Source organism: Ruegeria sp. EL01 (genome assembly GCF_900313035.1).
Lineage (GTDB): Bacteria > Pseudomonadota > Alphaproteobacteria > Rhodobacterales > Rhodobacteraceae > Ruegeria.
On sequence record NZ_OMPS01000044.1, the window covers coordinates 1 to 56,997 of the forward strand.

Sequence of the window (56,997 nt, forward strand, 5' to 3'; positions counted from 1 at the left end):
CTCCGCCCCACGACCCGTCACAGCCACAAGCGCTCGGTCAAAGATCGCCAACACCTCAACCCCGACCAGATGAGCCTGCATATGAGAAATGTCCTGATGGCGCAGCGCCGCGTTCACCACCACAAAGTACAGATCCCCCGCAGTCGACACGATCAGGTCATCCAGGATCCCGACGTCCGCGTTCGTAAAGAAACCGTATCGCGCCTTGCCCGGCTTCAGCGTCGCATAAGCCTGAGGGCAAAGCGCCTCAAGCTTCTCGCCCACATTCTCGCCCCGCAGGATCACCTGACCCATATGAGACACATCAAAAACCGACGCCTTCTCACGACAATGAACATGCTCACCCATAATCCCCAACGGATACTGAACAGGCATCTCCCAACCAGCAAAATCAACCAGCTTACCGCCCAACTCAACATGCAAATCATACAACGGTGTGCGCTTCAGTAATGTCATAGGGCGTACCTTTCAATGCGTGGGGTCAAAGCAAGCGCTGGTATGGTCGAAGAACTCAGCATAATTTGCAACGCCTGTTTGAATTTCCGATCGCATCTTGGGCCGGGAGACCGGGCCGAAACGGTTGCCTTGGATTGTTTTCCAAGGATCAAAGTCGTTTACATGCAGCATCGTGTCGTCGGGTCTCAGGGCTGCCCCAACTGGGGTTGGCGATGGGAAGTATACGGCGGCATGCCGCAACAATGTCTCCTATAGGAAACTTCCTTCGGTGGCACAACAACTGAAAAGCTGACCACTGGCACGGGCAAACACGCGTCAGGGTGCCAACAGGCTGCTTACCGCCCGTTCCAGAACCCGTAGCCCGACCACCAGATCTTCTTCGGCGGTGTCCTCGGCAAAATCATGGCTGATCCCGTTGATCGAGGGCGCAAACAGCAGCGCCACGGGCATCAGGCGTGAGACATTGGTTGCATCGTGCAAGGCCCCCGATGGCATGCGCCGCCAGTGTCCGGGCGCAACATGCTCTGCGCCCTGCACGAGCGCGCGCTGTAAGCCCTGATCCATCGCCACAGGCTCCAACCCCAACATCGACCCAAAGCGCAAGTTCAGATCCAGCTGATCCGCAACCTCCTGCGCGGTGGTTCGGATGATATCCTCCATCCGGATCAGGCGCGCCGCATCGCCGTCGCGCCATTGCATTGAGAACCGCGCGCGCCCAGGCACGATCGAAGACGCGTTGGGGTGCAAACCCACATGCCCGATGGTCCAGACGGTCTGTGGAGTGACCACGTTCCGGAACCGGTCATTGATTAAGGAGTTGAATGAGGACAGCGCCTGAAACGCATCGCGACGCAGATGCATCGGAGTGGTTCCGGCATGGTTCTGTTGACCTTCGAAGGTGATCACCATGTCCCGGATGCCCACAATATCCGTCACAACGCCGATCAGATCTCCGCTTTCATCCAGCGACGGGCCCTGCTCGATATGCATTTCGATGAACCCGGTGAACTGACCGGGATCGACAAAACCCTGCGCCAAATCCTGCATTGGCGCACGTGCGGCCCCAAGAGTTACGCCTGCATGATCGGTCAGACTGTCCGCCTGTGACAAGTTCAACCCTCCGGACCAGATTGCTGATCCGGTTGTCACACCGAACCGCCCCTCTTCGTCCTGGAAGCTCACGACCGAGATGGGTCGGTCTGTGGCCCGCGCCACCTCAAGGGCTGCAATCACACCCAGCGCACCATCCAACCACCCGCCTTCCGGCTGGCTGTCTGAATGCGATCCCATCAAAAGAGATGACCCCTGGGCAAGGCCGAACAGGTTGCCAACCGGATCGAACTGCGGTTGCAGTCCGGCCTCTTGCATGCGCATGGCCAGCCAACGGCGCGCCGCGATATCTGCCTGTGAATAGGCGGGTCGTGTCACTCCCTTGCCAACGCCCGAAGCGCCGAACTCTCTCAGCGTGTGCAAATCAGCCAGAAACCGATTTTCGTCAATGGCCATGTAGTGCCCCGCTCCCACAATGGGCCAAACATACGCCCGGCGCGCCGTCGTGCAAGCCGAACCCATGAATTGCGCGGTGTTTTTGGTGCGTGTCTGGCAAACCCCTCTGGCCCCTGCGCGGATCCTGCCCTAAGACTTCGCCCAAGAGGGACCGCCATGTCACACATCACACTGGTTCGTCACGGCCAGGCCAATACTGCTGCGCGTGATGAAAAGAACTATGACAAGCTAAGTGAGCTTGGCCATCAGCAAGCGCGATGGCTGGGTACGCATCTGCGCGACACACGTGCGCATCACCCGCGCGTTTATTGCGGCACGCTTGTTCGGCATATCGAGACCGCAGCCAGTATGGGGCTGTCAGATCCGATTCAGGATCCTCGGCTGAATGAGATCGAATACTTCAACATCGCAAAGCTGTTCGAAGAACAGCATGGTGAGGTCGTTCCAACGGATCGCGAAGGGTTTGTGGAACATCTGCCCAAAACCTTCGCCGCATGGGCCAGTGGAAAGATCAGCGGAACGCCGGAAACATTTGCCGAATTCGAGGCGCGCGTGTCTGGCGCGCTGCATGACATCGGAACCGAAGGGGGCCCTGCTATTGTTGTGACCTCGGGTGGCCTGATCTCGATGGTGGTGCGGCAGGTCATGGGGCTAGACGTTCCATCGATGGCACGCGTTGCCCTTGCCATCATGAACACGTCGATGCATCGTCTGCACCCGATTGGCCCGCAACTCAGCCCGGTTCTGTTCAATGCTGTTCCGCATCTGGAAGCACCGGACAGGCAGTTTGCCCAAACGCACCTATAATCAGGCCACAACGGAGAACACGCGATGCAGCTCTACTATGCCCCACGTACTATTTCGGTCGCAGTGGCCATTGCCCTGGAAGAATCCGGGTTGGGCTACGAAGCGATCCGTCTCGATTTCGCCGCGGGTGAACAAACCAAACCAGCCTATCAACAAATCAATCCCAAGGGCCGGGTTCCGGCGCTGGCAGTGGATGGTGGCATTCTGACCGAAACCGGAGCATTGCTGGACTACGTCGCCGCCAAAGCTCCAGAGGCTGAATTAGTACCCCACGACCCCGTTATGGCGGGCCGTATGCGCGAAGTGATGTACTATCTTGCTACGACAATGCATGTGAACCACGCTCATAAGTTGCGCGGGCATCGCTGGGCGGACAAGAAACCCAGCTGGGACGACATGACCGCCAAAGTGGCCGAGACGATGACCGCATCCTGCGACTACATCGTATCAAATGGCCTGCGAGGTCCCTTCGTTTTGGGCGATCAGTTCAGCCTGGCGGATGCCTATCTCTATATTGTTTGCAGTTGGCTTGAAGGTGACGGCGTCGACGTTGCCGCCTTCCCAAAGATCGTCGCGTTTCGCGAAGCCATGGAAGCACGTGCGTCGGTTCAGGCGGTCAGGGCCGCCGGAATGCTTTGAACATAGGATAACAAATGACACATCTCTGGGTCAGGGCAGAACAGCGCCCCAACGAAGAACGGGTGGGTCTGACGCCCCAAGGGGCCGCAGATCTGATTGCTGCGGGCATCCGCGTGACAGTCGAAGAAAGCTCGGTCCGGGCGATCCCGATTGAGGGGTACAAAACAGCCGGATGCGACATCGCTGCCGAGAATTCCTGGCCCAAGGCGCCTGCAGATGCGATCATCTTTGGCCTCAAGGAGTTGCCCGAAGATGGTTCGCCCCTGCCCCATCGCCACATCTTGTTTGGTCATGCATACAAGGGGCAACACTCGGGCCGCGCGCTGTTGGAGCGCTTCAAGGCCGGAGGCGGGACGCTGTATGATCTGGAATATCTGGTGAACGAAGATGGCCGCCGTGTCGCCGCCTTTGGCTATTGGGCCGGTTATGCCGGGGCCGCGGTGACGGTGAAAACCTGGGCCGCTCAGCAACGCGGCGAAGAATGCCCTGCGGTCGGAGTGTATCCGAGTAAAGACACGCTGAATGCAGAGCTTCTGGCCGAGGTGGAGACCACCGGGTGCCCCCGGCCTCGGGCCATTGTCATCGGTGCGTTAGGACGCGTCGGCACCGGGGCTGCTGATCTGTGCGAGGCGATGGGCGTGCAGGTCACCAAATGGGATATGGCCGAAACCGCCAGCGGTGCTCCATTCCCCGAAATCCTCGACCATGATCTGTTCATGAACTGCATCTTTGCCCGCCCCGGAACACCTGTCTTTGTCCCATCAGAGGCTTTGAATGCTCAGCGTACCCTGACAGCCATTGGCGATGTCGCTTGCGATCCGGACAGTGACTATAATCCCGTGCCTGTCTATAATCAGGCCACCACGTGGGACCACCCTGCCCTGCGTGTGGCCACCAACCCAGTGCTGGATGTGATCGCCATCGACAACCTGCCGTCGATGCTGCCTGTCGAAAGTTCGGAAGACTACGCGGCGCAATTGTTGCCGTCCTTGCTGACCCTGCAAGACCTCGAAAGTGGAGTTTGGGGTCGGGCGGCAGCAACTTACCATTCTCATATCGAAGGGATCTGAGCGATGACCATCCATTGGTGTGGCACTGGCCTGTCGGCCATTCCCGGTTTGCGCCGACTGATCGAAAGCGGGCAGAAGGTTACGGTATGGAACCGAACCGTCGAAAAAGCCAGGGCCGAGATCGGAGATCTGACCGATGACATCCGCGCCTTTGACATTGACCCGCTCGCAGCTGTGCTGGAGCCGAGAGACGTAATCGTCTCGATGCTGCCGGGCGACTGGCACGTTCCGTTGGCCGAACTAGCAATCGCAAAGAAGGCAAACTTTGTCTCGTCCTCATACATCGCGCCTGAAATGCGCGCGTTGGACGACAAGGCCCGCGAAGCTGGTGTGGTGCTGGTCAACGAAGTTGGACTTGATCCGGGCATCGACCATCTGATGGCGCATGCGCTTTTGGACGACTACCGCGCCTCGGACGCGTTCGACCCGGAAAATCACATCAGCTTCATTTCCTATTGCGGCGGCATCCCCAAGAACCCAAATCCGTTCCGGTACAAGTTCAGTTGGTCGCCGCTGGGTGTGCTCAAGGCTTTGCGGTCGCCGTCGCGCTCGATCCGAGACTACGCGCCGCTGGATGTGTCCCGCCCCTGGGACGCGATCAGCAGCTATACGGCACCCTTGCCCACGCCCGAAAGCTTTGAGGTCTATCCAAATCGCGACTCGCTGCCCTTCATGCAGCAATACCATTTCGAAGAACATTGGACGGTCAAAGAATTCGTCCGCGGCACGTTGCGCCTGAATGGTTGGACAGATGCGTGGTCAGACGTGTTTAGCGAAATCGAAACCCTGACTGGCCCGGAAGGCGACGCGCGCCTAAAAGAGATGTCAGATCAGTTTTGGAAGGAAAACGCCTATGACAAAGGCGAACCAGACCGCGTGGTGCTGTGTGTTGGCTTGAAAGCCGAGAAAGACGGCGTCGCGGTTTGGCACAAAACCTATGTCATGGATGCCTGGGGCGACGCCCGAGGCACCGCAATGGCACGGCTGGTATCGATCCCGGTATCACTGGCGGTCGAAGCCGTATCAAACCGCGCGATCCCGGTCGGCGTCCACGCTGCACCCAGTGACCCAAAGCTGGTGAATGACTGGATGAGCCAGATCGGCACGTTGGCACAGCATTTGCAAATTGTGGATCACACTGTCTGATCAGCGTTTTTGGAATGAAGAAGCCATTCCAGAGCGACTGGAATGGCTTCAATTTCTATTGGCCAAGACCTTATGCCTTCGTCTCGAATGTTTCGAATTCGACAATCAGATATACCGCTGGATCGTATGCTCGATATCGCAGCGATTTATCCCAAGTTCGGACAGTTGATGATCGCTCAGACTGTCGAGATATTGAGCGGCGCGGACGACATCAGTGCTGACCGCGCGGATTCTCATAGCGCGATCGAACAGCAACAGAGCACTGGCCGCAGGGGTCGGTTGGGTTTTGGGTAGGGCCAAATCAAACATACTTATTACCTTTCTCTAAGGTCCAAGAGGACACTAGGATCATGTCGAGCAAAGCTCGCAATCGTTGCAGAAATGGTTTTCAGTGATAAATGCCTTCGTAGGCGCGGAGACTGATTTCATCCCGCTCAACACCGATGTCGTTCAGCGGCTGATCGGTGAGCGCACCCAGTTCCCGAACGGTTTTTGGGTCAGCTCGGCGCCGCAAAAGTTCGGCTTTTGCCTCCGCATATCCAAAAAACACTCCGTCGAAGAGACCTTTTGTGGTCTTTGCTGTAGGCGTTGGGCGCATGTCGCTCTCCTCCCTAACTTATGCCGCTGACTACAAGTTAAGGAAGCAACCTTAGCGAAACCAAAGCAGCGCATTAAAGTTTGTTTATGAGGGAAATCTGACGCGTTCAGAGTGTAGCAATTCATCGTGTCGTGCTGGTGCCAAAGAATTTTATTTGCCAAATCAGTTTTTCTTTTAGCTTACATCAGATCGTTCTCGACATCCTCAGCGGATATCCCCAGCGCGTCCAACCCATTCTCTAGGTGGTCCGGCATATGCGGTGTGCCGATCAAATAGTCAGCGCAGGGGGTCGACGCTTCGGCTTTGGCCGTTGCAATAGCTTCGGCCAGATCCTCGGCGAAAAAGCTCTCCCGACCGACCCACATGATAGCAACCAGTTCGGCCTGCTCATCTTCGCTCATGCGGTCGACAAAGGCGCGGAGTTCGCCCTCGGCCCGGTTCAACTCGCGGCCCATCATCGCAACCTGGGCGACTTTTCTTGCCGAGATTTCCAACATATTTCAGCTCCTCGTGTTCGCGTTCTTGCCCATGACAACCATCCAACCGAGCTGGAGTCTTTGATCTCACGCAAACGAAAAAGGTTATCGGCGCACGCGGGACATGGGCTTGTCTGGAACCGGGGCAGAGCGAAACGGGCGGAAGGTTGCGTTCTTGAACCAAAGCTTAAGGGCCTGCCAAACGATCAACGTGAACGTTCGCCGCGCACCGAATGGACGCCGTAGCAGCGACCACAAAATCACACGATTGGTCAACGGATGGCGCGGTCCGGTCAGCGTCGCAATCAGACCACCCCCATCGCGCCCATAGTCGATCCAAACTCCGACCCGATCCGGGCGATAGTCAAAGCGGAACGTGTATGACCCTTCGATCTTCTGGAAGGGCGAGACATGCATCAACTTGTCCGCCACGATCCGATCACCAGGCTCGATCTGCGCGAATTCAGGTTTGTGGCACAAGTAACTGTGGCGCGTGCCGAAGGTATTGGTGACCTCAGCCACCACCGCGTAAAGCGTGCCTTCCTTGTCAAGGCAGAACCAGAAGCTGACTGGGTTGAACACGTGGCCCAACACACGGGGTTGCGTCAACAACATGACCTGCGCGGGCTGCGGCACATCTTTCACATCAAATTGCGCGCGCAGCCAAGCGGTGCCGGTGCCATGCCCCGGCTCACCGCCATGATCTCGGGTCCGCCAATTTGTGATGTTCGCGCGGTCAATTGAGAACAGCGCGGGCGTTGTCAGTTCTGCTTCGGGGTCCAGCAGAATGTAATCAATCGAATAGCGAAACGCGTTTTCGATCACGCCTTTGCGCCCATGATAGGTATGACCCGCAATATGATCGACTTTTTGTGTCATTCGTTGTTTTCTGTTCTGCCCGTAAACTGTTCAAAAAGCATTCTTTTCCCCGAAAGCCTGTTTATCTGAATACGAAAACTAGCGCAGTTTGGATCAAAATGACTCCGTAAAGTGATCCGGCTTGGGCCGCGCCGCGTAATGTGGTTATGCTTACCGAGATGAATACCGTGGCCAGCGACGAGCCAGCGACCGAAGCGGTCGCATCTCGGCCATGGCGCGCAAAGAAACACATCAAGGGCAAGCGGGTGAACGGAACAAAAGGTAGTTGCGACACCAGGACCGAGTGGGTGGACCATGTCAAACGCATCCGGGACAGGCAGGATCAGACGGCATTTGCTGAGCTGTTCCAGCACTTCGCGCCGCGTATCAAAGCCTTCCTGATCCGTTCAGGGTCTGACCCTGCAATGGCCGAGGAATGCGCGCAAGAAGTGATGGCGACGCTATGGCACAAAGCCCGTCTGTTTGATCCGACGCGAGCCACTGTGGCGACCTGGGTGTTCACGATCGCCCGAAACAAACGGATTGATGTTCTGCGCAAACAACGCCGTCCCGAACCCGAGGAACTGGGTTGGGGCCCCGAAGCAGAACCCGAACAGGACGACGTGATCGTTCTGCAACAAGAAACTGCGCAACTGCGTACCGCCTTGTCGGCGTTGCCAGACGCGCAGAGACAGCTGATCGAAAAGGCGTACTTCGGAGATCTGAGCCATCGAGAAATCGCCTCTCAGACCGGGTTACCCCTTGGGACGATCAAATCACGGATACGGCTGGCCCTGGATCGCCTGCGCCATGCGATGAACTGAGATGAATGAGATGAGCAAAACGATAAAACACCATCTGACGGACGATTTCCTGATGGCATACGCCGCAGGAAGCTTGCCCGAGGCGTTCGATCTGATGGTCGCCACGCATCTGTCCCTGTGCGACGACTGCCGCGCGCGGGCTGAAAGTTTTGACGCTGTGGGTGGGCATGTTCTGGAAGAGCAGAACCAACCCGTCAGCGTGAGCGATGAATCCCTGTCTGCCACGATGGCCTTGATCGCTCAAGGCGCACCGACCCCCAAACCCGCTCGACCGGGTTGCGCCGTTTTACCCGCACCGTTGCAGGACTATGTCGGCGGCAATGTTGCCGATATCCGCTGGCGGTCTATCGGCATGGGCGTGAAGCAGGCGATCCTGCCAACCAGCCAGGATGCCACGGCGCGGCTGTTGTTCATTCCGGCGGGTGCCGCCGTACCCGATCACGGTCACAACGGCGTAGAACTGACGATGGTGCTGCAGGGGGCATTTTCTGATGAGGTCGACCATTTCGCCCGTGGCGATGTCGAGATTGCCGACGAAGATCTGGAACACACGCCCGTTGCGGATATCGGCGAAGATTGCATCTGTCTGGCTGTCACCGACGCGCCGCTGAAATTCAGCAAGCTTATGCCGCGTCTGTTACAGCCCTTCCTGCGGATCTGATCTAGGTTTCAGTCGGTTTTGCTTCGGCTGGGGTGATGGGCTTTTGCGGTATCCCAAGCAATTCCAAGGTGCCACTGCGACCCCGAACTTCGATTGGGGGTAGCGGTACCAATTTTTTATTGCGGGTCGACTCACCTGCTGCGCTGATCAGATCAGCCGACAGGATCAGCCCCATTGCATGTGATCGCGTCAGGTTTTCCAGCCGGGCCGCAATGTTGACGGTGTCCCCGAACACTGAAAACTCTAACCGTTCCTGATCACCAATCACGCCGATAAAAACCTCACCCCAGTGCAGCCCGATCCCAGTATCCAGTGCTGGTAACCCCGCCTGCCTGCGTTCGGTGCTCCAGTCCTGCATTTCTTTCCACAACCCTGTACCGCAATCTAAACAACGTTTTGCGGCCTGATCTCCTTCGAATACAATCATCACTGCGTCGCCGATAAACTTGTCGATGATCCCGTTCTCGGCCCGAACGACCGCGGAAACTCGGCTGCGGTAATCCGAAACCAGTTCCGACACCTGCTCGGGGCGAAGCTGTTGCGACAATGTTGTGAACCCGCGCAGGTCGATGAAAATCAAGCCCGCCATCTGACGTCGCCCAGTCTTGAGGGCGGCCAAACCACTGTCCCCAAGATCCTCTACCACCTGAGACGGCAAGTAACGCGTCAGGTTCGCGCGGCGTTGCGCTTCCGTAATCGAGCGGAACAGCAAGGCATGGACGCGGCGTGCCGCGACGATCAACACAATGCCTGCAAGGGCAATCATGAACAGCCGGATAAGGTTTGGCGGCAGTGACAAGAACAACCAGATCGGGTTGTCTTCCAACCCACGCGTCGATCCTGCATCAACGCCAACCAACATCAGCAAGCCCAGCACAAGCAACACAACCTGCATTGCCATGATCTTCGGGTTTCCACGCAAGACGCCAAAGGCGAGCACAATCGGGACCAGCCACACTGCGGGCAGCACAAAAATCACATCCCCGGACAGACCCACATTGCGCATTCCTACCCAGACGTTCGCGACAAGAAACAAGGAATCCGCTGCTGAGACAGGCCAAGCGACCCAGGCTGAAAAATGACCGCGCCGTGCGGTCCACCACGTTGCCAATCCCAATGCGAAATAGGCAAGCATGGTGCTTAGGGCAAAAACCCATTGCCGCTCCAGAACGGCGTGCCCTGAATTGACCACCGGCTGGACCGTAAACAAAAAGAACAGCGCCAGGCCAGCTGCGACCAGCATACGCAGTAACCCGACGATACGTTCCGCGTCCTGTTCGGCTTGTTCGAGCAACTGAGAGATTTTCGGCGACTGACTGGTTGTGTTCATACTGCTATGTAAGCCCCCCGCTGCCTGGCCATCGTTGCTTTCGCTTGAGATCACCCTTCCTGTCGGGTCAGCGGAACAACACCCGGTGTTTCGTCCGGGGCCAGTTCTTCGAAATCAAAATTGTCCAACCGCTGTGCCCGGCGACCTGCCTTCTCGGCGCTGATCTTGATTTCCGAGATATCTTTTGCCGCCTGCCCAAAATGCCGATCCAGGTTGGTCACCCGGTCGCCCAGACGGTCGACATCCTTGTGGAGCAACCCCAATTCCTTGCGGATCGCGCCCGTTTGTTCCCGCATCCGCGCATCCTTTAGGATGGCGCGCATCGTGTTCAAAGTCGCCATGCACGTGGTAGGCGAGACGATCCAGACGCGCTTCGAAAAACTCTCCTGGACCAGCTCGGGAAATTTACCGTGCAGTTCAGCATAAACCGCCTCGGAAGGCAGGAACATCAGCGCACCATCAGCGGTTTCACCATCCAGAATGTATTTTTCTGAGATGTCCGTGATGTGCTTTCGCACCGTGCTGCGGAACATCTGCACGGCGGCCTTCAGTTCCAAATCGTTGGTGGCACTGATCAGTGCCTCATAGGCTTCCAACGGGAATTTGCTATCGATCACGATCGGTCCCGGCGGATTCGGCAAGTGGATCAGGCAATCGGCGCGACGCCCATTCGACAGGGTCGCCTGCAGCTGGAAACTGTCCGCAGGCAGCGCCTTGGACACGATGTCGTTCAACTGGATCTCACCAAAGGCACCGCGCGTTTGTTTGTTTGACAGAATATCCTGCAGGGACAGCACATCGCCCGAAAGCTTGGTGATGTTGTCCTGCGCCTTATCAATAGCGGCCAGACGTTCCTGTAATTGTGTCAGCGAGGTCGCGGTTTGTTTTGAGGATCCGTGCAGGGATTCCTTCATCCGTTCCTGCATATCTGCAAGTGCACGGGTGGATTTCATGGCGTTGTCGGCTAACCGGTCGTTCATCTGCTGCTGAACCGCAGACAGTCGCGACTCGACCGTCTGGATCACCTGCACCTGCGCGTTGGCCTGCGCGTCCGAGACATGCTGCAACCCGCCCCGCAACTGATCCTGCCCTTGGCCCAATTGCTGCACATGCTGACCCAGATGCGCCATTTGACGCGCCAAAGGTTCCGCCATTCGGGCCGACCGGCTAGCCGCACGCAGGGACAGAAACAGCAAGATCAGAATCAACAGTACCACCCCAGCCCCCGCCAGAACGGCCAAGACCATTGGATCGGTCAAAGAATATTGTGTGCCTGCAATCTCTATCATCTCAGTCAGTTTGTTCTCGTTTTGTTTCTATTTTCTTAGCTGGTTCCAGCCGTCAGATCAACTGCGTCCGAACAGCCGTTCAATATCGCTCAGCTTGAGTTCAACATATGTTGGGCGCCCATGATTGCACTGACCGGAATGCGGCGTCGCCTCCATTTCGCGTAGCAGGGCGTTCATCTCTTCCGCTCGCATCCGACGGCCCGACCTTACGGACCCGTGACAGGCCACCCGGCTCAGTATCGCCTCGACCCGCGCCTGCACCGTCTGGCTTTCGCCCTGATCAGCCAGCTCATCCAATATGTCCAGAATCATGGCGCGGGCGTTGACCTCGCCCAGAATGGCCGGGGTTTCGCGCACGGCGATGGCCCCGCCACCAAAAGGTTCGATGGTCAGACCAAACCTGCCAAGATCCTCGGCGACCTCTATCAGGCGCGTGCAGTCGCCGTCGGACAGTTCAACGATTTCCGGGATCAACAACGCCTGCGCGGCCACCCCGTTCTCAGCCATCTGGGTTTTCAGCTTTTCGTAAACCAACCGCTCATGTGCGGCGTGCTGATCGACGATCACCATACCGTCGGCAGTCTGAGCGATGATGTAGTTTTCATGCACCTGCCCACGCGCTGCCCCCAACGGGAGGTCCTGCGCAAATTGTTCAACCTCTGCAGCACCCGCAAGCTCGGCGGGCTTCGCCTCAACGACGCTTCCACTGTAGTCATTGGCAAGCTCGGCAAAGCCAGGTGATTGCGCTCGGTAAGCCGCCTGCCGCGCAGCGGGGGATGGCCGGTCCATCTGATAGACGCGCGCGGGGCCGGGTGCTGCCGGTTCCGGCCGCATCGCGCCCAGGGTTGCATTAGAAACGGTCGATGACGCCCGATGCCCAGCCTCGGCCAGAGCGTGGCGCAGACTTGAAACGATTAACCCGCGCGCGACACCCGGATCGCGGAACCGCACTTCGGATTTCGCGGGGTGCACATTCACATCCACCAGCGTTGGTTCGCAGTCGATAAACAGGGCTGCTGCCGGGTGGCGATCGCGACTGAGGAAATCAAAGTAGGCGGCGCGTAGCGCGCCGGTCAGCATCTTGTCACGCACTGGCCGGCCATTGACGAACAGATACTGTGCCACAGCCGCGCCACGCGAATATGTGGGCAATGCGGCGTAGCCGTACAGCCTGATCCCCTCTCGCGTGGCATCAATCTGCAAAGCATTTTCGGCAAACTCGCGGCCGATCACCCGGGCCAACCTGGCATGCAAAGCGTCGAACAGATCCCCGTTCTCACGATCAGCGCGGAAGGTCACGCGGCCTTCGCCGCCACCCGATACGTCACGCAATGTGAAGGTCACCGCAGGTTCTGCCATGGCGAGGCGTTTCACGGTATCCGAGATTGCCTGCGCCTCGGCCCGGTCTGTGCGCATGAACTTCAGCCGTGCGGGTGTAGCAAAAAACAAATCCCGCAATTCGACCACAGTTCCGGCACGCAAGGCCGCAGGTTTAACAGCCTCCATTTTTCCAGCCGATACCCGGATCGAGGCCGCCTCGCCCTCGGGCACCCGACTTGTGATGGTCAACCGGCCGACAGCGCCCAGCGAAGGCAGTGCTTCCCCGCGAAAGCCGAAAGTATGGATATTCAGCAGGTCAGATCCATCGATCTTGGACGTCGCATGGCGCGACAAAGCCAGCGGCAGATCCTGCGCAGCGATCCCACATCCATCGTCTGTGACCCGAATTAGCGTCTTGCCCCCGTCGGCGACATCGATGGCGATCCGGGTGGCGCCTGCGTCAATGGCATTCTCGACCAGTTCCTTGACGGCCGAGGCAGGGCGTTCGACAACTTCGCCAGCTGCGATTCGGTTTATCGCAGCATCGTCGAGCTGCCGAATCATAGGGCGATTTTCGCGGATATTGGGGTTTGCCTGCGCCATACCGCTAGACCTAGCACAACCTGGCGCGATTCTGCCACCGGTTTGAATGTCGTTGATTGCTGTTTGAGCAGGCGTCCGGACAATCGTTACCGACCACCACAATGCGGCCAGCTTTGATCACGACCGTCCGGACGAGCCCAAGTGAGTGGTGATGTATTAGCTATTGATATCGGTCGATCTAGCACGCGATTTTCTAAAAATCTTGTTAAGACTCATGTTACAAATTTCTGGGCAGAGTTTGGCCGATGACGTGCGAAAGCCACTGGCAATAAAACGCCACCTCACGAAGAGTTTTGCACACCAACACGCGCGCGACACGGGCCAAACTTGGCGGTCAGGGCAAGAATCAAACCCGACATCGTCGCAATCATTCCCGCCGCGCTGACAGCGTCCGCACCGCCCAGCCACAAAGGCCCGTATCCCGCCAGAACATAGCCGGCCACAGCCGAAATGATGGCGAAGACAACGCTCCAGACAATCTGTGTTTCCAGACGGTTGGTCATCATCCGGGCGGCCGCAGGCGGGCAAATGAACATGGCAATCACGATGATCGAACCGACCGCATCAAAGGCTGCCACAGCCGCTATGGCCGCCGTGATGACCAATGCCATGCCCAACACACCCGTTCGAATACCAATGGTCCGCGCAAACCCTTCGTCGAACGTGGATATCTTCAACGGGCGCCAGAACAACCAAGTGAACAGGATCACCCCAATCAGAGTTAGCCCGATCCGCGACAGTTCGGGCGGTAGCCCCGCCAGCGCCTCAAGGTCCCAAAGCGAGGACCAGCCGGTCGCATCCAACCAGATCAGGCTTTCCAGATTGCCATACAGCGCGTGTTCCACGTCCAGATGGACGGTCGACGTATCAGTTTGCTCAAGCAACAGAACTCCTGCCGCGAACATTGTGGTAAAGACAACGCCCATGGCAGCACCGGGTTCAATCTGCCCCAGACGGCGGATCGCCTCGATCAGAACCACCGCCAAGATGGCGGCACCTGCGGCCCCAAGCATCATCGGCCAGGTTGAAATCGCGCCGGTCAGCAAAAACGCAACGACGATTCCGGGCAGAACAACATGGCTGATCGCATCCCCGATCAAGGCTTGTTTACGGAGCACCAGAAAGTTGCCGGGCAAGGCGCAGGCGATGGCTGCAAACGTACCAATCAAAAGTGGCGTGAGGGACAGAGGGACAAATTCCTCACCGCTCATGCCGGCACCTCTTGTGGGCCGCCAATGCGGCGATCAATCTCGGCGATCTGATCCTGGGTCAGAACAGTATCTATGTCGCGCAGACCATCATAAAGCGCCGCCGTCGCCTCATGCGCTTGATCTGACCGCACAACCTGCCATCGTTTTTCGTCGCGCAACGCTTTGGCCGCACGGGCTTTGCCGGGATCTGTCGCGACACCATCTGCGCGGACCAAACCGGCACGGCGCAAAAGGCGCAGCGTCAGAGGTTCATAGATCTTCTGGTCCTGCGCCAGCGCCAGCAGACCCTGCCGAATATGCACACGTCGCTGAAAACGAAGGTGGCGCAGCACGGCGGCAAGAACACCTCGGACCGGTGCAAGAAACAACGACAGAATAAAAAACGCAAAACTTACCAGAACGATGATCGGGCCAGTTGGCAAGTTTGGGGCTGACGCCGATAAGGCTGCCCCGACGTAGCCCGCCAAACCACCAGCCAGACCCGCCAGCAGAACCACCCGGTCAGAGCGTTCGGACCAGAACCGGGCCGTTACTGGTGGGATGATCAGCAAAGCAACAATAAGGATCAAGCCGACGATTTTCAGGCCAACAACGGTCACAGCCATCACCAGCCCCATCATGGCAAGGTCAATCCGATGCACAGGCAATCCCCGTGCCGCAGCATAATCCGGGTCGAATGCAACCATGGTCATTGGCCGCCGGATCACCATGACCAAAAGCAATGTCGCTGCCCCACCAATGGCTATGATCAGCGCATCAGCCCAGAGCATTCCGGCCGTCGAGCCCAAAAGGAACCCTTCCAACCCGGCCTGACGCCCAACACCCATGGTCTGGATGACCGTCAGCAAGACAATCCCCAACCCGAAGAACACAGACAGGACAGCGCCAATCGCCGCATCTTCGGCCAATCGTGTGTGACGGGTCAGCCAATTCATGCAAAGCAGGCCCACCCAGGCCGATACGGCAGAGCCCGCCAGCAACCCAATCAGGTTGCGCCCGTCCCCGCCCAGCGCGACCAAAGCCATAAAGGCCAGACAGACACCCGGCAGGGTCGCGTGGCTGATTGCATCACTGACCAGCGCGCGCTTGCGCAGGAACAGGAATGTGCCCGTCACCCCGGCAGACACGCCCAGCAAGGTCGCACCAATGGCAACCAGCGTGGCGTTGTAGCCAAGCTGCAAACTCAGAGCATCCCAAAGCATGATTTATCCCAGTGCGCGTGAAATCTGATCGATCTGCGCAGTTGCCAACCGACCGCCATAGGCAGATTGCAGGGTCTCTGCCGTAAAGGCCTCTGCCACAGATCCCTCAGCAACTTTGCGCGTATTGATCAGGAAGACATGATCAAAGTAATCCGTGACCGTCGCAAGGTCATGATGCACGACCACAACGGTCTTGCCTGCCTCTTTCAGCGACTTCAGCACCTCGATAATCGCTTTTTCGGTGGCTGCATCGACCCCGGCAAAAGGTTCATCCAACAGATACAGATCGGCATTCTGGGCAAGGGCACGTGCCAGAAAAACTCGCTGCTGCTGACCACCGGATAACTGTCCGATCTGACGGTCTGCAAAATCCTGCATACCAACTCGGTTCAAGCATTCCGTGGCACAAGACACGTGGCGGGCGCGGACACGCCCCAACAAACCCAATTCCCGCGACAGCCCCATCAGAATCACATCGATCACACGGGTGGGAAAGTCCCAATCCACGCTGGCCCGTTGTGGGACATACGCGATGCGCGCGCGCTGTTTGTCTAGCGGCCTGCCAAACACGCTCACCTGACCAGACAAAGGCGAGACAATACCCAACGCCGCCTTCAGCAAGGTCGATTTCCCAGCCCCGTTCGGACCGATGATCGCTGTCATTGCTCCGGGCTGCACGGTCATATCTACCGAAAATACGGCCGGTTTTTGACCGTATGAAACGGTCAAGCCCCGGATGGCCAAGGGGCTGCTATCCAACCCCTGGTCCGCGATTTTGACACCCTGATCGGCTATCAGATCCAGCATTTCTCAGAACCCCGCCGACAGTTTTCCGTCCATGCCGCGACCGGGCACTTCACCGTCCAATGCCCCGGCAATTACTGTAATATTATGGTCCAGCATACCGACGTAAGTGCCTTCATAAGTCCCGTCTTCCCCCATGGCGTCCGAGAACAGCTCACCGCCAACCTTAACCTCGTGCCCTTTCGCCGCGGCACCTTCGATCAGCGCCCGCATCGAACGATCCGAGACCGAGCTTTCGACAAAAACAGCCGTGATCTGACGATCCACCAACACATCAACCAACTCGCCAATCCGGTTCAACCCAGCCTCGGACTGGGTCGAGATGCCCTGGATGCCCAAAACCTCGAACCCGAAACTTTCACCGAAATAGCCAAAGGCGTCATGGGCCGTGACCAAAACCTTGTTGTTGTCCGGCACAGTCCCAAGCGTGTCCTGCGCATAGGCGGTCAGACGGTCGACATCAGCCAGATGGGCCTGCGCGTTAGCAGCAAAGATCTCGGCCGCTTCCGGGTGTACTTCCGTCAGCGCTGCCTGCACTTCGATGACAACATCACGCCACAACTCGGGCGTCATCCACACATGTGGATCGTATTTGTCGGCATAATCGTCATGGGCGCGCAGTTTGGATTTATCAATTCCATCCGCAACAGCAATGACCGTCCGTTTGCGCGCAAGATCCTGAAAGAAGCCTTCCATCTGCGCCTCAAGATACAGACCATGCCACAGCACCAGATCAGCCCGGGTCATTGCCACAATATCACTGCGGGTCTGGCGATAGGCATGCGGGTCAACGCCCGGCCCCATCAAACCCTTAACTTCGACCTGATCGCCCCCGACCTGACGCACCGCATCTGCAATCATGCCTGTCGTCGCGACCACTTTCAGTGGCGCGTCAGCCCAGGCTGCAATCGGTAAAGCAGCGGCAATTGCCATAGCTGCAAGAAAACTGCGACGAATCATTGCGTCCCTTTCAAGGTACTCTCTTGCGACTAAATATGAGAACCATTCGCAACTAAGTCAACGCTAATGCGAATTATTCGCAACAAAACCCCTGTATTTTGTCCAAATGGTCAAAAAAATACACTCCCAATTGGCCTGCATGCCTTCCATTTGGTCGCATGCCGTGCGATTTTGGCGCAAACCTCCCAAAGGACGTGAAGATGGAAACGCAGAGCTCAGAAAGCCCCGTGCGCACCGCGCATCTGCCGCAAGTGACCGAACCCCGGAATCCGGGCATGGATCTCGATCTGGAGTGGGTGCGCGCCGTGCAGGCCAATACTTCGGCCATTGAGCGCCGCGCCGCGACCCTGCCCGGTCGACGGTCGGTCAAGAAAGAGTATCAGGCGGCATGGTTGCTCAAGGCGATCACGATGATCGACCTGACCACCTTGTCGGGCGATGACACCATTGGTCGCGTGCGACGCCTGTGTGCCAAGGCGCGACAGCCGGTGGCATCTTCAACGCTGCAAGCCCTGGACATGCCACCAATCACGACCGGGGCGGTTTGCGTCTATCACGATATGATCGAAACCGCCGTCAGCGCTTTGGAAGGTACCGGAGTTCCTGTTGCAGCCGTGTCGACGGGCTTTCCTGCAGGCCTCTCGCCTTTTCATCTGCGCATTGCCGAGATCGAGGAAAGCGTGAAAGCCGGAGCCGAGGAAATCGACATCGTGATCTCGCGCCGCCACGTGCTGTCGGGTGACTGGCAAGCGTTGTATGAAGAGATGAAGGCTTTCCGCGTGGCCTGCGGCGATGCACATGTCAAAGCCATTCTGGCAACCGGCGAACTGGGCAGCCTGCGCAACGTGGCGCGTGCCTCGCTGGTCTGCATGATGGCCGGTGCTGATTTCATCAAGACCTCGACCGGCAAGGAAAGCGTCAACGCCACCCTGCCTGTCACGCTGGTCATGATCCGCGCGATCCGCGACTACTATGATCGCACCGGGTATCGCGTGGGTTACAAACCTGCGGGCGGTATCTCGAAAGCCAAGGACGCGCTGGTCTACCTGTCGCTGATCAAGGACGAACTGGGCGATCGCTGGCTGGAACCCGACCTGTTCCGCTTCGGGGCGTCATCTCTGCTGGGCGACATTGAACGGCAATTGGAACATTACGTCACCGGGGCATACTCGGCTGGCTACCGTCATTCGATGGGCTGAGCCCGAGGGAAACCTCAGGACATTGAGTATTTGGGAAAAGATGAAATCATGACTGTGAAAGAAATCTTCGAGACCATGGATTACGGCCCCGCCCCCGAAAGCGCCGCCGAGGCACTAGCCTGGCTGGTCGATCAGGGTGACAAGTTCGGCCACTATATTGACGGGGCCTTCACCAAACCGGGCAAAGGCTTTGACAGCCGCAATCCTGCGACTGGCGAGGTTCTGGCCAAGCTGACACAGGCAAAACAGGCGGATGTGGACTCCGCTGTCGCTGCCGCCCGAAAAGCCCAGCCGAAATGGGAGAAACTGGGCGGCGCAGGTCGCGCACGGTATCTTTACGCCATCGCGCGCCTGTTGCAGAAACATTCCCGTCTGTTTGCGGTGCTGGAAAGTCTGGACAACGGCAAACCGATCCGTGAGTCGCGTGATATCGATATCCCGCTGGTACAGCGCCACTTCTACTACCACGCAGGTATGGCGCAGCTGATGGAAAGCGAATTGCCCGACGTCGAGGCGCTGGGTGTCTGCGGGCAGATCGTTCCGTGGAATTTCCCGCTTTTGATGCTGGCCTGGAAGATCGCTCCGGCGCTGGCGATGGGTAACACGGTGGTTCTGAAGCCGGCTGAGTATACCTCGCTGACCGCGCTGCTGTTTGCCGATATCTGCACGCAAGCCGGGCTGCCCAAGGGCATGGTCAACATTATCACCGGCGACGGCGCGGTCGGTGAAATGATCGTTGCCTCAGACGTGGACAAAATCGCCTTCACCGGCTCAACCGTTGTGGGCCGCCGCATTCGCGAAGCGACTGGTGGCTCTGGCAAGGCGCTGACTTTGGAGCTGGGTGGCAAATCCGCCTATGTCGTCTTTGACGACGCCGATATTGATTCAGCCATCGAAGGTCTGGTCGATGCGATCTGGTTCAATCAGGGTCAGGTCTGCTGCGCCGGTTCGCGCTTACTGGTACAGGAAGGCATCGCCGACCGGTTCCACGACAAGCTGCGCGCGCGGATGGACACCCTGCGCATTGGCGACCCACTGGATAAATGCATCGACGTAGGCGCGGTTGTCGATCCGGTTCAATTGCAAACCATCAAAGGTTTGGTCGACAGCAACACTGTTGGTCACGTCCATCAGGCGGCCTGCGAGCTGCCCGCAAACGGATGCTACTATCCGCCGACGCTGATCTCTGGCCTCGAAACATCCGATCCGCTGATGCAGGAAGAAATCTTCGGCCCGGTACTGGTCTCGTCAACCTTCCGAACCCCGGAAGAGGCGGTGGAGCTGGCCAACAATACCCGCTACGGGCTGGCCGCAACGGTCTGGACCGAGAATGTGAACCTTGCCCTGGACATCGCGCCCAAGCTGGTTGCGGGCGTGGTCTGGGTAAACGCGACCAATCTGTTCGACGCAGCTGCCGGATTCGGCGGCGTACGCGAAAGCGGCTTTGGTCGCGAAGGTGGTTGGGAAGGGCTGGCGGCCTACACCAAACCCAAGGGCAAAGCCAAGCCGCTGGCAAAGATCGAAGCGGTGATGGCCGAAGGGGCTCCGGTCGATCCGATTGACCGAACGGCCAAGATGTATATCGGCGGCAAACAGGCGCGGCCCGACAGCGGGTATTCGAAACCGATCTGGGGCAAGTCCGGTCTTTTGGGTCATGTGGGCCTTGCCAACCGCAAGGACGTCCGTAACGCCGTTGAGGCTGCGGCGGGAGCCACGGGTTGGTCCAAGACCACGGGTCATTTGCGGGCGCAGATCCTGTACTACATCGGCGAAAACCTCTCGGCTCGTGCCGGTGAATTCGCAGCACGTATCGATGCCATGACAGGTAAAAAGGACGGAGCGAAAGAGGTCGAAGCCTCAATTCAGCGCCTGTTCACCGCCGCCGCTTGGGCCGACAAGTATGACGGTCAGGTTCATGGTGTTCCGATCCGGGGCGTTGCGATTGCCATGAAAGAACCTGTAGGTGTCATCGGCGCACTCTGCGCGGATGAGGTGCCGCTGCTTGGTCTCGTCTCGGCTATGGCTCCGGCGATTGCCATGGGCAACCGTGTGATTCTGGCCGCGTCCGAACCCTATCCGCTGGCCGCAACCGATTTCTACCAGATCCTCGAAACCTCGGACGTGCCTGCAGGGGTGGTCAACATCCTGACTGGCAGCCATGCGGAACTGGCGAAACCGCTGGCCTCGCATCTGAACGTGGATGCGGTCTGGTCGTTCTCGTCCTCCGACCTGTCAAAGGAGATCGAAGTTGTCTCGGCCGGGAACCTGAAACGGACCTGGGTCAATAACGCGACGGCATTTGACTGGAGCATGGACCATTCCCGCCGGTTCCTTCAGGCTGCGACCGAAGTGAAGAACATCTGGGTGCCCTACGGCGAGTAGGGTTCCCGCATCAGGGAGGCCTACATGAGTTTTTCAGGAGACTTTTCAGGAAAAACCGTCGTCGTGATCGGCGGCACAAGTGGTATCAACCGGGGCATTGCCGAGGCTTTCGCAGCCTCGGGTGCCAAACTGGCGGTTGCCAGCCGGTCGCAGGAAAAAGTGGACGATACGGTTGCGGCCCTGAAAAAGGTCGGCGCGGCTGAGGCGATCGGTGCTGCCTTTGATGTTCGCGACTCTGACTCGGTAGCTGCAGGTCTTAAACACTTCCATGAGGCTTTGGGCGATTTCGACGTGCTGGTGTCCGGCGCAGCCGGTAACTTCCCGGCGCTGGCTGCCGAGATGTCGGTCAACGCCTTCAAGACCGTGATTGACATTGATCTGATGGGCACTATCCATGTGTTGAAAGGGGCCTATCCTTACCTGAAACGCCCCGGCGCCAGCATCATCAACATCTCGGCCCCGCAATCTTATCTACCTTACGAAGGTCAGGCTCATGTATGCGCTGCCAAGGCGGGTGTGGACCAGATCACGCGCACTTTGTCGATGGAATGGGGCGTCGAGGGCATCCGTGTGAACTCGGTCGTGCCCGGTTTCATCGAAGGCACAGAAGGGGCCAAACGTCTGGCACCCACCCCGGATGCGGGGGAAGCGCTGCGCAAGGACGTGCCCTTGGGTCGCTGGGGTCAGCCACAGGATGTTGCCAATGCCTGCCTGTTCCTAAGTTCGGACATGGCCAGCTATATCAGCGGCACAGTTCTGGCCGTGGACGGTGCGCTGTACCAGCGCGGATCAGGCAAGTTCGGCCAGATGATGGGTCAGATGCTGCGTAGCATGAAAAAGGGTTGAGCAACGCTCAACCCCCTGTCATTCAATTGGTGGTTTCCAAGCCTACTGGCTTGCCAACAACCGTGAAATGTAGCCCCTCAGGATCCAGCAATTCAGAGGCCACGCGGTTCACTTCGTCCAGTGTCACCGCGTTCACCTTGTCGTTGCGGGTAGCGATATAGTCGATCGGCAGACCTTCCATCTGCATGCCAACCATGATCCCCGCGATCTGCGCGTTGCCATCGAACCGCAGCGGATAAGCGCCGGTCAGATAGGTCTTGGCATCATCCAGTTCTTTCTGCGACACACCGTCCTCAGCAGCGCGGGCCCATTCGGCGCGGATAACTTCGACCGCTTCGGCGATCCGGTCATTGGCCGAAGATACTGAACCCAGATAGACCGAGGCCAGGTCCTTGGGCACCAGATACGTCCCCACACCGTAAGTCAGGCCGCGTTTTTCACGCACCTCCTGCATCAGGCGGCTTTCGAACCCGCCACCGCCCAGGATGTGGTTCAGGATATAGGCGGCGAAGAAATCCGGATCATCACGGTCGATCCCTTTCTGGCCAAACAGCGCGACCGATTGCGGCGTGTCAAAGTCGATGACGCTTACGCCACCTGAAATCGAAACCTCGGCCTTGTCCGGAATCGGTTTGCCCGTGTCCGGCAGGTCCGCAAGAAGTTGGTCGAGCAATCCGCCCAATTCCTCTGCAGTTATGTCACCCACGGCACCGACAAACAGGCGATCCTTGGCAAAGACATTGTCATAAGCTGCCACCACGTCTTCGCGCGTCAGACCTGCAACACTGTCCAGATTTCCTTTGCCTTCGGACCCGTAAGGATGCTCTCCGTATGCCATTTTGGCGAAACTGCGCCCGGCAATGTCATTCGGATCGGTCTGATCCGATCTGAGACCCGAGAGGATCTGCGCCCGCACCCGATCCACTGCATCCTGATCAAAGCGAGGCGCGTGAAGGGTGGTTTGCAACAGCTCCACAACCTCGTCCCGGTTCTCGGTCAGAAACTGCGCGGATATCGAAACTGTGTCGTCGCTGGCATTGTAGCCAAATGAAGCGGCCAGAGATTCAAGTTCCCGAGCATAGGATCGGGCGTCCATGTCGCCAGCGCCTTCTTCGATCAACCCGCTCATCAGATAAACCGCGCCGCGTTTGTCCGGATCATCCAGTGATGTTCCGCCTCGGAACCGAAACTCCACGGCAGTGAATGGGATCGAGTGGTCTTCGACCAGCCACGCGGTGATGCCACCGGGCGAGGTGACCTCCTTGATCTCGATCTCGGCCCAGGCGGGTAGCGCAAATACAAGGGCAATCAGAGTTGTGAATAAGGCCTTCATTGCGTCACCTCATCGTCGCGCGTCAGCCAGCCGGTAACGGATGCTTCGGGTTGCAGCACGTCGCGGGCGGCTGCGATGATCTCATCACCAGTCACGGCTTGCAGAATGTCTGGCCAGGCCTGAACATCTTCGACCGTCAGACCACTGGTCAATGCCCGGCCATAGCGGTTGCCTATCCCATCCACATTGTCACGCGCATAGGTCTGGGCGGCGCGCAATTGCATTTTTATACGGCCCAGATCTTCTTCATTCACGCCTTCAGCGATGAAATCGGCGACTGCCTGATCCATGGCGTCTTCAGCCTCTTGCAGCGACACGCCTTCGGCAGGTACGACCAGTAGGTCAAATGTCGTGTCATCCAGCGATACACCCCGATAAAACGCGCCGGCATAAACAACCTTCTGATCCTCGAACTGAAGCTTTTCATTCAGGTAAGAGGTCGTTCCACCCCCCAGAAGTTCGGCCAGCAGATACAAAGCGGCAGCTTTTTCCTGCGCGCCCGGGTCACGTTCAGGCGCAAGATAGCTGCGCTGCACATAAGGTTGCGAAACGCGCGGATCCTTGAAGGTCAGGCGACGTTCGGTGGTTTGCGGCGGCTCCTGAGAGCGTACGCGCTCAGGCAAGTCCGCGTTTGCAGGGATCACGCCGTAATACTGGTCCGCCAAATCGCGAACCTCGTTCGGATCCACATCTCCGGTCACCACCAGAATGGCGTTATTGGGCGCGTAGTGGGTCTGGTAGAAGGACAGGGCATCATCCATATCCAGCGTTTCCATCTCGTGCTTCCAACCAATGATCGGCACGCCATACCGATGGTTGAGATATTGCGCCGCGCTCATCTGTTCGCCAAACAAGGCGCGCGGATTGTTTTCAGTGCGCTGGTTGCGTTCTTCCAAAATCACATCCCGTTCGGTGAGGATGTCATTTTCGGACATGCGGATGTTTCGCATCCGGTCCGCCTCCATCCGCATCATCAGTTCCAGGCGATCTGCAGCGACGCGTTGGAAATAGGCGGTGTAGTCGTACGAAGTAAATGCGTTGTCATTGCCACCATTCGCTGCGACGGTCGCCGAAAATTCCCCCGGTGCCAGCGTATCGGTGCCTTTGAACAGCAAGTGTTCCAGAAAATGCGCCACGCCGGATGACCCGACAGGTTCATCAGCCGATCCGGCCCGATACCAGACCATATGCTGAACGACGGGCGCGCGGTGATCTTCGACCACCACGACGTCCATACCGTTGTCCAGCGTAAATGTTGTGACCGCCTCTTGTCCGTCCTCGGCAAAAACCGGGGTGGCGGCAATCAGGACGGCCGACAGTGTCAGGGCCCGAACCATGGGGCATCCTCCGTTTCGTTTCTGGGTTTCAAACTACGGTGGCGCGGCGCAGGTTCAAGGGAGATGACGGAAAGTTAAGAATTATTCATTCGCAGGTGGCGATGAAGGTGTTTCTATCCCAGCGCCGCGGGCCGCCTCGGTTTCCTGAAAGGGATCAATGGATTGACGTTCGTAAACCTGCGCATAGCGATCAACCGGGAACAACCGCAGGCCGGTCCAACGACCACGGCGCTTGCGGAAGGCATCATCCTCTTCCTGAACCACCTGTCGCGTGTTGGTCGGCACACCATAGCGGCTGGACGCCGTGACCAGCGCTGCATCGGAAGACGGAACCGAGGTGTTCGGGTTCAACGCCGCTGCATTCCCGCCCAATGCGAGAACTGCATCAGCATTGGGGTTGGGATCCGTCAGGTTTCCGCCACCCGGCGTCGGCGCGGGCAGGAAGGCATAGTCCTGAGGTTCCGTCAGCGGCTTGACCGGCAGCACCGAAAACTCATCCGGTCCTTGGCCCGGAGGCTCAAGATCGCGCAAGCCGGGGTTGGAGCATCCCGCAACGGCGGCAGCAACTGTCAAAGCAAGTATGGCGCGCGGCATCCGCATTATCGTCTCCAGCCTGTTTTGTGAGCTTTTATCGCATATCAACCGGCGCGTCACGAGGGCTTTTTACCATCGAAGAGAACCAGACCAATTGCTCCGGCAAATATGAACACATCGGCCAGATTGAACACAAACGGATTGTTGATCCCACAGCAGGACATGTTCAGAAAATCCAGAACAAAGCCGTAGAGTACACGATCAACCACGTTGCCCAGCGCACCACCAATCAGCAAACCGCCGCAGATCAGCATGAACTTCGTCGGTGTCGAGCGCCGCAGCCAAATCACCACAGCGATACAGATTGCGATGGAAACACCGATCAATATCCAGCGGGACGCGTCACTGTCCCCCTGAAACAAGCCGAAATTGATCCCGCGATTCTGGCCGTATTTGAACACCAGAAGGGGCGGCAGCACGTCGATGCCACCCAGTTGATCAGCCACACGCATCACATGAACGACCAGATACTTGCTGACCTGGTCGATCACAAACGCGGCCAATCCGGCCCAGATCAACAGCCGATAACCCATCAGTGACGGAAATGCCGCATACCGGTGAAGACCATCGCCAATCCCGCCTCGTCAGCGGCCGCAATCACCTCGTCATCACGCATCGAGCCGCCCGGCTGAATCACACAGGTCGCACCCGCTTCGGCGGCCTCCATCAACCCGTCGGGGAAGGGGAAGAACGCGTCTGATGCCACTGCGGATCCGATTGTCAGCGGCTGCGGCAGGCCCAACACATCGGCCATACGTTCGGCCTTTTTGGCGGCAATCAGGGCAGAATCCACACGGCTCATCTGTCCAGCGCCGACACCCACTGTCGCGCCGTCCCTTACATAGACGATGGCGTTGGACTTGACGTGTTTGGCCACTTTCCAGGCAAACAGCAGATCGCGCATCTGCTCGTCTGACGGGGCTTTCTTGGTGACGACTTTCAAATCGTCCATGCCAACAAAGCCATTGTCCTTGTCTTGCACCAAAAGGCCACCAGCCACCTGACGCACCGTCTTGCCGCCCGCTGTTACATCCGGCAGGGCTTCGGTCGTCAGCAGTCGCAGGTTTTTCTTAGCCGCAAAGATCGCTTTGGCCTCGTCCGATGCGCCTGGCGCGATCACTACCTCGGTGAAGATACCGGTGATTTCCTGTGCAGTTTCGGCGTCCAGTGGCTGATTCAACGCCACGATCCCACCAAAGGCCGAGGTACGGTCGCAATCGAACGCAGCCTTATAGGCCTCAATCAACGTCGCGCCCTTCGCTACACCGCAAGGGTTGGCATGTTTGATAATTGCGCAAGCCGCGCCCTGAGCGGGATCAAACTCGGCGACCAGTTCAAAGGCCGCGTCAGTATCGTTGATATTGTTATAGCTCAGTTCCTTGCCCTGATGCTGAACCGCGGTTGCCACGCCGGGGCGATTGGTTCCATCGGAGTAGAACGCCGCCTGCTGATGGCTGTTCTCGCCATAACGCAAGGTCTGCTTCAACTCACCCGCAAACGCACGGCGTTTGGGCACCTCCAGCTGCAGTGCATCGGCCATCCAGTTCGATACAGCACTGTCATAAGCTGCGGTGCGAGCATAGGCCTTTTGGGCAAGCCACTGGCGGAAACCCAGCGACGTCTTGCCGTAGTTTTCTTCCAGTTGATCCAGCACCGAGGAATAATCCTCGACATCCACCACCACATTAACGAACGCATGGTTTTTCGACGCCGCGCGGATCATCGCAGGACCGCCGATATCAATGTTCTCGATGCACTCGTTATATTCCGCGCCTTTGGCCACAGTGGCCTCAAACGGGTAGAGGTTCACCACCAGCAGGTCGATCGCGCCAATACCGTGTTCTTCCATCGCGGCGACATGGGTATCGTTATCCCGCAGGGCCAACAAACCGCCATGCACCATCGGGTGCAGGGTCTTGACTCGGCCATCCATCATCTCAGGAAACCCGGTGATTTCGCTGACATCTTTGACCTCTAGCCCGGCATCGCGCAGCGCCTTAGCGGTCCCGCCGGTCGACAGCAGCTCGATCCCGCGCTCGGCCAGCGCCTTTCCCAGCTCGATCAATCCGGTCTTGTCGGAAACGGAAAGCAACGCGCGGCGCACGGGGTGAAAGTCGGTCATGGGTCCAAAGGTCCTTTTGGCGTCAGTCGAATTCGGGTTCGTCCCGGTGCAGATCGCGCACGGCATAGGCTGTATCCTGTGCCTTGCTCAGCGTCCACCCGATGCGCGTCGCATACTCCATCGCGCGCCCGGATAGAACGATCTGTTTTGTCGCGCGTGGCTTTAAACGCCCTTTTTCAAGATAAACGCTTGGTTCGACGCTTAACTTTCCAGTGCCATCATGGCGAAATACCCAGATCTCGCCACTTTTCAGTGCCATCGACACCGCCGCCCCGCCCAAGTCCACCGCCGCATCCACGTCAGGATGCAGATGAAACCGAATGTCAAATGCAAGGCCGGATAGGCCGGATGCGTCCATGGCCTTGTCGAACTGCCGCTTTGCCTTGTCTGTGGCTGTCACTAACATATCCTCGCCGACCAACTCGCGCCCATCAAACCGCAGCTCGAATGTACGGGCATGCGTCAGGCCAAAGACCTTCACATAGCCATCATGACCGGCCATGAACCCGACGCCTTCGACCGCGTCCGCGAATTCAACTGGAACATCCTGCGGTGCATCCACCAGCGCCTGGTGGTCACTGCCTGCAAGGGGGTTGGCCAGCCGAGCACTGGAATAGCCATCCAGGCATAGCGTGGAATGCGAGGGGGTTGCCCGCCCCGCTCGACGCCAGTCCAGACCAAAACTCGCACCTGATCCGCAATTCACAATCAACGGACGGCGCCCGGATGTCAGTTCGAATGCCAATGTCGAAGCATGGGCGTTCAGGGATGCCGTGCCGGAAGGCGGCGTGCTGGCGTCGACGATAATGGTTGTTCGCGCAGCAGCAAGGCGGGCATATCCCAGTGGCAGCTCGGTTGCGGCCTTAAACTTGACGCCGCTTTCGGCCAAAGCCTGTTCCAACCGGCCTTCGACCCCGCGCCCGCCACCGTGGAACCGTGCAAGCGCCCCGTCGGCATGGCGCAAACTGCGCAATGTCGGCGCGACCCGCTTGATGGCATTGGCCTGCGCCGCAGGCGTGCCGCGCCCCAACTCTTTCAACGCGGACGAAGTCCAGCTGAGCAGGGTAAACACTTCGAGCAATTCTTCCGGGTTGCGCGTTGGAATGCCGCCGTGCTTGTCCACCTGCCTGTCGCATTCACGGGCCAGCGCGCGCAGGGCGGGATCAGCCATCTGTTCAAGCCCCTCCAGCGCCAGACCTGCCTGAACCAGACCCGCCAAGGCTTCGAACCGGGGCAGCCCCGGGGTCGCGGCATGCCAGCGTTTCGACAGAAACCAGGTTTGTTGTGCAAGCGCGCCGAAGAATTGATTGCTTTGTTTTTCGTCAACACCACGCAGCAGGAAAATTGCGTGGTTGATCCAGCGCATCACCCGCCGCCCGGTCAGGTCCGGCTCCCAGCCCGGCCCATGACCGCGACCATGTGCCTCGATCCAGCCCCAGACCCAGCGTTGCGCTTTTTGCCGTGCCCGCATGTCTCCGACGGCGGCCAGATCATCGAGCCACGCAAAACCATGCCGTTCATCATCAAATCCAGCGCTTGGGGCTGCGACGTCCCACAACCCTGTGTCCTGCGCTTCGACAAGATACCCGGCGAACAGAAGGTTACCGGCAACAAGCTGCCGCCCCCGCGCAAAGGCCCCAACACTGCGCGGTTCCGGCTGAGCCACAAAACCCGTGACCGCCTTTTGCCGCTGGCTCAGGCGCGCGTAGAAACGGTTCTGAAACCGCATCCATCGACTGGTCATGGTGTCCGAATTTGACATGACGCTTGTTACTCTGCCCCTTGCGCTCTGCTGGCGCTTGAACCAACGATAGACCGCGCCGATCGTCAAGTCATCGAAAAGCGTTCGCTCAGGCGGATTTGTTCAGGCAGGCGATGTAGAACCCATCCATCCCGCCGCGATCCAGCCAATAGTCCGGTCGCAGCCGCAGACCGCCTTCTTCTGTGATCCAATCTTTTTCGATACCGGGTATGTTCAGCGCCGTGCGATCCACGCTCATGTCCGAATACTGCGGCAGCGCCTCTTCGATCTGAACTTCGCCCTCATCAGGCAGCAGGGAACAGGTGCAATACACCAACCGCCCACCGGGTTTGAGCAGGGTCCAGGCATGGGCCAACATCCGCGATTGCAGATCGATCAGATCGCCGAAGGCCGACCCATCCTTGGCGAAGGGCAAATCAGGATGACGCCGGATCGTGCCTGTGGCGGAACAGGGTGCATCCAGCAAGATCGCATCGTATTGACCTTCATGATCCAGCGCATCGCCTGCAACAACCTGAGCGCTCAACCCGGTTCGGGCAAGGTTTTCGCGCACGCGTTCAATCCGCGCCTCTGAGATATCCAGCGCCGTGACCTTGGCGCCTGCAACCGCCAGCTGCAGCGTCTTCCCCCCCGGGGCGGCACATATGTCCAACACCGTTTCACCGGCCTTTGGGGCCAGAATCTGAACCGGCAAAGCTGCCGCCGCATCCTGAACCCACCAATCTCCGGTAGCGTATCCCGGCAGGGCCGAGACTTGTCCTGCATTGTCCAATCGCACCGATCCGGTAGACAGCGCCTCACCTGCCGGAGCATCACATCCCGGTTTCACCGTCAGATCCAGCGGTGCACCGGCGAACTGCGCTTGCTCCATGCCTGCGACGGCCTCAGGTCCCCAAGCCGTCACCAGCGGGTCGCGCAACCATTCTGGCAAACGCGGCACCCGCATTTTTGGCCAAGCCTCGGGTCCTTCAGCGGCCACTTTACGCAATACCGCGTTCATCAGCCCTTTCAACCGCCCGTGCTTGCGCGAACGCCCGATGATCTCGACCATCGAATTCACCACGCCATGCGCTGCCTCACCGTTGCAAAGCTCAACCGCGCCAAGTCGCAGGGCGTTGTGCACGGTCAAGGCCGGTGTACGATTCAGGTGATTGTCCAGCAGACGGTCGGCACGTTCTAACCCCCGCAGCGTCTCCAGGGCCAACCGCTGCGCCCGTGCGCGATCTTCCGGGGGCAAGCGATCCAGCGCACCCGCTGCCAGACATTCAGATAGCAACCGACCCTCGCCCAGAATCTGATCCAGCAGGTAGATTGCGCTGCGCCGCGCTGCTGTTGCACTGTTAGACATGGTACCGCCTTAATGTGATCTGTGCCCGCATTGCCTTTGGCGGACGGGGGCGTATATCAAGGCGGTGGACGGAAAGGAACCCGATGTCATGAGTGACGACCCCAAAGACTTGCCTGCCGCCGCTCAGCGCGCCCTGGCCGAGGCTGACGAGCGTCGCCGCAAAGCCAAAGCCGAGGCCAAGGAACTGCCCAAGGAACTGGGCGGACGTGATGGCCCGGACCCTGCCCGCTATGGCGATTGGGAGAAAAAAGGGCTGGCGATCGACTTCTGACAGTTCACCTGCGCAAGGCCTGCAGAAAATCATCAATCAGTGCGCGCTGCTTTTTGGACTTTGCACGTTCCTCAGGCCAAGTCAGCCAATAGCCATCCTGAGTTCTTAGTTCCGGCAAGCCAAGCCTGCGCAAACGCCCAGCCTGCAAATCATCTGCCGCCAGCGGGACGGACCCCAGCGCGACACCCGTCCCCTGCCGCGCCGCCGTCAATGCATGTTCCATCGAATCAAAACTGACGTTTGATTGTGGCAGATCGGGTTGATCAGCCTTGACGGACCAGTCCTGCCATCCCGGCCTTTCCCCACGCACGTCAATCAGCGGCGCACCCCAGAAAACATCTATGGCAGCCATTGGCACCAACATCTCATCCGCGATCAATGCCGCATCACGTCCGGGCCAGGCACCGCGCCCGTAGCGGATTTGAAGCCATGTGCGTTCTTCGTCCAGCGATGATCGTCGCGCCACCGAGTCGGTCATCACCCGCACGTTGGGGCGCAGTTCGTGAAACTTTCCGAGACAGGGCAACACCAGCGCATGAATGTGTGATGACAGCGCCGCCACCCGCAGCGCACGGGGTGTTTTTCCGAACAGCTCTTCGGTATTGCGCTCTAAGGCCTGCAAGCTGTCTTGCACCAGAGGCAAATAGCTTTCGCCTTCAACGGTCAGCGACACACCGCGCGCTTCGCGCACAAACAGCGACCGACCCAACCACGCTTCAAGATTGCCAATCCTCTGGCTGACAGCCGCCTGCGTCAAACCGAACTCTCGCGCTGCGGCCGAGAATCCGCCCAACCGCCCCGCCGCCTCAAAGACACGCAGCCAGTCCAGCGGAGGTAGTCCGATCTGTTTTCTAGCCATTAGATTTTCCATGCCTCAGCAGAAAGAAGGATTAATTGTCGTAATGCCATAAGGGGCGTATGTGCTCAAGCAAAGCCCGCGCTGAACAGGAGAACCCCAATGCTGCGCTCCGCCACTTTTGACACCTCGGTTGTGACTGTTGAGTTCGACACCGGCACCAAGGCCCGCTTCCACGCCATCTGGCTGCGCGACAACGCGCTTGACCCTGAAACCCGCGCACCCGGAAATGGCCAGCGCCTGATCACAATCGGCGATATCCCAACCGACATTTCCGTCAGCGCCGCCGAGATCAGCAATGGCGATCTGAGCGTCACGTTTCAGCCCGAAGGCAAAACGGTCACCTTCCCCGCTGACTGGCTAGCCGCACATACCTATGACTGCGACAGGACGCGAAAAAACGGCTGGCTCGCGCCCGACCTGACCACGTGGCAACGCGGCTTTGACGCGCCCGACGCGGATTGGTCCGACGTGCACACCAGCCCGACTGCCAAACGCGACTGGCTGGCCGCCGTTGCAGAGTTCGGATTTGCCAAGCTGACCGGCGGTCCGACCGATCCGGAATCGCTGCTGCAGGTGGCCGATCTGTTCGGGTACGTGCGCGAGACCAACTATGGGCCCTATTTCGAGGTGCGGACCGAAGTGAACCCGACCAACCTCGCCTATACCGGCCTTGGTTTGCAGGCGCACACCGACAACCCCTATCGCGATCCGGTGCCGACGTTACAGATCCTGTATTGCCTTGAGAACTCAGCTGAAGGCGGTGATTCCATCGTTGTGGATGGCTTTCGCGCTGCCCAACGCCTGCGCGAATTGAATCCCGAAGGATTTGACCTGCTCGCAGGCTATCCCGCCCGGTTCGAATACAAGGGTTCTGACGATGTTTGCCTGCGTTCGCGGCGCCCGATGATTGAGCTTTCGCCTGACGGTGAGATGGTCGGTATCCGGTTCAACAACCGGTCCTCCGCGCCGTTCGTCGATGTGCCCTTTGATCAGATGCAGGCTTTCTACGCCGCCTACCGCCAGTTGGGAGAGATTATCGACGACCCAAACATGGGCGTATCATTCAAGCTGGAGCCGGGCGAAAGCTTCATCGTTGACAACACCCGCGTCTTGCACGCGCGGCTGGGCTATTCCGGCTCGGGAACACGTTGGTTGCAGGGGTGCTATGCCGATAAGGACGGGTTGCTGTCGACGTTGGCCGCAATGCAATTGGCACAGCCGGAGGCGGCGGAATGAAGCCCGACTTTTCGACCCTGACCCGCGCCAACATCGTGGCGTTCATCGCGGATATCTTCGAGCGTCGCGGCGGAGAGGAATATCTGGGCGAGCCCGTTACAATGGCCGAACACATGCTGCAAGGCGCAGCTATTGCCGAACAGAACGACATGCCCGAAGAGATCATAGTCGGTGCCCTACTGCATGACATCGGGCATTTCACGTCCGAGTTCGGCACCTATCACCCGGATGATACCCAAGATCGCCACCACGAAGACGCTGGTGCCGATGTGCTAGAACAGTTCTTTCCAACCGTCATCACCGATTGCTGCCGCTATCATGTCGCGGCCAAACGTTACCTGTGCGCCACCAAGCCTGAGTATTTCAACCGTTTGTCCGAAGCCTCGGTCCACACATTGGAGCTGCAGGGCGGACCGATGAGCGCCGAGGAAGTGGCCAAGTTCGAGGCAAATCCGAACCTGAAAGAGATTATACAGGTGCGGTATCTGGACGAAGCTGGAAAACGCGCCGATATGAAGACCCCCGATTTTCCCCATTTTGCGCCAATGGTACAGCGGATGGTCGATCGGCATTTGGGAGCGACCTGAACGCGTCATATAAAAACCAAACCTGAGAACCGTGTCGCCGACCCGCAGCACGGTTTTCAGAATTTCTTAACATATGCTCCAACTTTCTGCGATACTTTGAGGTGGAGCCATAGCCGCCACCAAAACAAAGGGCCACGAGATGGAGTTGAACAGACGCAGAGCTGTGCAATTGGGCACCGCAGCCACGTTTGGTGCAGCCCTTCCCAGCAGCGCCATTACAAATCCCGATCCGAACCGGGGTTTTGAGGCGGCGCATCAGAATACAATAGCCCGCCTCAAAAGTGTGTTTTCAGAACTGGGTTTTGCAGAGACCCCGCCTTTGTCCATTGTCACCGCAGATGACACTTACAATGGCGGCCTGCGTCATGATTTTGACCAATCTACCCTACCGCCCGAGGCCTTTGTTGTTCAACCGCTGGCCCGCGTAGGGGATGTTGCGGAAAAGGATCGCCCAGACATTCTGCCCCTGTTTCACGAAATCGGCTGTCATCCAGCCCACGACACGGACGGTCAGGTTGCCACACGCCTGATGGTACGCACTTTGACCGACACCCTTGGTCTGGACCCGGCGCGCATTGCGTTTGTCAGTGTGCCGCAATCCACCAATATGCGACCTGTTCTGGACGAATTGGGCCTGTCTTTTCCGGAAAAAGTCCTGTTGCGGGACGAGGTCGAAGCACTGGCCGCACGTGATGCCTCAGGATACTTCTTTCCTGATCCCTTTGGCGAGGACTACCTCGTGACCATGGGCGTTTACTATCGCGTCGGTGATACAGATGAAGCCGCTCCTGCGGCCTATCCGCCGACGTCCAGCTGGACCGAAATCGGAGAGATCGTCATCGCGGGCGATGCCGCACCACTTGGGATTTCGTTAGGGGCTGAACGGCTGACTTTTGCACTGACCGGGCTGTACCCAACATGGGATCAGCGTTTGGCATTGCTATTTGCGCAGGTCGATCACGATAGTGCCGGAGGCTTGGAGCCGCCGGGACTCGCTGCGTTCAGGTAAAGGTTTGGTCGGGCCTAAAGACCCAGCACGTCCACCATATCATAGTGACCCGGCGCCTTGCCCTGCCCCCACAACGCAGCCTTCAACGCGCCGCGTGCGAAGATGGCACGGTCCGAGGCCAGATGGCGCATCACGATCCGCTCGCCCGGTGCGGCAAACAGAACATCATGCTCTCCGACTATGTCGCCGCCCCGGATGGCGTGAAACCCGATGTCGCCACGCTTGCGGGCTCCGGTCATCCCATCGCGACCCCGGTCCGAGACATCGGCCAGATTGACGCCCCGCCCCTCAGCCGCCGCCTCGCCCAACATCAACGCTGTACCCGACGGTGCATCAACCTTGTGGTGGTGGTGACCTTCGATCACTTCGATATCAAAATCCTCGTCCAGCGCGGCTGCGACCTTTTTGGTCAGTTGGACCAGCAAGTTGACCCCAAGGCTCATATTCCCGGCCCGTACGATCACCGCGTGGCGCGAGGCTGGTTCAAGCGCGGCGATCTGTTCATCCGTCATGCCAGTGGTGCCGATCACATGCACGCAGCGCGCCTGCGCCGCCAGCGCCGCAAACTCCAGCGTTGCCTCGGGGGCCGTGAAATCGATCACCGCCTGCGCCTGTGCAAACGCCTCAAGCGGATCGTCGGTCACGGTGACGCCTAGTGCCTGACCGCCCATGGCTTCGCCCACATCCTGACCGATCCAGTCATGACCCTTGCGCTCGACCACTCCGACCAGTCGTGCCCGATCGCTATCAACTACGGTCTTGATCAGCATCTGCCCCATACGGCCCGAAGCCCCTGTGATGACGATCCCCGGAACATGGGTCATTGCGCTGGTCCTTCTTGTCAAATTCGGCTCAAAGCCTCCTACCCGGTTCGGGGCCGCTTGGCAAAGCCCAGCTTTGCGCTTAGATCGGGGTTTATGGCTAAGAACAAATTCCACGATGGCCCCGGCCCATCCCAAAGACAGCTACGTGTCGGCGAACTGATCCGCCGTACACTGTCCGAAGTGTTGGCGCGCGGCGACGTCCACGACCCCGACCTGAACCGTATGTCAATTACTGTTGGCGAGGTGCGTACCTCGCCCGATCTGAAGATCGCAACCGCCTATGTGCTGCCGTTGGGTGGCAAAGGCAAAGAGGATGTGATCGAGTTGCTGGCTCGTAACAAACACGAATTGCGGCGCATGGTCGGCAAAAAGGTTGGTTTGAAATTTTCGCCCGATCTGCGGTTCCGCCTGGATGACACGTTCGACCGTCTGGATGACACCCGCCGGATGTTCAATCAGGACGCGGTGCGCCGCGATCTGGACGAGTGATCCGCACGCTTGCGATTCTGGGCGCTGTCTTCTGGGCGGCGCAAGCTTCGGCGGTCACTTGCGAAAAGCTGACCCACGAGGGCAAGCGGTACACCATCTGCGAGGTGGATGCCGCAAGTGAAGACTTGCGCTTGTTTCTCAAGGACAGCAACGACGAGCTGCTGGGGCATTTCTCATCCGTGAACGAAGCGCTGGAGCCAACAGGCAAACGCTTGGCCTTTGCCATGAATGCGGGCATGTATCACGACGATCGGTCGCCCGTCGGGCATTATGTCGAAAACGGTCAGGAGCTTATGCGGGTGATCCCCAACCCTGGCCCTGGCAATTTCGGCCTGCTGCCAAATGGCGTCTTCTGTATCCGCGACGACCGTGCGGATGTGATCGAGACACTGGAGTTTATCGATGACAGCCCCGAGTGCCGCTTCGCCAGCCAATCCGGCCCGATGCTGGTGATCGACGGAGAGCTTCACCCGCGTTTCCTGCTCGATTCGACCTCTCGCTATGTCCGCAATGGCGTTGGGACCAGCGAAGATGGAACGCGCGCGGTGTTTGCCATTTCTGAGGACTACGTCACCTTCCACGAGTTTGGCAGCCTGTTTCGAGACGTGCTTGAAACACCAAATGCGCTGTTTTTTGATGGCAACATCTCACGCCTTTACGACCGCGCCGCGAACCGGTCCGATGTCGGGTTCTCGCTGGGTCCCATTGTCGGCGTGGTCCAGGATATTCCCTGACATAAATCTAGCCTGTCATGCTAAATTGACAGCGCCCGACCGATCCGATAGGTCGCGCGCCTCAGTAAGATTCTAGGTGCAAGATGGGACGCAAACGCAAGGGTCGCGACATTTCCGGTTGGCTGGTGGTGGATAAGCCCGCGGGCATGACCTCGACCGCCGTGGTCAACAAGGTGCGTTGGGCGATGGACGCCAAGAAGGCTGGACACGCCGGCACGCTGGACCCTGAGGCGACTGGCGTTCTGGCCGTGGCGTTGGGCGAAGCCACAAAGACCGTTCCCTACATCACCGACGCCCTGAAAGCCTACACGTTCACTGTCCGTCTGGGTCAGGCGACCAATACCGACGATGCCGAGGGCGAAGTTATTGCCGAGAGCACGGCGCGGCCGTCCGACGACGACATCAAGCAGGCGCTATCACCCTTCATTGGTGAGATCATGCAGGTTCCGCCCAAATTCTCGGCTGTTAAAATCGACGGCCAGCGCGCTTACAAACTGGCCCGCGACGGAGAGGATGTGGAACTGACCGCCCGCCCCTTGTGGGTCGAAGAGCTGGTGTTGGTCGACCGCCTTGACGACGATCACGTCGTGCTGGAGATGACATGTGGCAAGGGCGGATACGTCCGGTCCATCGCCCGCGATCTGGGCGCAGCGCTGGGATGCCACGGTCACGTCCGCGAGCTCCGCCGTATCTGGTCCGGCCCGTTCGAGGCCAAGGATGGGCTGAACATCGAGCAGATCGACGAGATGGCCAAAACCACAGCACTGGACGACTACTTGCACCCACTGGAAATTGGCTTAACCGACCTGCCCGAATTGAAGTGCACCCCCGAAGGCGCCACCCGCCTGCGCAATGGAAATCCGGGCATGGTTCTGGCCTCGGACGTGGAATATGGCGACGAAGCTTGGGCCTCGTTGGATGGTCAGGCCGTCGCGGTCGGCATCTACAAATCTGGCGAATTGCATCCTAGCCGGGTGTTCGTCAGCTGACAGCCGTGCTAGGCGAATCTCATGATCACCCGTACGCACACCAAGGGCGACGCGCCCTCGACCGCCGTCTATTCCGATTGCGAGAAATACCGCTATAGCCTGACCCGTGTTTGGGACCAGCAAGGCCGCAAAGCACTGTTCGTGATGCTGAACCCATCGACCGCGACCGAAGTGCAGAACGACCCGACGGTGGAACGCTGCGAACGGCGGGCGCGAGCGCTTGGGTTTGGGGCGTTTCAGGTCACCAATATCTTCGCCTGGCGTGATACTGATCCACGCAAAATGCGCGCCGCTGCTGATCCGGTAGGGCCGGAAAACGATGCAGCTATTCTGGATGGCGTAGGCTGGGCCGATCAGGTCATTGCAGCCTGGGGCACCCATGGCGCACATCTTGAGAGGGGGCCGTCTGTAGAGCACCTGCTGCGCGAAACCAAGCAGCCCTTGTTTCATCTGGGACTGACCAAAGACGGCCACCCAAAACACCCCTTGTATATAGCCTACACGCAGCAACCCGAGCCCTGGGGGCGGTGACAAAGGGTTAACCACAACCTGAGCTATCCTTTGACCAAGGGGCTGAAAGCATGGGATATTCCACCCTCGGGGCAGCACGCTTTCGGAGGGTTCACATGTTTCTGGCCGGATTGCTTGGATTGGCCGCTGTAGGTGGCGCGGCTTACGCGGTGAGCGATATGTTTGTCGGCGACGAAGATGACGCAGACGACTCAGTCAACGATGACTCGCCAACAGAAATTCCCAAAGGAAACCTGCTTGAGGTCGGTGAAAATGTTGAGGATCCTGAAACAGAAGACCCATCTACCGGGACTGTGGTCTCTGAATTCGAAGGGGATCTGGTTATTGCCGGTGCGGATGGGATGGATGCGCTGACCGGACAGGACGGCGATGATCAGATCAATGGCTACGGCGGCGATGATCTTATTTCCGGCGGCTGCGGTGACGACGTGTTGCACGGCGGCGAAGGCGCTGATCTGGTGTCAGGCGGGCATGGCAACGATGTCCTGCACGGTGAGGCCGGTGACGACCAATTGGCAGGCGATGACGGCGACGACGATCTATACGGTCATTTTGGTGAAGATGAACTGGATGGCGGCGACGGAGCAGATGCGCTCTATGGTGGCCAGGGCAGTGACAGTTTGGTTGGCGGCGCAGGCGATGACGCGCTGCATGGCGGATTCGGTGATGACATCCTGGCCGGGGGCGCGGGCGCGGATGTGGTCTTTGGCGGTGATGGAAATGACGTGTTGTACGGCGATGACGCCGACGGCGCACCACAGGTCGATTTCCTGAATGGCGGCGCTGGAGATGATACGATTCTGGCCCAAAGCGGCGACGTCGCGACCGGTGGCGCAGGCAACGACAACATCATTTTGGACACTGATGAGGATGACGAAGAGGTCACGGTTATGGGTTTCCAACCGGGTCAGGACAAGCTTTTGATCACATGGGAAGATCCGATTGACCCGGATATCGAGATTGAAACGGATAGCGAGAACGCCAACTTGACACGCGTCATGATCAACGGTCAGGAGGTGGCACATCTGTATGGGGCTGAAGGTATAACAAGCACTGACATTCAGCTGATATCAGAGGCTGAACTGACGCAATACGGACAGACCGGCTGAGCCCGCAGAATCCTTTTGCTATTCGCTGGAAAAGCGCCTATACGCGCCCATCCGCATCGGAATCGGTGCGGTTTTCTCCATGGGCCTGTGCTGGACGACATCCCGGCCTGCGCCATTCACGCTAACCTTTTAAAGGAGACCCCGATGTCGATTACTGCTGACGAAAAAGCACGCGTTATGAAAGAATTCGGCACCAAGGACGGCGACACCGGTTCGCCAGAAGTCCAGGTTGCCATCCTGACCTCGCGCATCACCACCCTGACCGAGCACTTCAAGACCCACAAGAAAGACAACCACGGTCGTCGCGGCCTGCTGAAGATGGTTGCCCAGCGTCGTAAACTGCTGGACTACCTGAAGGGCAAAGAAGAAGCGCGTTACCAGGACCTGATCAAAAAGCTGGGTATCCGCCGCTAAGCGCGTTTTGTACGATTTGTGCAAGATCTGAGACCCGTTTTGTAGAACTTGTACGCCCGCCACATTTGGCGGGCGTATTCTTTTGCTCTTCCAGATGCACCATCTTGTGCGCAACCTGACTAAGGTCACGGAGTCGGTGCGCAAACTTAAAATACGCGCAACAACACGTTTCTCATCAAAATCTGCACAACTCGACCCGGGGAAGTGCGCATCTGGTCGTCACACCAGACGACATGAGATATTTGAGCGTAGATACCCTTGCCTGGTCCGCATTGGCGGCAACATCACTCATTCTGGCTGCCCAACCGCTGCAATGGCTTTTCCAAAGCTGGGTCAGCCCGGCCTACGGATCTTACGGCTATGTTTACGTCGTTCTGATCCTTGGTCTTGGTAGCGCCAGTTTGCTGAGCGGCAAGCCCGTAACAACGGGTGTAAAAGCGCCAGTCTTGCTGCTGTTGTTTCTGGCGGCCTTGATACGGTTGCTTGGGCAAGTTCTGGCCATCAACATTCTTAGTGCGCTGGCCCTTGCGGTTGATGTGTTTGCGCTGGTTGGCCTCTTGCGCCTGAACCAAAGGCCTTTTGCTTTGTCGCCCTTCTGGATGGCAGCGCTGTTCCTATTCTCCTTGCCGACCGAGATGGTTTTGCAGCGCACGATGGGGTTTCCGCTGCAAATGGTGTCGGCGGACCTGTCCTGCAAAATGCTCAAACACCTGTTTTCCGAGGTGATCTGTGACGGCGTTCGGATCACGTTGGAACAACGCGACATTCTGGTCGATCTCCCATGTTCCGGCGCATCGGGCCTGCTGCTGTCGCTGGCATTTGTCGTTGCCCAGAACGCGGTGATGCGTCCGCGCTGGCATATAGGCTGCCTCTGCCTTTTGGCGGCGATTTTCAGTGCCACGATCGGCAACAGTCTGCGGATTTCGCTTTTGGCGGTTGGTCTTGCAAATGATTTGAATGTCATGTCCGAGCCAGTGCATTCAGTCATCGGGTTGCTGACGCTTGGGTTAACGGTCCTGCCATTTGCCCTTTTCTACCGCCCCCACAGCGCAAACCCTGTCTGCTCCGGCCCGCAACGGCCCCAAAAACCAGCGGCGCCAAAGTGGATCAGAGCGTCATTCTGCCTGACCTACCTGGCGGGCAGCCTGGTCATCGTATCGATGAAGGCTGACCCGGTGGACGTTTCGACATCGGTCACACCCCCGATCCTGCCCACTCAGATTCAGGGGTTTGTGGCCCAAGACGTCCCGCTGACAAACATGGAGGCGTCTTACTTCCAAACCTATGGCGGGCAGGCGCAGAAGGTTCAGTTCGGCCCCATGGGTCTGAACGTGGTGAGCACCCGTGCGCCTCTGCGACATCTCCATGCCCCCGAGATTTGCCTGCGCGGTCTGGGATACACGGTTCGCTTCCTTGGCACCCGCTACGAGGGCGTTCCCAGCGCCTATTACCAGGCCACCGGCCCCGAGGGGGACCAGTGGTTGGTCGCTGTCAGCTATGTGGCGCAGTCCGGGCATGTCACGCCCAGCGTTGGCGAGGCGATCTGGCGCTGGATGAACGGATCCGGCGGAACCTGGAGCAGCGTTCAAAGGATCACACCATGGGCTTTGGACGCCACGCAGCGCCGCGACCTGGACGCGGCAGCGCTTGCCGCACTCGACATTCAAAACATCAAAGGAACCGATTTATGATACGTCAGATTGTTTCAATCTCGTTATTTGTGTTGCCCGGGGTCTGGGCTTCGCACCTCCAGGCTCAGACCACCGATGACATTGCCGGTCGTGTCATCGGGACAAGTGCCGCTGGGCAAATAGATATGCCCCTGCTGAAATCAGAACTGATGGTGGACATTCGGGGGGATCTGGCAACCGTTCAGGTTCGTCAGGTTTTTGCCAACCCGTCAGATACGCCGATGTCGGCTGAATACCTATTTCCGCTGAACAAGAACGCGGCGATCTATGCCATGCAAATGCAGGTGGGCGACGAGGTGGTCGAGGCCCGGATCCAGCACAAGGCCGAGGCGGAAGAGACGTTCAAGGATGCCGAACAATCCGGCAAGGCAGCAGCGCTTTTGACCCAGCATCGCCCCAATATGTTCACCCAGAACATCGCCAATTTGATGCCCGGACAGCCCATCACCGTAACCTTGAGCTATGTTCAAGCAGTTCCCAAGATCGACAACGCCTATGAGCTTGTTCTGCCGCTGGTCGTCGGACCCCGCTACGAAGGCAGCACCCCGGGATCAGCATCCGCTGAAGAGTTCTATGGATCGGACGATCTGGTAATTGACACCAATGTTCCGAACGGCGGTTGGCAGGTCGCCAAAGTGCCGGAGTATCCGCCGGTTGTGGGCCTGACGATCCCGGATGAGATCGACATGGAACGCGTGTCGCTTGACCTAACCCTTGAAGCCGCCATTCCGGTATCTAGCCTGACCAGCCCCACCCATGATCTGAAAACCGAACAGACGGAGAGTTCGGTTCAGGCAAGTTTTCTGGCCGGGCGTGTCGTCGACAACCGCGATGTGATCCTGCGTTATGAACTGGGCGGCGATGATGTGACCGCCGGTGTCCTGTCGCATCATGATGATCGCGGTGGTTTTGTCTCATTGATGATCGAGCCGCCGAATGCTCCCGACCCTGATCAGATCACCGCGCGCGAGCTTGTTTTTGTTCTGGATACATCCGGGTCAATGGGCGGTGCGCCGCTGGATGCCAGTAAGCGGTTTATGCAGGCCGCTCTCAGGAGCCTTCGGCCCGAGGACTACTTCCGCGTGGTCCGGTTTTCCTCGGACGCGACCGAGTTCTCCACCGATGCGGTTCCCGCAACCGTGGGCAACAAAAAGGCCGGGCTTCGGTTTGTACGAAATCTTCGCGCCTCGGGCGGGACCGAGATCGACAATGCCATCCGCACCGCATTCGCAACCCGGCAACCGGACAATACCCTGCGTGTCGTTGTTTTCCTGAGCGACGGCTATATCGGCGACGAAGCGACGGTTTTGCGCACGATCCGCAGGCAGATCGGCGACGCCCGCATCTATGCCTTTGGTGTGGGGACCGCGGTCAACCGCTATCTGCTTGATGCCATGGCCGACGAAGGGCGCGGCTACGCGCGTTATGTCGATCCTACGGATCGCGCAGATGATGTGGCCGAAACCCTGGCTCGCGATCTGAAATCGCCGGTGTTGACGGATATCTCGATCGACTGGGGCGAACTGGACGTCACGGACGTCGTCCCGCACCGCATCCCTGACCTGTTTGATGGCGGATCGGTGCGTGTGTTGGCCCGCTACAATGACGGCGGACCGGCAAATGTTCAGATCAACGGTCTGGTGCAAGGGCGCAAGGCTGCGATGCCCTTGTCGCTAACGCTGCCGACGGAATCCGACCCTGAAAACGATGAACCCAATGGTGCCTCTATCCCATTAACCTGGGCCCGGTCACGCATTGCGGATCTGGATCGCGCCATCGCGGTACAAGCCGGTGACGAGGCCACATTGAAGAAGCAAATTGCCGATCTGGGGCTGCGTTTCAGCCTGCAGACGCAATACACATCTTTTGTCGCCGTTTCGAAAGCCATCGTCAACGAAAGTGGAACACCGATAAAGAAAACCGCCGTGCCTTTGCCTCAGGTTGCGGGTGTCAGTGCCGCAGCATACCCCAAGACCGGGTTCAGCGGATCCTCGACCCCCGAGCCGCAAACGTTGTTTGGCATCTTGACCCTTCTGGCCCTTGCGACCCTGCGACTAACCGGTCCGCGGAGGAAACACGCATGAGGGGGGTTCCGTACAAACTACAAACCGACGCGTGGTGGCTGGATGGTGACATCAACTGGCGCACGCCGCGACGGCACCGCCAGCCCGACGTCTCACTTGACCGCGCCGACAGCAGTATGATCTGTGATCGGCACAACAGCGCAAATTCAACGGCAGACACCCATGGCGAACCACATCCTTATCGTAGATGACGATGCCCGTATTCGCGATGTCGTGCGCTTTGCCCTGGAAGACTCGGGCTTCCAGACGACCGAGGCCGCAACCGGGCTGGACGCGTTGGAACGGTACTCCGATCACCCTGCCGATCTGATTGTGCTGGATATCGGCATGCCGGATATGGACGGGTTGGACACGTGCAGGGAACTGCGCCGGACATCCTCGGTACCCGTGCTGTTTCTAACCGCGCGCGATGAAGAGATTGATCGCATTCTGGGCTTTCAAACCGGGGGCGACGATTATGTCACCAAACCGTTCAGCCCGCGCGAGTTGGTGTTACGGATCAAGGCCATTCTGGCGCGGGCGGCTGCGCCGACCCAGAAAGACACGGCAACGGTCTATCAGGATTTGCGTCTGGACGAGACCGCCCATCGTTGCACCCTCGCAGATGCCGAGGTTCAACTGACCGGTATCGAATTCGCGGTACTGTCGATCCTGGCAAAATCGCCGGACCGGGTCTTTTCGCGATCGCAGCTGATCGAGCTGGTCTATGGGCAAAACACCTACCTCTCCGGCCGCACGGTAGACAGCCACATCCGCAACATCCGACAAAAAGCACGCATACTTGGCTATCCGGACCTGATCCAGACGGTTCACGGGGTCGGGGTCAAGCTGGGCGATTGCCAGTGCTGACGGTCACGCGAAAATGGCGCCCATCACTGGCTTTGGTGATTTCGATGGTTTGCCTGTGCCTTGTGGCATTGCCGATTGTCGGCGTGCTGGGGGCCCGGCTGTCCAGTAATCAATTCGCGCGGGAAACCGAAAGAAGCCTACTGGCGCAAGCCGCTGTATTCGCCGAGGTCTATGCCAAAGCCTTTGCTGAACACCAGCCCTCACCGCAGATTGGGCACGAGATGTCACCTGAACACATCGCGTTTCTTGCGCAGGACTATCACCCCATTCCACCCACGTTGGATTTGTTCCGCGGGCAGGTATCGCCCCCCCGGCCAGATCCGGTGACCACGTCGGATGAGGTCGCGCGCCCTTATGCCAGGATATCCGGCACGCTGTCGCGTCTGGCCGCGAAGGCCAAGAAAACCACGCTATCGGGTTATCTTTTCCTGGACCATTCCGGTCAGATCATTGCCAGCAGTGGGTCCGTAACCGGGTCCTTTGCGCATGTCCCCGAAGTTGCGCAGGCCTTGCGGGGAGAAACCGGGACACTGCTGCGGTACCGCGACGATCAGACCAAACGACATGTGATGAATTCGTTAAGCCGGGACACCTCGTACCGGGTTTTTGTGGCCCACCCTGTCGTGTTGAACAACCGCGTCATTGGGGCCGTCTACCTGTCGCGGACGCCAATGGACCTGCGGAAGTTCCTGTTTCAGGAACGGTATACGCTGGGGTTGTTGGCGGTTTTCATGGCGCTGTCAGCGGCATTGGTCGGCGCGCTTCTGTGGCGTCTTATTTCGCGCCCGATCCATGATCTGAGCAGGCAGAGCAGAGATGTTGCAAGCGGGGTGAAACAAGTCCCAAGCCCAGTACGCCATTACGGCGTTCAGGAACTGGCAGATCTGGGCGACAATGTTGTGTCCATGGCGTCAACTTTGTCCGAGCGGTCTGCGGCAATCGAAACCTACACAACCCACGTAACGCACGAGCTGAAATCCCCCGTCACCGCCATCATCGGGGCGGCGGAACTGCTGGCCGACAGCAATCCGGATATGGCGAACGACCGGTATGAAAAGCTGGTGTCCAACATCCAGGAAGAAGGCCAACGCATGAACGCGCTTCTTGGCAGGCTCCGGGAATTGGCCCGAGTCAGTGTACAGATCGACCGAACGCCTACGCCGCTTGCGGACATGGTTGCGGCAGCCTCGGTCGAGTTTAGCGACTTGAAGGTCGGTCTGCAGGCTGACCCGGATGCATGCCTTCCGTTGTCGAAAGACCAGGCTCAGATCATTTTGCATCATCTTTTTCAAAATGCACTGCAACATGGCGCGACCAACATTGAAATGACCTTTGATGCCGCGTCACACAGCCTGTTGATTGCTGACAATGGCAGCGGGATTTCCCAGAAAAATCGCGCCCGCATTGCGGAGCCTTTCTTCACAACCAGACGAGATGCAGGCGGGACCGGTATGGGCTTGGCCATCGTCACAGCGATACTTGATCAGGCTGGCGCGCGGATCGAAGCATTGCCGGTTGAATCCGGCGCTACGTTTCGATTGGAGTTTTGAGACCCAGCAAAAGCACCGTATCCCGCCAACACACTAAGGCTGACCAAGATCGAACACCCGAGCCAAAGCCCTTTACGCTTTGATCAGGGCAAGCGCCTGCTGGTGCAGCTCTGGCGTTGAGGCCGAAATGATCCGACCATCCGAGGACAGTCCCACAGGCTTACCCGCCCAGTCGGTCACCACACCACCGGCGGCTTGCACCAGCGCCGAAACCGACATGAAGTCGTAGGGCTGCAGATCATAATCGAACACCACATCGATATGACCGGCCGCCAACAGGGCATGCGGATAACAATCATACCCAAATCGGCGGGTTTGCCCGGATTTCATCAGGCGATTAAACAATCGTGGTTCGTTCTGAAAAATCTTGTCGCCTTCGTTGACGTAAAGGATTGAGCGATCCAACTGGGTGGTGTTTGAGACGGATATTGAGTCAGCATTTAGCCACGCACCTTTCCCTTTCACCCCCAAGTAAACCTCGCTCAAGGCTGGCATGGCGACGATGCCAATCTGAGGTTCGCTATTTTGCAACAGCGCCAGCAAGAAGCCGAACAAGGGATGGCCGGACAAGAAGGACCGGGTGCCGTCGATCGGATCGACGACCCACAGATATTCACTGTTCAGCCTCTTTTGCCCGTATTCTTCGCCATAGACACCGTGGTCAGGGAAATGGCCTTCCAGATAGGCAAGCACAGCTGCTTCGACCGCCTTATCCGCCTGGGTCACCGGGCTTTCGTCGGACTTGAAGGACACATCCAACGAATTGCGAAAATGATCCATCGCAACCGCTGAGGCAATTTGGGTGATCTGTTTTGCATGCGCGCCGAAATCGGCGAGCTGTCCCAGATCCTGAAGTTCGATCGGATCAGGGACAGGCAATGGATGCCCGCCCTGTGAAGACAGTCTTGTCATAGTTTGACGCGCTGCATTTTGGGATCATAGAGGGCCTCCAGCTGTACGTTGGCCGCGACACGTTCCGTTGCAACCTCCAGTTCGTAGTCACCAGATAGTATGTCGTTGGACGTAACACCATCCGGATCGCGCACATAGCCGTAGCCAATCGATTTGCCGACCGTATATCCGTAGCCGCCAGAGGTCAGCCACCCCACCCGCTCGCCGTTGCGATAGATCGTCTCGCGGCCCAGCAGAACGACATCGGGATCAACGGTAAAACAGGCCAGCATCTTCTTGACGCCCTCACTTTTTTGCCGCTCGGACGCAGCACGGCCCTTGAAATCGGTATTCTTGCGCAGCTTAACCGCCCAGCCGAGGCCGGATTCAAACGGCGTGTGATCCGGGCCTATATCTGCCCCCCACGCGCGGTAACCTTTCTCCAACCGCAGGCTTTCAATCGCGCGGTACCCTGCATTGACCAGCCCGTGCGGTTTGCCCGCCTGCATCAGCGCATCATAGACGGTTTGCGCGTACTCGACCGGCAGGTGCAATTCCCACCCCAGTTCACCCACATAAGTTACGCGCAGTGCTTTGACCGGGCACCCGGCGATGCCAATGGTGCGGATGGTGCCGAACTTGAACCCGTCATTCGAAACGTCGTCTCTGGTTATCGCAGACAGAATATCGCGCGCTTTGGGTCCCATCAGGGACAGAACCGCGTTAGACGAAGTGATGTCGAACAACTGGCAATTCAAGCCTTCGGGAATGTTGCGGTTGATCCAGTCAAAATCATGGGTGGCGAACCCAGTACCGGTGACAATGTAGAACTCGTCATGCGCCACGCGACCGACGGTCAAATCGCATTCGATGCCGCCCTTGTCGTTCAGCATCTGGGTATAGACCAGCGCGCCCACCGGTTTGTCCACGTCATTGGCGCAAATCCAGTTCATGGCGGCCAAAGCGTCTGGACCTTTCAGCGAGAATTTCGCGAATGAGGTCTGGTCGAACAGAACCGCCGCCTCGCGTGCAGCTTTATGTTCACGGCCCACGGCAGTGAACCAGTTCTGACGGCCAAAGCTGTATTCGTCCTTTGCAACCTCGCCCTGTGTCGTGTCCGCAAACCAGTTGGGGCGTTCCCAGCCCAGCTTTTCGCCAAAACAGGCGCCCTGCTGTTTCAACACGTCATACAAGGGTGATTTCCGGCAGGGGCGGCCCGAGTCATGTTCTTCATGTGGCCACGCCATGGTGTAGTGCTTGCCATACGCCTCGATCGTGCGGGTGCGCACCCAATCCGTGTCGAAATGCGGGCGACCAAAGCGGCGAATGTCCGCAGACCACAGATCGAACGGAGGCTCGCCCTTGGCGGCCCATTCCGCCAGCACCATACCGGCCCCGCCACCCGCGGCGATGCCGAAGGCGTTAAAGCCTGCGCCAACGAAAAAGTTCTTGAGCTCGGGGGCTTCGCCGACGATGAAGTTACCATCTGGGGTAAAGCTTTCGGGCCCGTTGGTCAGGGTCTTGATCCCGGCCGTTTCCAGCGCGGGTACGCGGTCAAGTGACAGCTCCATGAGCTGTTCGAAATGGTCGAAATTGCTGTCCAGCAACGTGTAGTGAAAGCCCGTTGGGATGCCGTCCTTCGCCCAGGGGATCGGGTTGGGTTCATAGCCTCCCATAACCAGCCCGCCGACCTCTTCCTTGTAATAGGTCAGCCGGTCCGGATCACGCAGGGTTGGTAAGTTGCCGGGAACGCCAAAGGGCTCGGTTACCATGTATTGGTGCTCCATCGGCACAAGCGGCACGTTGACACCAAATCGCGATGCAAAATCACGGGTCCACTGACCGGCGCAGACGATGACCTTTTCGCATTCGATGCGCCCATGTTCGGTGACGACAGCGCGGATCTTGCCGTTCTCAACCTCCAAATCAGTGACTTTGGTATCCTCGAATATCTTGGCACCTGCCATGCGGGCACCTTTGGCCAGCGCCTGCGTGATATCGGACGGGTTTGCCTGCCCATCCGTGGGCAGGAACGCGGCACCAATGACGTCAGAGATATCCATCAGCGGCCAAAGATCCTGTGCCTCTGTTGGTGTCAAAAGCTGCATGTCCAGACCAAAGCTATGGGCTGTCGTGGCCTGACGCTTCACCTCGGTCCAGCGTTCTTCGTTACAGGCTAGACGCAGCCCTCCATTCATCTTCCAGCCAGTCCCAAGCCCGGTTTCTTCTTCGAGCTTCTTGTAAAGGTCCACCGAATATCCCAGCAACTGGGTGATATTGGCATTCGAGCGTAGCTGACCCACCAGCCCCGCCGCGTGAAATGTCGTGCCCGAGGTCAGCTTTTTGCGTTCCAGCAGAACGGTGTCGGTCCAGCCCATTTTGGCCAGATGATAAGCGGTTGAACAACCGATGATACCGCCACCAATGATGACCGCTTTTGCAGAAGAGGGGAGTTCTGTCATGTCTGTCCTCAGGTATTTTTGAAATCTGCCAGGGCCGTGCGAAACCGCACGAGGTTCTCGGCTGTGTAAGCCGCGTAATCAAAGTCGATGTCTGATGTGAGTTGCGAAACCATGCTCCACATGGTTTCCCGCAACAAAGACGCGCATTTCATCGCGCTATAGCGGCGGCGTAGGACATCCGTCACAGGAGCCTCAAAGTAGGTCTCCAGCATCCAGTCTTCCTGCTGTGACGACAGCCCGTTATTCGAAGCCAAACCACCCAGATCGAACAGGGGAGAGTTGAACCCGGCATAATCGAAATCGATCAGCCACAATCGGCTTCCATCATCCAGAAAGTTGCCACACAGCAGGTCATTGTGGCCGAACACAATGTCATACGGCCCGGCCTCTTGTTCCAGGTGGTTGCCCGTCTCCACAAGTTCGGGCACCAGCGACAGATGCGAACTGCCGCGATCCTTCAAAGTGGCGCCGTAGTCGCGGATGACATGAAAGACCCAGAACACCAGCGACGGGCCGCGCAGATGTTTGGGAACGTCGTGATGACATGATTTCACCAGATCCAGAACACGCGGCAGCATATCGGGCTGACGCACGTCCTCTTCGGTCAGCGTGCGGCTTTCGACATAGTCCAGAACCGTCAGATCATCCGCCGCATGAACCACCGCCGGTGAAAGTCCCGCAGCGTGCGCGGCCTTGTTAGCCGCCAGTTCGTTAAAGCACATGACCTGATGCAAAGGAATATCGGCGCCGACACGCACAACGAATTTGCCCGCCGCGTCCTGAACCAGGTAATTGACGTTGGTAATGCCACCTGTCAGCGGTTCGGCTGTGATATCGCCCTCCCAGATGGGCAAGGCCCGGATGCGAGTCATCAGATCGGATTGGCTCATCTCAACTCTCCAGTCCAAAGCGGATGCGGGCCTGACGGGCACCGGCATTGATCAACCTGTCGGCGATGATGGCAATGAAGGCGATCGACAGCCCCGCGACCAATCCGCGGCCGGTATCTGCCTTCGTCAGTGCAATGTAGACCTCCTGACCCAGATCGCGCGTGCCGACCAGGGCGGTGATCACCAGCATGGACAGGGCCAGCATGATCGTCTGATTGATGCCCAACAAAATCTCGGGCAAGGCCATCGGTAGTCGGATATGACGCAGCAGCTGTCTGGGGGTACAGCCCGAGACCAGCCCGGCCTCGATCAGATCCTCGCTGACGGATCGCACCCCATGGGCGGCATAGCGCACCGCCGGGGCCAGCGCGTATAGCACGATGGCAATCAGCGCGGTGAAATCCCCGACGCGAAACAGCATCACCACCGGGATCAGATAGACAAAGCTGGGCAAGGTTTGCAGCGTGTCGATCAGAAGGTTGATCACCGTGCCCGCGCGTTTGTTGAGCGCTGCAAGGACACCCATCGGAACCCCGATCACCGTCGCCAGAATAACCGACGCACCGCATAGGTAGACCGTAACCATTGCCTTGGCCCACAGGCCCGACAACAGGATCAGCGACGCCATACCGCCACATAGTAGCGCCAGCCTCCAGCCACCCGCATGCCAGCCCAGCAGGGTCAACATGGCGATTGCCCAAGGCCACGGGATGCCCAGCAGAACCTTTTTGATCGGGATCATGAACCAGTTCAGGAAAAAGACTTTGATCGCTTCGAACGTGTCAAAGTAGTTCACATTCAGGTATTTGACCGTGTCATCCCAGAAGGCGCCGGTGGTGATCGTCTGGCTTTCGGGATATTCCAGCAGCAGAGGCGAGAACTGTCCAAGCACCCAGGTCAGGACCAGCAGGATCAGAACCAGCGTCGTGCGGCGATGTCTATACACCCAAGCGCCGGTAGCGGGTTTGTGTACCTGCCCCATGCGCTCGGCAAAGGCCTGGCTTAGCCGGTCGACAGCGATGGCCAGAACGACGATGGCGATGCCGGCCTCGAACCCAGCGCCGATATCGAGGCGGCGCAACGCGGCCAGAACGTCAAATCCCAGTCCGCCCGCACCAATCATCGAGGCGATGATGACCATGTTCAACGTCAGCATGATCACCTGATTCACGCCGACCATCAGGCTGTGACTGGCCGAAGGGACAAGAATTCTCCACATCAGTTGCCGTTTGGTGGTGCCTGCCATACGACCAAAATCCAGAATTTCCGGGTCAACCGCTTTCAACGATAGGGTGGTGATGCGCACCATCGGCGGCGTGGCATAGATGATGGTTGCAACCAGTGCCGAGATTGGGCCGAACCCAAACATAAACAGAATGGGCACGAGGTAGGCAAAGATCGGGATCGTTTGCATTAGGTCGAGAATGGGCGAGATGATGCGTTCGAACGCCGGGTGGCGATAGGCCAGAATGCCAAGCATCAACCCGCCTCCCGCGCCAATCGGCACCGCAATCAAGACCGATGCGAGCGTGACCATGGCGCTGTCCCATTGGCCAAAGATCGCAAGATATATGAAACAGCCGCCGACCAGTATCGCCAGGCCCCAGTCACGGCAATATTGCCCCAGCGCTATGACCGCAGTCGTCACCACGATCCAGCTGATCGCGGGCAGAAGAACCTGCGCGTCATTGCCCTGTCCGCGAACAAACCCGTCTGCCAGCAAGGACAGAACAAGATTGTAGGGTTGTTCGATGGCCCAGGCGATGGCCCGTGTCACATCAGTAAAAGAAACCGGCCCGATGGCAGCGTCTTCGATCAACCACGCCATGGCAGACGAGATATACGTCTTGAAGGGGATCACCCAGGCCAACGGGAATTTGGTCAGCCATCGGGCGTCCAGCGACTTGGACAGGTCACGCCCGAAATAGCCCAGCAGGATTGTAAAGATCACCAGAGTCAGAATAACGACCTGATTTCGGGTCAGACGCATCATCCGGGCTCGCCTTGTCCAAACAAAACATGCGCCACGGCTTTGCGGTCGATTGAACCGACCACCTGCCCAGCATCATCAGATACCGGCAAGGGCGCGTCCGCGGCGATGATCCGCTCGGCGACTTCAGACACTTTTGTATTCAGCGGGATGGGCTCACCTTCACCGCGCAGTTCGCGACTCATCACGCCACCCACGGTCAGGACCTTGGATCGCGGGATGTGGTGGGTAAATTCCGCCACGTAGTCCGTGGCCGGATTCATCACCAGATCTTCGGGAGTGGCGATCTGGATCACTTCGCCGTCTTTCATGATGGCAATTCGGTCGGCGAGGCGAACGGCCTCTTCAAAGTCGTGGGTGATGAAGACAATTGTCTTGTGCAGCCGTTCCTGCAGTCGCAGAAACTCATCCTGCATTTCGCGTCGGATCAACGGATCAAGCGCGGAAAACGGCTCATCCAGAAACCACAGGTCCGGCTCTGTCACCAAAGAACGGGCGATGCCCACACGTTGCTGCTGCCCGCCGGACAGTTCACGCGGGTAATTGTCCTCGCGTCCCTCAAGGCCGACCAGTTCGACCACCTCACGCGCCTTTGCCTCGGCGTCCGGTTTGGGAACAGCCTGTATCGTCAGCGGGAACATGACGTTTTGCAGAACGGTCAGATGCGGCAACAGCGCAAAATGCTGAAACACCATGCCCATCTTGTGACGGCGAATTTCGATCAACTCGGCCTCGCTGGCGTGCAGCAGATCAACTCCGTCGAACAACACCTCGCCGCCCGTGGGCTCGATCAGACGCGACAAACAGCGCACCAAGGTGGATTTGCCCGACCCGGACAGCCCCATGATGACAAAAATCTCACCCTCGGCAATTTCGATATTCGCGTTGCGCACCGCCCCTATGACACCGGCCGAGCGGATATCTTGGTCGGTCGGATCAGGGGATCGCTGCAATAAAGACGCAGCATTTGCACCGTAGAGTTTCCAAACATTACGGCAGGACAATTTCGTCTTCGGAGTCATTTTGTATTCCGGTCGAAAGGCTGGAAAAGGACCGGGGCGAGAGAGAGGATGCCTGCCCCGGCCGTACGGATTACTTCGAGACCCAACCGGACCAGCGGTCTTTGTTGGTCTGCATCCAATCCGCAACCACAGTGTCGATTTCGACGCCGTCAAGATCGGCCTTGCCGACCATTGCGCTCATCTCGTCATTGTTGATGTTGTAGGCTTCTATGATGTCGTAAGCGCCGGGCCACTTTTCCTGCAGACCTGACCAGGCCGCCTTCCAGATGGGACCGCGGGGCTTGCCACAATCATAGGCCATATTCGGGTTCACACCGACTGATGGATCCGAATAGCATTCCGCAGAGAACGGCGGGAATTCGACAAATTCGCCATCATATTTTGCCGGAGCCCAATGAGGGACATAGACCCACAGCATGATTGGATCTTCGCGCTGGTAAGCGGATTCCAACTCGGCAAACAAGGCGGCATCGGTGCCTGCATGGACAACTTCGAACTCCAGCTCCAGCGCTTCGACACGTTCTTCGTCAAACCCGCCCCAGGTTACCGGGCCACCTACGTAACGGCCCATCGGGTCGGTTTCAGCTGTGGCGAATTCTTCCGCGCAGTCTTTCAGCGCCTCCCAATTCGGCAGGCCGGGGCAGCGGTCCTTCATGTACGAGGGGTACCACCACTCTTCAATCGCCATCAGCCCGGTTTCGCCCACATTGACCACATTGCCGGTGGAGGTGGCATCGTCCAACGCTTCGCGCCCGGTGGTTTCCCAGATTTCCATCGCCAGATGCAGATCGCCCGTCTTGAGGCCCGCAAACTGCGCAATGTAGTCGGCTTGCACATATTCAACGTTGTATCCCGCCTCTTGCAGGATCGATCCCATGATCTTGGTGTTAATCAACTGGCCGGACCAGTCGTGCAGGGTCAGCTTGATCGGATCAGATGATTCCGCCGCCCAAGCCGCAGTTATCGATGTCGTTGCTGCGAAGGCGAACGCCCCCAAGGCACTGATTTTCCGTGTCATCTCTTGCTCCCGGTTGTGGCTTTTTGTGTGTATTATTCTTTTTATTGGAATCAGACTGCGGAAAATTTGCACATCAGTCAACTAAAACCACATAATGTCACAAAGTATCATTTAAAAGCCTCGTAAATTTGGGTTTCGGCATCAAAAGTTAGGCTTTTTGTTGCATTTTGCCACAGCGCTTTTTATCAAACTGGGTGGAGGCACCATGACGAGACCAAGAAAAACCACAAATCAGCGTGAGGAAGAGATTCTGCGGGAACTGCAGCGCGCTGGTGGTTCGTGCCGTGTCAGTTACTTGGCAAATCGCCTGAATGTCTCAAATGAAACGATCCGCCGAAACATTCGAACCCTTGAAGATGCGCAGGCCGTTCGCAAGGTCCATGGCGGTGTGCATCTGGTTGAAACTGTCACAGAGCAACCCTTTCAAAGCCGTATGGACACGCATGCACAGGAAAAAGCCAGATTGGCCGCATCTGTCGTTGAGATGATAAGCGACGGAGATTCCGTGTTTCTGGATATCGGGTCGACGACGGCCTATGTGGCGACTGCGCTCAAAGCGAGATCAAATTTACTGATCGTAACCAACTCGGTTTTTGTCGCGTATACTCTGAGCTCTCATAACAACAACCGGGTCTTTTTGGCGGGCGGCGAGCTGCGCCAACACGATGGGGGCGCATTTGGCGCCGAAGCGATCGAACTGGTGCAAAAACTGAATGTTCAGTTTGCAATACTCTCGATCGGCGCAATCAGCGCGGAAATGGGCTTTATGCTGCATGACCTGCAAGAGGCCAACCTGACCAAGATCGCGGCGAAGAACGCCCAGATCCGCATTGCTGTCGCCGATGGCGAAAAGTTCAACAAGCGCGCGCCGATTGCACTGGATAGCTCGGTGCAACTGGATGTTCTGGTGACGGATCAAGATCCCCCTGCCGAGATCGCCAGCATGCTTCGGGATCGTGACATCGACCTGGTTGTCGCAAACTAGATTCAGGCCGCCAGGGTTTTCCACGCATCATATTGCGACAGAAACACCTGACCGTTCAGCTGATCCAGAAAATGCGAGGTCTTAAGTCGATCCATGACCGGTCCTTTCACCTCGCTCAGGTGCAGGCCGACACCCATGTCACGCAGCCGGTGATTGATGGCCTCAAGGCTTTCCAACGCTGAATAATCAACCTCGTTCACGGCTGAAAACATCAGCACGACATTTCGGATTTCACATCCTTCGGTAACACGCGACTGCGTCAAATCCTCAAGGAACCGTGCGTTGACGAAATATAGGCTTTCATCCACCCGCAACGTCACTAACGCGGGGTCGGTTTCCACCTTATGGCGCAGGATGTTGCGGAAGTGCTGAGTGCCGGGCACCAGTCCAACCTCGGCCACATGAGGTCGCGACGTTTTGTAGAGATGCAGCAGGATCGAGGTGGCGACGCCACTGGCCACACCAACTTCGACCCCCAGCAGCAGCGTCAGCACGATGGTTGCAGCCACAGCGATGAAGTCAGCCCGAGAATACCCCCAGGTCTTTTTCAGGATCGACACATCCACCAGGCTGAGCACGGCCACGATGATCGTCGCCGCTAATGTGGCTTTGGGCAGGAAGTGGACAAGCGGCGTCAGGAACACAGCCGCAAATGCCAGGCCAATCGCAGTATAGGCTCCGGCGGCGGGGGTTTCGGCGCCCGCGTCGAAATTGACAACAGATCGCGCGAACCCGCCAGTGACCGGGTATCCGCCGGTAAAGGCCGCGCCCAGATTGGCCGCACCCAGCCCGATCAATTCCTGATCCGGATCGATCCTGTGCCGCTTTTTGGCGGCCAGCGTTTGCGCGACCGAGATGCTTTCGACGAAACCGATGATCGAGATCAGGATTGCGGGCACTAACAATGCGCTGACCAGATCGGGCGAAAACCCCGGCATGGTCAGCGGTGGTAGGCTTTGCGGGACCTCACCCACGATCTTGACGCCGCGGCCTGCCAGTCCCATCGCCCAGACCGCAACCGTCGTTGCAACAACCGCAGCAACTGGCCCTGCCTTGGTCAAAACGGCGGCCAAAAGGGGCGGAACGCCGACGCGGAGCAATGTTGGCTTGAGGTTCTTGCGAACCCAAAACAGGAACCCCGTGGCCAAGACGCCTATGATCACAGTGATCCAGTTGGTTTGATCAAGATGCGCAAGAATCGACCCCAGCATTTCGGGCAGAGTATGCCCGTGTGCAGTGACCCCAAGGATGTGTTTAAGCTGGCTGGTGGCGATCAGAATACCGGACGCAGTGATAAATCCGGCAATGACCGGATGGCTGAGAAAGTTGGCCAGAAATCCCAGGCGAAACACGCCGAGCAACACCAGAAATCCCCCAGACAGGAACGCCAGCGTCAGTGCAGCGACCGCGTAACCCGCCGTGCCCTGTTGTGCCACCTGCCCCACTGCTGATGCTGTCAGCAAGGATACGACGGCCACCGGTCCGACCGCCAAAGCTCGGCTGGTGCCAAACATCGCGTATAGAATGATCGGCGCGATCGAGGCGTATATCCCCGCTTCGGGCGGCAGCCCGGCCAGCAACGCATAGGCCAGCGATTGCGGGATCAGCATGATCGTGACGATCACTGCCGCAATCAGATCGTTGGACAGCGCTGCCCGATCATACTGACGGCCCCAGTCGAGGATGGGGAGGTATCGAAGAAAACTCTGCATCTGATCAACGTCCTGAAATGATGGCCGTCAGAGCCTTACAGCTCTGACCACCCGATAATGGTTGGACAAAATGAGGATGGGTCCGAATAGATCAGCCGTTCTGGATTTCGGCGCTGTT

Annotated in this window: 53 protein-coding genes and 1 pseudogene; 25 read left to right on the top strand and 29 right to left on the bottom strand. The window is 58.2% G+C overall.

Annotation, left to right across the window (positions count from 1 at the left end; all coding sequences use genetic code 11):
- Positions 1-456: pseudogene (gene gcvT / locus D9K61_RS18100) on the bottom strand (glycine cleavage system aminomethyltransferase GcvT); the annotation flags it as partial.
- A 315-nt stretch (positions 457-771) separates the two neighbouring features.
- A complete protein-coding gene (locus D9K61_RS18105; RefSeq protein ID WP_120634607.1) occupies positions 772-1,962 on the bottom strand; it encodes a Zn-dependent hydrolase in 1,191 nt (396 codons plus the stop codon).
- 156 nt (positions 1,963-2,118) lie between these two features.
- Here D9K61_RS18105 and D9K61_RS18110 point away from each other — a divergent pair, with 156 nt between their 5' ends.
- From D9K61_RS18110 to D9K61_RS18125, 4 genes are read left to right on the top strand one after another with little or no spacing between them, the layout of a single operon-like run.
- Positions 2,119-2,769, top strand: coding sequence for a histidine phosphatase family protein (locus D9K61_RS18110; protein WP_120634608.1), 651 nt, complete (start codon positions 2,119-2,121; stop codon positions 2,767-2,769).
- 24 nt (positions 2,770-2,793) lie between these two features.
- Positions 2,794-3,408: a glutathione S-transferase family protein gene (locus D9K61_RS18115; RefSeq protein ID WP_120634609.1), complete on the top strand. Its 615-nt coding sequence runs from the start codon at positions 2,794-2,796 to the stop codon at positions 3,406-3,408.
- A 14-nt stretch (positions 3,409-3,422) separates the two neighbouring features.
- The gene (locus D9K61_RS18120) at positions 3,423-4,478 is read left to right on the top strand and encodes a saccharopine dehydrogenase (protein ID WP_120634610.1); all 1,056 of its coding nucleotides are present in this window, start codon (positions 3,423-3,425) and stop codon (positions 4,476-4,478) included.
- Positions 4,479-4,481: 3 nt separating this feature from the next.
- Positions 4,482-5,624, top strand: coding sequence for a saccharopine dehydrogenase family protein (locus tag D9K61_RS18125; RefSeq protein ID WP_120634611.1), 1,143 nt, complete (start codon positions 4,482-4,484; stop codon positions 5,622-5,624).
- Between the two features lie 105 nt (positions 5,625-5,729).
- Here D9K61_RS18125 and D9K61_RS18130 read toward each other — a convergent pair whose 3' ends face one another.
- From D9K61_RS18130 to D9K61_RS18145, 4 genes are all read right to left on the bottom strand, one after another.
- A complete protein-coding gene (locus D9K61_RS18130; protein ID WP_120634612.1) occupies positions 5,730-5,933 on the bottom strand; it encodes a DUF1127 domain-containing protein in 204 nt (67 codons plus the stop codon).
- A gap of 79 nt (positions 5,934-6,012) precedes the next feature.
- A complete protein-coding gene (locus tag D9K61_RS18135; protein WP_120634613.1) occupies positions 6,013-6,222 on the bottom strand; it encodes a DUF1127 domain-containing protein in 210 nt (69 codons plus the stop codon).
- A gap of 179 nt (positions 6,223-6,401) precedes the next feature.
- On the bottom strand, positions 6,402-6,719 hold the full coding sequence (locus D9K61_RS18140; RefSeq protein WP_120634614.1) for a DUF3775 domain-containing protein: 318 nt from the start codon (positions 6,717-6,719) through the stop codon (positions 6,402-6,404).
- An 84-nt stretch (positions 6,720-6,803) separates the two neighbouring features.
- Positions 6,804-7,577: a DUF1365 domain-containing protein gene (locus D9K61_RS18145; RefSeq protein ID WP_120634615.1), complete on the bottom strand. Its 774-nt coding sequence runs from the start codon at positions 7,575-7,577 to the stop codon at positions 6,804-6,806.
- Between the two features lie 146 nt (positions 7,578-7,723).
- Here D9K61_RS18145 and D9K61_RS18150 point away from each other — a divergent pair, with 146 nt between their 5' ends.
- Complete coding sequence (locus tag D9K61_RS18150; RefSeq protein ID WP_120634616.1) at positions 7,724-8,380, top strand: sigma-70 family RNA polymerase sigma factor; 657 nt, start codon at positions 7,724-7,726, stop codon at positions 8,378-8,380.
- A 10-nt stretch (positions 8,381-8,390) separates the two neighbouring features.
- Positions 8,391-9,041, top strand: coding sequence for a ChrR family anti-sigma-E factor (locus tag D9K61_RS18155; protein WP_120634843.1), 651 nt, complete (start codon positions 8,391-8,393; stop codon positions 9,039-9,041).
- A 1-nt stretch (position 9,042) separates the two neighbouring features.
- On the opposite strand, the gene D9K61_RS18160 is transcribed toward D9K61_RS18155, so the two are convergent.
- The 7 genes from D9K61_RS18160 to D9K61_RS18190 form a co-directional block, all read right to left on the bottom strand.
- Positions 9,043-10,371 (bottom strand): adenylate/guanylate cyclase domain-containing protein, encoded by a 1,329-nt coding sequence (locus tag D9K61_RS18160; RefSeq protein ID WP_162946956.1) that lies wholly within the window; start codon positions 10,369-10,371, stop codon positions 9,043-9,045.
- A 50-nt stretch (positions 10,372-10,421) separates the two neighbouring features.
- Complete coding sequence (locus D9K61_RS18165) at positions 10,422-11,660, bottom strand: DNA recombination protein RmuC (protein ID WP_120634618.1); 1,239 nt, start codon at positions 11,658-11,660, stop codon at positions 10,422-10,424.
- A 57-nt stretch (positions 11,661-11,717) separates the two neighbouring features.
- Entirely contained in the window at positions 11,718-13,583 is a 1,866-nt protein-coding gene (gene mutL / locus D9K61_RS18170; RefSeq protein WP_120634619.1) for a DNA mismatch repair endonuclease MutL, read from the bottom strand.
- 281 nt (positions 13,584-13,864) lie between these two features.
- Complete coding sequence (locus tag D9K61_RS18175; protein ID WP_120634620.1) at positions 13,865-14,794, bottom strand: metal ABC transporter permease; 930 nt, start codon at positions 14,792-14,794, stop codon at positions 13,865-13,867.
- Positions 14,791-15,996 carry a metal ABC transporter permease gene (locus tag D9K61_RS18180; protein ID WP_120634621.1) on the bottom strand — a complete coding sequence of 402 codons (1,206 nt, stop codon included), beginning with the start codon at positions 15,994-15,996 and terminating at the stop codon, positions 14,791-14,793. Before D9K61_RS18180 ends, D9K61_RS18175 begins: the two co-directional genes overlap by 4 nt.
- Positions 15,997-15,999: 3 nt before the next feature.
- Complete coding sequence (locus D9K61_RS18185) at positions 16,000-16,803, bottom strand: metal ABC transporter ATP-binding protein (protein WP_120634622.1); 804 nt, start codon at positions 16,801-16,803, stop codon at positions 16,000-16,002.
- A gap of 3 nt (positions 16,804-16,806) precedes the next feature.
- A complete protein-coding gene (locus tag D9K61_RS18190; RefSeq protein ID WP_120634623.1) occupies positions 16,807-17,760 on the bottom strand; it encodes a metal ABC transporter solute-binding protein, Zn/Mn family in 954 nt (317 codons plus the stop codon).
- Between the two features lie 200 nt (positions 17,761-17,960).
- Here D9K61_RS18190 and deoC point away from each other — a divergent pair, with 200 nt between their 5' ends.
- The 3 genes from deoC to D9K61_RS18205 are packed head-to-tail and all read left to right on the top strand — an operon-like array spanning position 17,961 to position 22,187.
- Positions 17,961-18,959, top strand: coding sequence for a deoxyribose-phosphate aldolase (gene deoC / locus D9K61_RS18195; protein ID WP_120634844.1), 999 nt, complete (start codon positions 17,961-17,963; stop codon positions 18,957-18,959).
- Between the two features lie 48 nt (positions 18,960-19,007).
- Positions 19,008-21,341 (top strand): aldehyde dehydrogenase family protein, encoded by a 2,334-nt coding sequence (locus tag D9K61_RS18200; protein WP_120634624.1) that lies wholly within the window; start codon positions 19,008-19,010, stop codon positions 21,339-21,341.
- Positions 21,342-21,365: 24 nt separating this feature from the next.
- Positions 21,366-22,187, top strand: a complete 822-nt coding sequence (locus D9K61_RS18205) for an SDR family oxidoreductase (RefSeq protein WP_120634625.1) — start codon at positions 21,366-21,368, stop codon at positions 22,185-22,187.
- Between the two features lie 22 nt (positions 22,188-22,209).
- On the opposite strand, the gene D9K61_RS18210 is transcribed toward D9K61_RS18205, so the two are convergent.
- The 7 genes from D9K61_RS18210 to D9K61_RS18240 all read right to left on the bottom strand — a co-directional run bounded on the left by D9K61_RS18210 (position 22,210) and on the right by D9K61_RS18240 (position 30,683).
- A complete protein-coding gene (locus D9K61_RS18210) occupies positions 22,210-23,520 on the bottom strand; it encodes a pitrilysin family protein (protein ID WP_120634626.1) in 1,311 nt (436 codons plus the stop codon).
- Entirely contained in the window at positions 23,517-24,857 is a 1,341-nt protein-coding gene (locus D9K61_RS18215; protein ID WP_120634627.1) for a pitrilysin family protein, read from the bottom strand. The genes D9K61_RS18210 and D9K61_RS18215 overlap by 4 nt, the downstream gene beginning before the upstream one ends.
- 81 nt (positions 24,858-24,938) lie before the next feature.
- A complete protein-coding gene (locus tag D9K61_RS18220; RefSeq protein WP_120634628.1) occupies positions 24,939-25,457 on the bottom strand; it encodes a DUF3035 domain-containing protein in 519 nt (172 codons plus the stop codon).
- Between the two features lie 50 nt (positions 25,458-25,507).
- The gene (lspA, locus tag D9K61_RS18225) at positions 25,508-25,984 is read right to left on the bottom strand and encodes a signal peptidase II (protein WP_120634629.1); all 477 of its coding nucleotides are present in this window, start codon (positions 25,982-25,984) and stop codon (positions 25,508-25,510) included.
- The gene (gene purH, locus D9K61_RS18230) at positions 25,984-27,573 is read right to left on the bottom strand and encodes a bifunctional phosphoribosylaminoimidazolecarboxamide formyltransferase/IMP cyclohydrolase (protein ID WP_120634630.1); all 1,590 of its coding nucleotides are present in this window, start codon (positions 27,571-27,573) and stop codon (positions 25,984-25,986) included. The genes lspA and purH overlap by 1 nt, the downstream gene beginning before the upstream one ends.
- A gap of 22 nt (positions 27,574-27,595) precedes the next feature.
- A complete protein-coding gene (locus D9K61_RS18235; RefSeq protein WP_120634845.1) occupies positions 27,596-29,335 on the bottom strand; it encodes a heparinase II/III family protein in 1,740 nt (579 codons plus the stop codon).
- A gap of 88 nt (positions 29,336-29,423) precedes the next feature.
- Positions 29,424-30,683: an RsmB/NOP family class I SAM-dependent RNA methyltransferase gene (locus D9K61_RS18240; RefSeq protein ID WP_120634631.1), complete on the bottom strand. Its 1,260-nt coding sequence runs from the start codon at positions 30,681-30,683 to the stop codon at positions 29,424-29,426.
- 88 nt (positions 30,684-30,771) lie between these two features.
- Between D9K61_RS18240 and D9K61_RS18245 the strand changes: the two genes are divergently transcribed.
- Positions 30,772-30,954 (top strand): DUF1674 domain-containing protein, encoded by a 183-nt coding sequence (locus D9K61_RS18245; protein WP_120634846.1) that lies wholly within the window; start codon positions 30,772-30,774, stop codon positions 30,952-30,954.
- Positions 30,955-30,958: 4 nt separating this feature from the next.
- On the opposite strand, the gene D9K61_RS18250 is transcribed toward D9K61_RS18245, so the two are convergent.
- Positions 30,959-31,813 (bottom strand): LysR family transcriptional regulator, encoded by an 855-nt coding sequence (locus tag D9K61_RS18250; RefSeq protein WP_120634847.1) that lies wholly within the window; start codon positions 31,811-31,813, stop codon positions 30,959-30,961.
- A gap of 99 nt (positions 31,814-31,912) precedes the next feature.
- On the opposite strand from D9K61_RS18250, the gene D9K61_RS18255 reads away from it, so the two are divergent.
- The 3 genes from D9K61_RS18255 (at position 31,913) to D9K61_RS18265 (ending at position 34,645) form a co-directional block, all read left to right on the top strand.
- Positions 31,913-33,049, top strand: a complete 1,137-nt coding sequence (locus D9K61_RS18255) for a gamma-butyrobetaine dioxygenase (protein WP_120634632.1) — start codon at positions 31,913-31,915, stop codon at positions 33,047-33,049.
- On the top strand, positions 33,046-33,636 hold the full coding sequence (locus D9K61_RS18260; RefSeq protein ID WP_120634633.1) for an HD domain-containing protein: 591 nt from the start codon (positions 33,046-33,048) through the stop codon (positions 33,634-33,636). The genes D9K61_RS18255 and D9K61_RS18260 overlap by 4 nt, the downstream gene beginning before the upstream one ends.
- A gap of 139 nt (positions 33,637-33,775) precedes the next feature.
- Positions 33,776-34,645 (top strand): hypothetical protein, encoded by an 870-nt coding sequence (locus D9K61_RS18265; RefSeq protein ID WP_162946957.1) that lies wholly within the window; start codon positions 33,776-33,778, stop codon positions 34,643-34,645.
- 14 nt (positions 34,646-34,659) lie between these two features.
- Here D9K61_RS18265 and dapB read toward each other — a convergent pair whose 3' ends face one another.
- Positions 34,660-35,469: a 4-hydroxy-tetrahydrodipicolinate reductase gene (gene dapB, locus D9K61_RS18270; RefSeq protein ID WP_120634635.1), complete on the bottom strand. Its 810-nt coding sequence runs from the start codon at positions 35,467-35,469 to the stop codon at positions 34,660-34,662.
- A 93-nt stretch (positions 35,470-35,562) separates the two neighbouring features.
- Here dapB and rbfA point away from each other — a divergent pair, with 93 nt between their 5' ends.
- The 11 genes from rbfA (at position 35,563) to D9K61_RS18320 (ending at position 45,909) form a co-directional block, all read left to right on the top strand.
- Positions 35,563-35,958: a 30S ribosome-binding factor RbfA gene (gene rbfA, locus D9K61_RS18275; RefSeq protein ID WP_120634636.1), complete on the top strand. Its 396-nt coding sequence runs from the start codon at positions 35,563-35,565 to the stop codon at positions 35,956-35,958.
- Entirely contained in the window at positions 35,955-36,692 is a 738-nt protein-coding gene (locus tag D9K61_RS18280; protein WP_120634637.1) for a phosphodiester glycosidase family protein, read from the top strand. Before rbfA ends, D9K61_RS18280 begins: the two co-directional genes overlap by 4 nt.
- Positions 36,693-36,775: 83 nt before the next feature.
- Complete coding sequence (truB, locus tag D9K61_RS18285) at positions 36,776-37,681, top strand: tRNA pseudouridine(55) synthase TruB (RefSeq protein ID WP_120634638.1); 906 nt, start codon at positions 36,776-36,778, stop codon at positions 37,679-37,681.
- Between the two features lie 21 nt (positions 37,682-37,702).
- Entirely contained in the window at positions 37,703-38,212 is a 510-nt protein-coding gene (locus tag D9K61_RS18290; protein ID WP_120634639.1) for a DUF1643 domain-containing protein, read from the top strand.
- 50 nt (positions 38,213-38,262) lie between these two features.
- A complete protein-coding gene (locus D9K61_RS18295) occupies positions 38,263-39,321 on the top strand; it encodes a calcium-binding protein (RefSeq protein ID WP_254055820.1) in 1,059 nt (352 codons plus the stop codon).
- A gap of 144 nt (positions 39,322-39,465) precedes the next feature.
- Positions 39,466-39,735 carry a 30S ribosomal protein S15 gene (gene rpsO, locus D9K61_RS18300; RefSeq protein WP_120634641.1) on the top strand — a complete coding sequence of 90 codons (270 nt, stop codon included), beginning with the start codon at positions 39,466-39,468 and terminating at the stop codon, positions 39,733-39,735.
- A 233-nt stretch (positions 39,736-39,968) separates the two neighbouring features.
- The gene (xrtT, locus tag D9K61_RS18305) at positions 39,969-41,426 is read left to right on the top strand and encodes an exosortase T (RefSeq protein WP_120634642.1); all 1,458 of its coding nucleotides are present in this window, start codon (positions 39,969-39,971) and stop codon (positions 41,424-41,426) included.
- Positions 41,423-43,510 carry a VIT and VWA domain-containing protein gene (locus D9K61_RS18310; RefSeq protein WP_162946958.1) on the top strand — a complete coding sequence of 696 codons (2,088 nt, stop codon included), beginning with the start codon at positions 41,423-41,425 and terminating at the stop codon, positions 43,508-43,510. Before xrtT ends, D9K61_RS18310 begins: the two co-directional genes overlap by 4 nt.
- A complete protein-coding gene (locus D9K61_RS27030) occupies positions 43,507-43,701 on the top strand; it encodes a hypothetical protein (protein ID WP_162946959.1) in 195 nt (64 codons plus the stop codon). The genes D9K61_RS18310 and D9K61_RS27030 overlap by 4 nt, the downstream gene beginning before the upstream one ends.
- On the top strand, positions 43,673-44,359 hold the full coding sequence (locus tag D9K61_RS18315) for a response regulator transcription factor (RefSeq protein ID WP_120634644.1): 687 nt from the start codon (positions 43,673-43,675) through the stop codon (positions 44,357-44,359). Before D9K61_RS27030 ends, D9K61_RS18315 begins: the two co-directional genes overlap by 29 nt.
- Positions 44,353-45,909: an ATP-binding protein gene (locus D9K61_RS18320; RefSeq protein ID WP_120634645.1), complete on the top strand. Its 1,557-nt coding sequence runs from the start codon at positions 44,353-44,355 to the stop codon at positions 45,907-45,909. Before D9K61_RS18315 ends, D9K61_RS18320 begins: the two co-directional genes overlap by 7 nt.
- A gap of 72 nt (positions 45,910-45,981) precedes the next feature.
- On the opposite strand, the gene D9K61_RS18325 is transcribed toward D9K61_RS18320, so the two are convergent.
- The 6 genes from D9K61_RS18325 to D9K61_RS18350 all read right to left on the bottom strand — a co-directional run bounded on the left by D9K61_RS18325 (position 45,982) and on the right by D9K61_RS18350 (position 54,182).
- Positions 45,982-46,821 carry an inositol monophosphatase family protein gene (locus D9K61_RS18325; RefSeq protein WP_120634646.1) on the bottom strand — a complete coding sequence of 280 codons (840 nt, stop codon included), beginning with the start codon at positions 46,819-46,821 and terminating at the stop codon, positions 45,982-45,984.
- Positions 46,818-49,262: an FAD-dependent oxidoreductase gene (locus tag D9K61_RS18330; RefSeq protein WP_120634647.1), complete on the bottom strand. Its 2,445-nt coding sequence runs from the start codon at positions 49,260-49,262 to the stop codon at positions 46,818-46,820. Before D9K61_RS18330 ends, D9K61_RS18325 begins: the two co-directional genes overlap by 4 nt.
- Before the next feature lie 8 nt (positions 49,263-49,270).
- Positions 49,271-50,152: a phosphotransferase gene (locus D9K61_RS18335; RefSeq protein ID WP_120634648.1), complete on the bottom strand. Its 882-nt coding sequence runs from the start codon at positions 50,150-50,152 to the stop codon at positions 49,271-49,273.
- A gap of 1 nt (position 50,153) precedes the next feature.
- The gene (locus D9K61_RS18340) at positions 50,154-52,145 is read right to left on the bottom strand and encodes a proline/glycine betaine ABC transporter permease (protein ID WP_120634649.1); all 1,992 of its coding nucleotides are present in this window, start codon (positions 52,143-52,145) and stop codon (positions 50,154-50,156) included.
- The gene (locus D9K61_RS18345) at positions 52,142-53,164 is read right to left on the bottom strand and encodes a glycine betaine/L-proline ABC transporter ATP-binding protein (RefSeq protein WP_120634650.1); all 1,023 of its coding nucleotides are present in this window, start codon (positions 53,162-53,164) and stop codon (positions 52,142-52,144) included. The genes D9K61_RS18340 and D9K61_RS18345 overlap by 4 nt, the downstream gene beginning before the upstream one ends.
- Positions 53,165-53,234: 70 nt before the next feature.
- A complete protein-coding gene (locus D9K61_RS18350; protein ID WP_120634848.1) occupies positions 53,235-54,182 on the bottom strand; it encodes an ABC transporter substrate-binding protein in 948 nt (315 codons plus the stop codon).
- Positions 54,183-54,387: 205 nt separating this feature from the next.
- Here D9K61_RS18350 and D9K61_RS18355 point away from each other — a divergent pair, with 205 nt between their 5' ends.
- On the top strand, positions 54,388-55,167 hold the full coding sequence (locus tag D9K61_RS18355) for a DeoR/GlpR family DNA-binding transcription regulator (protein ID WP_120634849.1): 780 nt from the start codon (positions 54,388-54,390) through the stop codon (positions 55,165-55,167).
- Between the two features lie 2 nt (positions 55,168-55,169).
- Here the strand turns inward: D9K61_RS18355 and D9K61_RS18360 are convergent, their stop codons facing one another.
- Positions 55,170-56,879, bottom strand: coding sequence for a SulP family inorganic anion transporter (locus D9K61_RS18360; protein ID WP_120634651.1), 1,710 nt, complete (start codon positions 56,877-56,879; stop codon positions 55,170-55,172).
- Positions 56,880-56,997 lie beyond the last annotated feature (118 nt).

Excerpts from the sequence above, each read along its gene's own strand:
- D9K61_RS18105 (WP_120634607.1), bottom strand. The coding sequence starts at position 1,962 with ATGGCCATTGACGAAAATCGGTTTCTGGCTGATTTGCACACGCTGAGA.
- D9K61_RS18110 (WP_120634608.1), top strand. The coding sequence starts at position 2,119 with ATGTCACACATCACACTGGTTCGTCACGGCCAGGCCAATACTGCTGCG.
- D9K61_RS18115 (WP_120634609.1), top strand. The coding sequence starts at position 2,794 with ATGCAGCTCTACTATGCCCCACGTACTATTTCGGTCGCAGTGGCCATT.
- D9K61_RS18120 (WP_120634610.1), top strand. The coding sequence starts at position 3,423 with ATGACACATCTCTGGGTCAGGGCAGAACAGCGCCCCAACGAAGAACGG.
- D9K61_RS18125 (WP_120634611.1), top strand. The coding sequence starts at position 4,482 with ATGACCATCCATTGGTGTGGCACTGGCCTGTCGGCCATTCCCGGTTTG.
- D9K61_RS18130 (WP_120634612.1), bottom strand. The coding sequence starts at position 5,933 with ATGTTTGATTTGGCCCTACCCAAAACCCAACCGACCCCTGCGGCCAGT.
- D9K61_RS18135 (WP_120634613.1), bottom strand. The coding sequence starts at position 6,222 with ATGCGCCCAACGCCTACAGCAAAGACCACAAAAGGTCTCTTCGACGGA.
- D9K61_RS18140 (WP_120634614.1), bottom strand. The coding sequence starts at position 6,719 with ATGTTGGAAATCTCGGCAAGAAAAGTCGCCCAGGTTGCGATGATGGGC.
- D9K61_RS18145 (WP_120634615.1), bottom strand. The coding sequence starts at position 7,577 with ATGACACAAAAAGTCGATCATATTGCGGGTCATACCTATCATGGGCGC.
- D9K61_RS18150 (WP_120634616.1), top strand. The coding sequence starts at position 7,724 with ATGCTTACCGAGATGAATACCGTGGCCAGCGACGAGCCAGCGACCGAA.
- D9K61_RS18155 (WP_120634843.1), top strand. The coding sequence starts at position 8,391 with ATGAGCAAAACGATAAAACACCATCTGACGGACGATTTCCTGATGGCA.
- D9K61_RS18160 (WP_162946956.1), bottom strand. The coding sequence starts at position 10,371 with ATGAACACAACCAGTCAGTCGCCGAAAATCTCTCAGTTGCTCGAACAA.
- D9K61_RS18165 (WP_120634618.1), bottom strand. The coding sequence starts at position 11,660 with ATGATAGAGATTGCAGGCACACAATATTCTTTGACCGATCCAATGGTC.
- mutL (WP_120634619.1), bottom strand. The coding sequence starts at position 13,583 with ATGGCGCAGGCAAACCCCAATATCCGCGAAAATCGCCCTATGATTCGG.
- D9K61_RS18175 (WP_120634620.1), bottom strand. The coding sequence starts at position 14,794 with ATGAGCGGTGAGGAATTTGTCCCTCTGTCCCTCACGCCACTTTTGATT.
- D9K61_RS18180 (WP_120634621.1), bottom strand. The coding sequence starts at position 15,996 with ATGCTTTGGGATGCTCTGAGTTTGCAGCTTGGCTACAACGCCACGCTG.
- D9K61_RS18185 (WP_120634622.1), bottom strand. The coding sequence starts at position 16,803 with ATGCTGGATCTGATAGCCGATCAGGGTGTCAAAATCGCGGACCAGGGG.
- D9K61_RS18190 (WP_120634623.1), bottom strand. The coding sequence starts at position 17,760 with ATGATTCGTCGCAGTTTTCTTGCAGCTATGGCAATTGCCGCTGCTTTA.
- deoC (WP_120634844.1), top strand. The coding sequence starts at position 17,961 with ATGGAAACGCAGAGCTCAGAAAGCCCCGTGCGCACCGCGCATCTGCCG.
- D9K61_RS18200 (WP_120634624.1), top strand. The coding sequence starts at position 19,008 with ATGACTGTGAAAGAAATCTTCGAGACCATGGATTACGGCCCCGCCCCC.
- D9K61_RS18205 (WP_120634625.1), top strand. The coding sequence starts at position 21,366 with ATGAGTTTTTCAGGAGACTTTTCAGGAAAAACCGTCGTCGTGATCGGC.
- D9K61_RS18210 (WP_120634626.1), bottom strand. The coding sequence starts at position 23,520 with ATGAAGGCCTTATTCACAACTCTGATTGCCCTTGTATTTGCGCTACCC.
- D9K61_RS18215 (WP_120634627.1), bottom strand. The coding sequence starts at position 24,857 with ATGGTTCGGGCCCTGACACTGTCGGCCGTCCTGATTGCCGCCACCCCG.
- D9K61_RS18220 (WP_120634628.1), bottom strand. The coding sequence starts at position 25,457 with ATGCGGATGCCGCGCGCCATACTTGCTTTGACAGTTGCTGCCGCCGTT.
- lspA (WP_120634629.1), bottom strand. The coding sequence starts at position 25,984 with ATGGGTTATCGGCTGTTGATCTGGGCCGGATTGGCCGCGTTTGTGATC.
- purH (WP_120634630.1), bottom strand. The coding sequence starts at position 27,573 with ATGACCGACTTTCACCCCGTGCGCCGCGCGTTGCTTTCCGTTTCCGAC.
- D9K61_RS18235 (WP_120634845.1), bottom strand. The coding sequence starts at position 29,335 with ATGTCAAATTCGGACACCATGACCAGTCGATGGATGCGGTTTCAGAAC.
- D9K61_RS18240 (WP_120634631.1), bottom strand. The coding sequence starts at position 30,683 with ATGTCTAACAGTGCAACAGCAGCGCGGCGCAGCGCAATCTACCTGCTG.
- D9K61_RS18245 (WP_120634846.1), top strand. The coding sequence starts at position 30,772 with ATGAGTGACGACCCCAAAGACTTGCCTGCCGCCGCTCAGCGCGCCCTG.
- D9K61_RS18250 (WP_120634847.1), bottom strand. The coding sequence starts at position 31,813 with ATGGCTAGAAAACAGATCGGACTACCTCCGCTGGACTGGCTGCGTGTC.
- D9K61_RS18255 (WP_120634632.1), top strand. The coding sequence starts at position 31,913 with ATGCTGCGCTCCGCCACTTTTGACACCTCGGTTGTGACTGTTGAGTTC.
- D9K61_RS18260 (WP_120634633.1), top strand. The coding sequence starts at position 33,046 with ATGAAGCCCGACTTTTCGACCCTGACCCGCGCCAACATCGTGGCGTTC.
- D9K61_RS18265 (WP_162946957.1), top strand. The coding sequence starts at position 33,776 with ATGGAGTTGAACAGACGCAGAGCTGTGCAATTGGGCACCGCAGCCACG.
- dapB (WP_120634635.1), bottom strand. The coding sequence starts at position 35,469 with ATGACCCATGTTCCGGGGATCGTCATCACAGGGGCTTCGGGCCGTATG.
- rbfA (WP_120634636.1), top strand. The coding sequence starts at position 35,563 with ATGGCTAAGAACAAATTCCACGATGGCCCCGGCCCATCCCAAAGACAG.
- truB (WP_120634638.1), top strand. The coding sequence starts at position 36,776 with ATGGGACGCAAACGCAAGGGTCGCGACATTTCCGGTTGGCTGGTGGTG.
- D9K61_RS18290 (WP_120634639.1), top strand. The coding sequence starts at position 37,703 with ATGATCACCCGTACGCACACCAAGGGCGACGCGCCCTCGACCGCCGTC.
- D9K61_RS18295 (WP_254055820.1), top strand. The coding sequence starts at position 38,263 with ATGGGATATTCCACCCTCGGGGCAGCACGCTTTCGGAGGGTTCACATG.
- rpsO (WP_120634641.1), top strand. The coding sequence starts at position 39,466 with ATGTCGATTACTGCTGACGAAAAAGCACGCGTTATGAAAGAATTCGGC.
- xrtT (WP_120634642.1), top strand. The coding sequence starts at position 39,969 with ATGAGATATTTGAGCGTAGATACCCTTGCCTGGTCCGCATTGGCGGCA.
- D9K61_RS18310 (WP_162946958.1), top strand. The coding sequence starts at position 41,423 with ATGATACGTCAGATTGTTTCAATCTCGTTATTTGTGTTGCCCGGGGTC.
- D9K61_RS27030 (WP_162946959.1), top strand. The coding sequence starts at position 43,507 with ATGAGGGGGGTTCCGTACAAACTACAAACCGACGCGTGGTGGCTGGAT.
- D9K61_RS18315 (WP_120634644.1), top strand. The coding sequence starts at position 43,673 with ATGGCGAACCACATCCTTATCGTAGATGACGATGCCCGTATTCGCGAT.
- D9K61_RS18325 (WP_120634646.1), bottom strand. The coding sequence starts at position 46,821 with ATGACAAGACTGTCTTCACAGGGCGGGCATCCATTGCCTGTCCCTGAT.
- D9K61_RS18330 (WP_120634647.1), bottom strand. The coding sequence starts at position 49,262 with ATGACAGAACTCCCCTCTTCTGCAAAAGCGGTCATCATTGGTGGCGGT.
- D9K61_RS18335 (WP_120634648.1), bottom strand. The coding sequence starts at position 50,152 with ATGAGCCAATCCGATCTGATGACTCGCATCCGGGCCTTGCCCATCTGG.
- D9K61_RS18340 (WP_120634649.1), bottom strand. The coding sequence starts at position 52,145 with ATGATGCGTCTGACCCGAAATCAGGTCGTTATTCTGACTCTGGTGATC.
- D9K61_RS18345 (WP_120634650.1), bottom strand. The coding sequence starts at position 53,164 with ATGACTCCGAAGACGAAATTGTCCTGCCGTAATGTTTGGAAACTCTAC.
- D9K61_RS18350 (WP_120634848.1), bottom strand. The coding sequence starts at position 54,182 with ATGACACGGAAAATCAGTGCCTTGGGGGCGTTCGCCTTCGCAGCAACG.
- D9K61_RS18355 (WP_120634849.1), top strand. The coding sequence starts at position 54,388 with ATGACGAGACCAAGAAAAACCACAAATCAGCGTGAGGAAGAGATTCTG.
- D9K61_RS18360 (WP_120634651.1), bottom strand. The coding sequence starts at position 56,879 with ATGCAGAGTTTTCTTCGATACCTCCCCATCCTCGACTGGGGCCGTCAG.